The following is a 50,568-nucleotide window of genomic DNA, read 5'->3' on the forward strand; positions in this document are numbered from 1 at the left end:
CCACTTCCCAGCGATGTGGTGGTTGGGCAAGAATTCTCAGCAGACGCTGAAGCGGTCACAAAGGCCGCAAGCGATGTGTCGGATAGCGATATGATCTTTGACATTGGACCGGATAGCGCCAGTGAGCTTGCCGATATTTTAAAAAATGCCGGCACCATTGTCTGGAATGGTCCGGTCGGGGTATTTGAGTTTGATCAATTTGGCAAGGGGACCGAAACCTTGTCACTCGCCATTGCTGATTCAAAGGCCTTCTCGATCGCGGGTGGTGGTGACACTTTGGCGGCTTTGGAAAAATACAAGATTGAAAACAAAGTCTCGTATATTTCAACCGGAGGCGGAGCATTTCTGGAATTCCTCGAAGGAAAAAAACTTCCCGCGGTTGCGGCTCTGGAAGCCCGCAATAAATAAACAAAGTGTATTGATTCCTTCTAAAGCCGTAATGCTAATACGGCTTTTTTTGTGACTGTAATAAAACAAATACGAAATCAGTGTAAAATCAATGACTTCAAATAAGCAAAATAAAATTTTTCATACAAACACAAATAAGTAATCATGAGACGAACAAAAATAGTGGCAAGCCTGGGACCGGCAACCGATGATCCGGAAATTCTGAAAAAGCTGTTTGCAGCAGGCTTAGACGTTGCCCGACTGAATTTTTCCCACGCCGATCATGCGACCACACGCGAGCGCGTGGCGATGGTACGCAAAGTGGCCAAGGCCGGAAAATACGATGTCGCGATCATGGGTGACCTGCAAGGCCCTAAGATTCGTATCAACAAGTTTGAACACGGTTTTGTTGAACTAAACAAAGGTGATGACTTTTTTCTGGATCCAGATCACCCCGAACGATCGGGTAATGAGCAGGGCGTTGGCATAGCCTATGCCGAATTAGCCAATGATGTGGCCGCAGGTGACACATTATTACTGAATGATGGATTGATCGTTTTGACGGTCGACAACATCGACGGTAAACGCGTCAATTGCAAGATCAAGATCGGTGGTGTGCTGAGTGACAAAAAAGGCTTAAACCTTAAAGGTGGTGGATTGTCGGCAGACGCTTTGACCGAACAAGACAAACTGGATATCGAATTGGCAGCCGAGCTGGACATGGACTATCTGGCCGTGTCTTTTGTGCGCAATAAGGAAGATGTGAATTATGCTCGCTTGCTTATGAAACAGGCGGGATCCGATGCCGGTATTGTGGCCAAGATCGAGCGAACAGAAGCGGTGGAGAATTTGTCGGAAATTCTATCCGCCTCCGATGTGGTCATGGTGGCACGGGGTGATCTCGGAGTTGAGATCGGTGATGCCGAATTACCGGTGGTGCAAAAACACATTATCCGCGAAGCGCGTTCGCATAATCGTGTAGTAATCACCGCAACCCAAATGATGGAATCCATGATCACTAGCCCGATCCCGACCCGGGCCGAAGTCATGGATGTCGCCAATGCTGTGATCGATGGTACTGACGCGGTAATGCTGTCCGGCGAGACCGCAGTGGGAAAATATCCGGTTGAAACGGTCAGCTCCATGGCACGCGTGTGCAACGGTGCCGAACGGCATTTGAACACCGTGCGTTCCAAGCATCGCTTGAATGAGCATTTCACGCGTACCGACGAAGCCATTGCCATGGCCGCGATGTATACCGCAAATCATTTGCATGTAAAGGTTATCGTTTCCTTAACTGAAACGGGTTCAACCGCATTATGGCTTTCACGCATCAGCTCCGGCATTCCAATCCTGGCACTCACCCGGCATGACAAGACCCGGCGTAAAGTTAAAATGTATCGTGGGGTGTATCCGGTGTCTTTTGATGTGTTACGCAAAACCAGTAATCATGTGCTTGAAGACGCACTGGTCTTTTTGAAGAAAAAAGGCATGGTAGAAGCGGGTGATCTGGTGGTCATGACCCGCGGCGACCTTTCCGGTATTACCGGTGGCACCAACACCATGAAGATCCTGAAGGTTTCGGCCACTCCAGCGCTGTAAATAGCGCTACCTTATTAAGCAAGTGTGGATGGATGTGCTGCCGACCAGGCAACATACCCACCGCTTAACGAGGTCACATTCTTGTAACCCAGCTCCTGCAGGCTGCGAGCGGCGTAGGCCGAGCGATTGCCACTACGGCAATAGAGATAAACCGGGGTGTCTGGTGTGATCTCCGGCATATTCGAGAGTTTGAATTCCAGCGTACCACGCGACAAATGCAAGGCACCGGGCAGGGCACCGGCGTTAAATTCCTCGGTTTCCCGCACATCGATCAATACCGCATCATCGCCCAACTCGGGGAGCTCGGTGATGGCTAATTCTTTGATCTCACTTTTGATGCTTTGCAAAACGTCAGCTAATGGCATGATTTTTCCAACATGTGGTGGGTGATGGCAGTAGTATAATCCAATAATTCTATTTAACGGAACAAACTATGCCGCGATTTTTGAAATTTTGTTTGCTTATACTTTCCCTGGTTTCGATCACTTTGCTGATTTCAGGCTGCGATTCGCAAGACAAGACTCAAGGCAATGCTCAATCTGTGGCACAAGAGGTAATTCTTCAGCAGATTGATGCAGCGCGTGTCCCGTATTTGTTCAAAGACACCGAGGGTGAGGTCTGGTTGAGTTATGTGATTCAAGCCAATACAACTTCGACCTTATGGTTACGGCATTGGCAGAACTCGAACTGGTCAGAGCCGCAAGAGGTTGCGTCGGGCGATGACTGGTTTGTGAATTGGGCCGACTTTCCATCGGTTGTCAAAAACAAGGATCGTCTGATGGCGCACTGGCTACAAAAGAATGGTGAAGGTACCTATGCCTATGGCGTGCAGTATGCGGTCAAGGAATTGGGCGGCGAGTGGCAAAACATGGGACCCTTGCATACCGATAACAGTCCCACCGAACACGGCTTTGTGAGTTTACAACCCGACCAAGACCGAATCCATGCTATCTGGCTGGATGGGCGCAATATGCTAGCCGGGCACGGTCACGCTGCACCCGATTCCAAATTGGATGAGGAATCCCACCAGGAAAAACCTCAAGGCATGAGCCTGCGCTACGCCACTCTGGATGCAGAAAATAAAATCACGCAACGTATCGAGTTGGATGAATTAACATGCGACTGTTGTCAAACCAGCACAGCGATGTCCGAGAATGGCCTGGTCATCGCCTATCGCGATCGTGAAATACTTACGTCGGATAGCGAGATTCGTGACATCAAGGTTCTACGCCAACTGGGAAACACTTGGGTGGCATCCAGCGCTTTGGCCACAGACCAATGGGACCTTAAGGCCTGCCCCGTAAACGGACCGGATCTGGCAGCAAACAAGGCACAACTGGCGCTTGCCTGGTTTACCGCCGCAAATAATCAAAGTGCGGTAAAGATCGCATTTTCAAATAATAATGGCGAATCTTTTTTACCGCCGTATGTGGTGGCGACCAAAGGCAGTCTGGGTCGAGTAGGCGTGGACTGGCTCAATCAGGAGCAAGCCGTAATCAGCTGGATTGGTCAATACCAGGGTCAAAGCCATTTTCTGTTTCGTGTTATTGCGCGTGACGGGTCGATGGAGGCAATAAAGTCGGTCTCACAAATTGACATGTCGCGCGCTTCTGGTGTCCCGCAATTCAAAGTTTTGGACAATAAACGGATTTTGTTTGTGTGGACAGAGAGCGGCGACTCACCCAGTATTCAAAGCAAAGTAGTTAACTGGTAATTTAACCGTGATAACGGAAATATGTCACAAACAAATTCAAATCCTAAAGCAAGTCGACAATTAAGCTCACAATCCAGGGCGTTAATACTCCCGGGTGGTGGTGCGCGTGCCGCTTATCAAGTCGGGGTTTTAAAAGCCATAGCCGAATTACTTCCGGATGTGCAAACCTCTCCATTCAGGGTCTACAGTGGCACCTCGGCCGGCGCGATCAACTCCACCGTATTGGCGTCGCACGCCATGGACTTTCATCAAGGTATGCAGAATCTTGAGGCCGTGTGGAATAATTTCAAAGTAAATCATGTGTATAAAACCAATACCATGACCGTGATAAAAAATACGGCGCACTGGTTATGGACCATTCTTTCGGCGGGTCGTTTTGGTAAAAAACCCACTTCATTACTGGATAACCAGCCCTTGCGCGAATTGTTGCAAAAGCAAGTGAATTTTTCGGGCATCGAACAGGGCCTGCAACAACAACTGATCGATGGGCTGATCATTGTGTGCTCGGCTTACAGCACCGCCCAGAGTGTGAATTTTTTCCAGGCGCGGGATACCCAAAATGCCTGGCAACGCTTCCGGCGGGTCGGCGTGCCAAGCCGTATCGAGGTTGAGCATCTCATGGCCTCGGTGGCCATTCCCTATGTGTTTCCGGCGGTGCAAGTGGGCGAACAGTATTATGCCGACGGCGCTGTGCGTCAGGCCAAACCCTTGAGTGCGGCCTTGCATTTGGGCGCCAATCGCTTGATGGTCATTGGTGTACGCGATGAAAAACCAAATTACATTAGCACCCAGGATCAGGTCTATCCCAGTTTGGGGAAAGTTGCGGGCTATATTCTGGATACCTTGTTCATGGACGGTCTTTTCACAGACCTGGAACATTTATTGCACGTCAACCGCCTGTTGGAAAATTTTGATTCCAATCTGGTGCCCGAAAAACCGGTGGACGTGCATATTATCGTCCCGAGTTCCGATATTCGCGACATCGCCCTCAAACATCAACATCGCCTGCCTCGTTCTGTGCGTATTTTCATGGCCGGTGCCGGTGCACGCGACAAGATCAGCGGCAGTCAGTTGGTCAGTTATCTGTTATTCGAACAGGATTATACTCGTGACCTGATCTCATTGGGTTATTGCGATGCGATGGAGCAAAAAGACGCATTGATCGATTTTTTTTGTAGTGAAACGATCACACGCCTGGAGGCTCCGCAAAGAATTAAAGATCAGTTGCAAGCGGGCGGACTGGGTTGATCAGACTAAAAACTAGCGCTTCAGGTCAGGATAAGCGTTGCGAGTCCCAGGAACACCATAAAGCCAAATACGTCGGTCACGGTGGTCAGTACGATATTGCCGGCCAGTGCCGGGTCGGTGCCGCGCTGTTTCAAGAACAGTGGAATGATGACACCGGCAATAGCCGCGATCAAAAGATTAATGATCAGGGCAACACCAATAATGATGGCAATACTCACATCGTTAAACCATATATAGGTGATACCGGCGGTTAATAAGGCCAGGCCAACACCATTGAGCAAGCTAACCGCAATCTCTTTTCCCAAGAGCCAGCGTGCGTTAGACGATTGCACTTGCCCCAGTGCCAGACCACGCACCATAAGGGTTAAGGTCTGACTCCCGGCATTGCCACCCATACTGGCCACAATCGGCATCAATACCGCCAAGGCCACAATTTTGTCAATGGTAACTTGAAAACGATTGATCACCCAGGAGGCCAGAATCGCGGTCCCGAGATTGATGAGCAACCATAAGGCGCGGCGTTTGGCCGACGGAATGATCGGGCCGAAGACGTCTTCCTCTTCATCCAGTCCGGCCAGACTCATGATGTTATGGTCGGCTTGGTCGCGGATCACATCCACCACATCATCAATGGTGATTCGACCAATGAGTTTATTGTGCTCATCCACCACAGCGGCTGATACCAGGTCGCGTTCTTCAAAAAGTTTGGCCACGGCATTTTCATGCAGGTCGGCGGGAATCGGTCTGGTGTCGCTAAGCATGATCTCGGCGACGGCGGTATCGGTGTCGTTGGTTAAAAGATCCGACAAATTCAAAGCGCCCATGTATTCGTTATAACGGTTGACCACAAACAGGGCGTCGGTGTTTTCTGGTAGATCGCCACGTAAACGCAAATACCTCAATACCACATCGAGCTCAACATCGGGTCGTACCGTGATGGTGTCGACATTCATCAAGCCACCGGCGCTGTCTTCCGGATAGGATAAAACCGCTTCCAGGCGTTGGCGGTTTTGCTGATCCAGCGACAACAGAACCTGATTGGTCAGGCGTTCGGGCAGGTCATCAAGGATATCCGCGAGGTCGTCAACTTCCATGCCTTCCAGTGCAGCCAGCAGGTCAGCTTCGTCAGTGCCCGCAATCAGGTTGGCACGCATGTCATCATTGACATGCAGCAGGGTTTCGCCCGCGTCATCCGGGTCGACCAGATTCCACACTACTTCACGTTCAGCGTTGGGTAAAGATTCGATCAAAGAACCGATCTCGGCCGGATGCAGCGAGGACAACATACGCCGAACCGGACGCATAGTTCCGCTATCAAGAGCGTCGCGTAAAGTCTGTAAACGAGTTGTGCTAGGCGTTTCAGTCATAATTGAAATTCTTAGTTTGAAATGTGACTGTTTTTTATTTATCAGGCAGCAGTGTACTCCTGCTGACACTTGAGGTCTATTCGTTAGTGCCGGGCAGAACTGCCGGGTCAAGATTCAGGCTTGTTTTTCAGATAGAAAAAAACCGTTCATTGGTTTTGAGTTCCAGCGAATTCTGATTACTCAATTCGCTGTGTCGAACCAGTACTTGTGCATATTCCTGACTGAAATGCTCGGCCAGGCGCTCGGCGAGATACACAGAACGATGGTGTCCACCGGTGCACCCGATCGCAATGGTCAGATAACTGCGGTTGTTACGCACAAACTGTGGAATCCAGTTACTTAAAAAGGTGGTAATGTCATTTTGCATTTTGAGCACAAGTTCCTGGGCGCCCAGAAAATCAATTACCGGTTGATCGAGTCCGGAATACTGGCGTAAATTCTGATCCCAGTAGGGATTGGGTAAACAGCGTACATCAAAAACGTATTCTGCGTCGGTAGGTACCCCATATTTGAATCCGAAGGATTTAAACAATAAAGACATGGTGCCCGGCAAACGGGTGTATACCCGTTGCGCGATCAGATCACGCAAGTCATGCACCGAGGTACGCGTGGTATCGAAAATAATGTCGGCGGAATGACTTAAGGGGGCGAGCATTTCACGTTCCAGATCGATCGCATCTTCCAGACTCAGATTGTTGCTACTGAGAGGGTGGCGGCGACGTGATTCCGAATAGCGCTTGATCAAGACCTGGTCATCGGTGGTCAGAAACAGGATCTCGGCCTGGATGCCACGTGCATTGAGATCCTTGACCTGTTCGGGTATGGCAGCCAGATCGGTACGTTTGTTACGCGCATCCAGGCCGATGGCCAAATGCCGGTACATCGGGTCATCGCCATGCATTAATTGCTCGATCAACTGGGCTAGCAGGGTGGCTGGAATATTATCAATGCAATAATAGCCAAGATCTTCGAGGCGATGCAATGCTACCGACTTACCGGAACCGGAAAGCCCGCTCACGATCACAATTCGTTTGGTGGTATTGGCAGCCGTTAATGACATGCGCTAACGGTATCATAAGTGGATGTGAAATTCCGCTTATCCTTCTACCAATCCGCCAGTCTCTGTGTCATTAATGTGACAGACATAAAAAAAGCGGCACGCAGCCGCTTGTATGAGTAAAAATGAATACAGGATCAAATGCCCGGGACGCGTTGGCGTTTATCTACCTTGCGAGCATGATGATCCTTGATCTTTTCTTTATGGCGTTTGACTTGGCGATCAAGTTTGTCCACGAGGCCGTCAATGGCTGAATACATATTTTCTTCCGTGGCATCGGCATAGACCTGAGCGCCAGAGACATTAATGGTTGCCTCGGCCTTGTGTCTTAGTTTTTCAACAGTCAAAATTACATTTGCATTTGTCATGTGATCAAAGTGTCGCTCTACACGTTGCATCTTGCTTTCCACAAAATCTTTCAGTGCGCTTGTGACATCCACATGGTGGCCAGTCAAATTAATTTGCATAAACATCCTCCGTATTGGTTTAAAATTTTATTTACTACTTCGGCGTTCACTGGAACTGCCCAGTCCCAATGCTTCACGGTACTTCGCAACCGTGCGACGTGCAACCTGTATGCCATCCTCCTTGAGTAACTGAGTCAACTTGTTATCACTCAGCGGTTTGCCCGGGTTTTCTGCGTTAATCAATTTTTCGATCATGCCCTTAATTGCGGTGGCGGAATGTGCTTCACCGGCATCATTGGTGATCTGTGAAGAAAAGAAAAAACGTAACGGGTAAGTACCGCGTGGTGTTTGCATGTATTTATTAGCCACGACCCTGGAGATGGTCGATTCGTGTACGGACAACAATTTGGCTAATTCTCTCATCATCATAGGCTGCATGGCGATCTCGCCGTGTTCCAGGAATTCACTCTGTCTCGACACGATCGCTTGACTTACTTTTATCAGAGTTTCACCGCGCATGGCAAGTCCTTGTAATAACCACCGTGCTTCTTGTAATTGTTGTTTTAAATCATCATTTCCACGTCCTCGGATACACTTGGCATAATGCTTGTTTACCCTTATATTAGGCAGCCAGGACTGATTTACTTCAATCACCCACTGACCAAGGTGTCGTTTTACTACAACATCCGGGACTACGTGAATATTCTCGGTTTGCGCAAACCTCGCACCCGGTCTGGGGTTTAAATTTCGTACAATCTCGACGGCTTTGTTGAGTTTTTGTTCAGACGTGCGGCACAAGCGGCGTAAGGCGCGGGTGTTGTTTTTAGCGAGGAGATCCAGGTGTTGGGTGATACCGTGGCAAATTCCCCGGTACTCTTTATCCAGATCCAGTCTGCGTAGTTGTATTTGCAGAGATTCACTCAGGTCACGTGCCGCAATCCCGGCGGGATCGCAGTCTTGCAGCACGGATAACGCTTGGCTCAGGTCTTTTTTCGGGAATGGCCCGATCAGACTTTGCAATTGCTCGTGCAATTCATTCAAAGGTTCAATTAAAAAGCCGTCAGAATCCAGGGCATCGATCAAATATTCCAGACAGATCCGCTCATGTTCGGGCAAGCGTTCAAGATCGATCTGGCTGGCAAGATGTTGATTCAGGGTTTCCTGACGATGATCGGCAAAATCCCGCATCTCCGGTAAGTCAGAGGATTTACCCGAGGATTTGGTGTAATTGGTATCCAGCTCACTGGTCGGTACGTCATCCCAATGATCTTCGGAGGCCAGTTCGGTCTCGTTTTCTGTTGCAGGCGCATCGGTATTTTCTGAGATCAGTGCGTCGGACTCATCGGCGTTCACTCGCTCAAGCATGACATTGCTTTCAAGTTGTTGCTGCAGCTCGCCTTGTAGATCCATCACAGACAATTGCAATATTCGCAAACTGTGTTTTAACTGCGGGGTCAGTTTTAACTGAGTACCGAGTTTGATGTTGATGGATTGTTTTAACATACCTTCATGCTAACCAAGATTGACACAAACGACCAGACATTGAGAGTATATATTTACACACGTAAGCACTACTATCTAAAGCACTTGTTTGGTGCATTGAGCTAAATTCAGCCTCAGAGCTTAAAGTCGTCACCCAGGTAAACTTTTTTGACTTGTTCGTTGGCAAGTACAGTGTCGGGTGTTCCGGATGCGATCAACTGTCCTTCGCTCAGAATGTAGGCACGATCACAAATGCCGAGGGTTTCGCGCACATTGTGGTCGGTGATGAGTACCCCGATGCCGCGATCGGTTAATTGGCGAATGATCTTCTGGATGTCGATTACCGAGATTGGATCAACGCCGGCGAAAGGCTCGTCGAGCAAAATGAACAAGGGATCTGCAGCCAGCGCACGGGCAATCTCGACCCGCCGACGTTCACCGCCCGAGAGGCTGATGCCCAGACTGTCACGAATGTGGGTAATGTGCAGTTCTTCAAGTAATTCTTCGAGTTTGCTTTCGCGTTCGGCCCGGGATAAATTTTTGCGCGACTCCAGAATCGCAAAAATATTATTTTTCACACTGAGTTTACGAAATACTGATGCTTCCTGCGGCAAATAACCTACACCCAAACGTGCACGTGCGTGCATGGGCAATTTGGTGATGTTTTGCTGATCCAGGCTTATGCTGCCCGAGTTTGGTTTGACCAGTCCGACGATCATGTAAAACGTGGTAGTTTTGCCAGCCCCGTTAGGACCGAGTAAGCCAACCGATTCTCCGGCGGCAACTTCTAATGACACACCTTTAACCACCTCACGAGTTTTGTAACTCTTTTTGATATTCTCCGCTTTAAGGATACTCGCTTGCTCATTCACACTCATGGTTGTTGGTCACTTTGCGGCTGCTGTTCTTGGGCTTGGTCCTGGACGTCTTCAGCTTGAGGATCCCTATTCTCACCGGGTGGTTCAAAGATCAGACGCACGCGACCATCGCCTTTGCCTTCATTGTTGGCTTTCAGGCGTTCGGCATCAATATCGTATTCGATCAACTCGCCATTCAATTCATTGCCTTGTTCGAGTATTTGAGCGTCTCCAGAAAGTACAATTTTGCGTGTGACCAGGTCAAACTCTATCTCGTTGGCGCGCCCGCGAGCCCGACCTTCCTCATCGATCAGGTATTGGAAATTCACCGGTGCGCCAACCAGCGCAAACGAGCGAAGTTGACGTTGTGCCAGCAAAATGGTGGCGGTTTGTGCCTCGATCTGCATACCGGTTTTTTCAATAGTGATATTGCCATCCAGTTCCCATTCATTTTCAGAACGCGAAAACAGTTTATCGGCGGTGATCCTGGCATCGCCCTGACGAACCACGACATTGCCATTCAGGGTGCAATTATTCAGGTCGGTGCCGCAATCGGAAGAGTCGGCATCAATTTCCAGGGCCAATGACGCGGCTATACTCGCCGGACTCGCTAGCAGGAATAGACAAATTAAAAGGTTGATTAGATAGTGCATAAGATCAAGGTTGTATCCGAATTTTTACATTGGAGTGCAAGCGTACGCGCTGTTTTTCAAGGTCGATCATCATGCCAGTGGCTCGTATGGTTTGTTTGCCTTTGCTGGCCTGGATGCTGTCCCTGGTACTGAGTTTGGCGGTTTTCACATTATAAAGTAAAGAGTCGCTGCTGAAGCTAACCGCTGCGCCCGGCGTATTTTGAGTGGCGATCACATTACCGGAAAAATTTATCTGCTCACGTGAGGCAGGCAGTGTGGCGCTGTCGGCCTGGATATTCCAGTCATTGTTGGCATGGTAGTCGATGTTGATTTTATCCAGAGTCAGGGCATAGCTTGCAGGGTCTTGAACAATTTTATTAGCCGTGATGGTGTACGCGCGTTTTCCGTCCTGGTCATAGCGGATCAATTCCGCTTCATTGAGGTAATAGCCGGGCAGTTCGGTTTGCAAATTATTATTCAGGCTGTCATCGGGTTCCTCTTCATTCAACAAGTTCCATAAAAAAACCGCGGCCCCGAGTAATAACAATGCCATTAATGCTTCACGCCAGGACATTTGTTAGTTGCTGCCCGAACGCTTGGCCAGAATAAGATCACAGACTTCGCGTACCGCACCTTGACCACCGGACTTTTCACAAACCCAGTGCGCCTGTTGTAAAACACTGGTATGGGCATTGGCCGGAGCAAAACTAAGAGCTACCTTTTGCATGGGCTCCAGGTCGGGCAAGTCGTCACCCATGTAAGCACAGTGTTCGGCAGTGATATTGGTTTTACTGAAAAGCTCGTGCATGGCAGGAATTTTTTCACTCTGGCCCAGGTAATGATGCTTAATGCCAAGTTCTGTCAAGCGTGTACGCAAGGCTTCACAATCTCGACCCGATATGACGGCAATGGTGATGCCGGCCTGCATGAGTTGTTTTAAGCCCAGACCATCGTGCACATGGAATACCTTGAGCTCCTCTCCATGTGGGCCGTAATGCAAACGACCATCGGTAAGCACGCCATCAACATCCAGTATCAGCATGCGCAGACCTGACAACTGCTTTGAAATATTTTCCGGTGTGGTCACATGACACCTGCCTTGAACAGGTCGTGAATATTCAAAGCTCCGACCAGTTGGTCATCATCTTTCACCAAGAGGGCGGTAATCTTTTTCTGTTCCATGATCTCAACAGCTTCGGCGGCACGTTGCTCGCTGGAAACACAAATAAATTCACGTGTCATCACATCATCGATGATGGTGTTATGGATATCGACTTCATCGTCCAGCGTGCGCCGTAAGTCTCCATCGGTAAAAATACCAATAAGCTGTTGCTGGTTGTCCTGGATTGCCGTCATGCCCAAACCTTTTTGGGTGATCTCAACCAGTGCTTCACTCAGACTGGTCCGGGTTTTAACGGATGGAATTTGCGTTCCTGTGCGCATCAAGTCACCAATGGTCAATAACAAACGTCGACCCAGACTTCCTCCCGGGTGCGACATGGCAAAATCCTCGGGGGTGAATCCACGAATCTCTAATAAAGCCACCGCCAAGGCATCGCCCAGCGCCAGCGCTGCTGTGGTGCTGGCGGTTGGTGCAAGATTCAAGGGGCAGGCTTCTTCCTCAACACTGGCATTCAGGTGAATCATGGCACGGGTTGCGAGCATGGACTCGGGTTTGCCGGTAATCGCGATCATGGCAATGTTACGTCGTGACAATATAGGCAACAGGGTCAGGATCTCATCGGTCTCGCCGGAGTTTGAGAAGGCGATCAAAACATCATTTTCACTCAACATGCCCAGATCACCGTGACTGGCCTCACCGGGATGCATATAGAATGCGGGTGTACCGGTACTGGCCAAAGTGGCGGCAACCTTGTTGGCGATATGCCCGGATTTGCCCATGCCAGTCACTACAACTTTGCCTTTGCAGTTCAGACAAAGTTCACAAGCGCGGGTAAAGTCGGCGTCAAGATTTTTGGCCACATTCTTGATACCGGCCAATTCTATTTCTAGTGCACGGCGAGCATGTTGTATGGGGTCATGTTTTTGCATGGAGCTATTATAGTTTGTTTATTAGGCGCTCACAGGCGCTTGATCCGCTAGCGATTGCATAACAATGGTAATTTGATACACAAGATAAATTGCGAGTAACAAAATGCCATGCGAACGGGTTAGGGTTGCTTCCGATTTGCCTCCGCGACCTTGCCATAAGCACAAGCCGAACAACAGGCCGGTAAGTAAAAGCATCAGACTGTAGTCGCGCAACATCAGTTCCGCATCAAATGATAATGGACTCAAAACGCCGGCAATGCCAATCACGCCCAGGAGATTAAACACATTCGAGCCGATCACATTGCCCATGGCCAGGTCGGGCTCGCCTTTCAGCGCACCGGCCAAAGAGGCGGCGAGTTCGGGCAGGCTGGTACCTATGGCAACAATGGTTAAACCGATGACTGCGTCTGAAATTCCGATACTGCGAGCTACAAAGGCACTGCCGTCCACCAGGATATTCGCGCCGAGCACCAGGATGACCAAGCCTACGAGCAGCCAGAAAACAGCCTTCGGGAATGAGATGGCCTCGATGGATACCTCATCCAGGATTTCGGGCGGCTTGCCCATTGCCGCTGAGCGTTTGCCATCAATCACGATCCAGGCCATAAAAGCAAACAGGCCCAGTAACATTAGCACGCCTTTGATGAAGGTGAGTTCCAGGTTGTACATGAGTACAAATACACCTAGCATCACGAGCCATAAAATTGGAAATTCCTTACGTAAGGTTTGCGATTGCACCATCAAAGGCATGACCAAAGCGGTGGCCCCAAGTACCAGCCCGACATTGGCAATGTTTGATCCAATCGCGTTACCCAGAGCTATCCCCGGATTGCCTTTGAGGGCGGCACTGGCTGAAACCAGCATCTCGGGTGCGGAGGTTCCAAAGGCCACGATGGTCAGACCGATCAGTAAGGGGGACACTTTCAGTTCTCTGGCTACAGCGGAAGCTCCCCCGACAAAGCGGTCTGCGCCGAATGTCAGGCCAACCAGGCCACCAATTATTTTTAAAATCGCGATTATCATGTTGGATTCTTGATTATTAGTTTGTTTAGATTGTCCTCACAGGAATTTCACAATACCGGTCTATAGTACATAAGTACTGAGGAAAAATAGTAAAGCGCGTATGATACACGCTTGTCGCTTCAAGGGCGCAGCTACACTGGCCGAGACTTGCGGTCGGGGCATACAAATTCAAATCTTTTGGACACACAATGAACAAACACGACATACAAGCACTGATAGAGATCGGCATGCCCGAGGCACAGGTAGAAGTCACGGGCGATGATGGTCAGCATTTTGAGGCCTTGGTGATCAGTTCCGATTTTGAGGGCAAACGCTTGTTACAACGCCATCAGCAAGTGTATGCCTGTTTAGGAGAGAAAATGGGGCATGAAATTCATGCCTTGCGCCTGGCGACCATGACGCCAGCAGAGGCACAACAAAAATCATCACAAGAACAAACAAATTGAGCGTAACAAGAATTTTTAAAAGGTAAATACATTGGACAAATTACAGATCACTGGTGGCACCCGATTACATGGCGAGGTAAAAATTTCCGGGGCCAAAAATGCCGCTTTGCCAATTTTGGCGGCTACATTACTGGCCGATAGCGCCTGCACGATCAACAATGTGCCGCATTTGCGTGACGTAACTACCATGATCCAGCTGCTTGCCAGCATGGGCGTGGATGTAAGCATTAATGAACAACAAACGGTTGAAGTGAATGCTGAACAAGTGAGTTCCACCACCGCTCCGTATGATCTGGTAAAAACCATGCGGGCTTCGATACTGGTACTGGGACCATTATTGGCCCGCTTTGGAAAAGCCAAAGTGTCCTTGCCGGGTGGTTGTGCGATCGGCGCGCGTCCGGTCAATTTGCACGTTCAGGGCTTGCAGCAAATGGGTGCTCTGATAGAGATCAAAGACGGATACATTCATGCCGAATTTCCGGACGGGCAAAAAAGTTTACTCGGTACCACCGTTGTGATGGATACCGTGACCGTAACCGGCACTGAAAACTTGATGATGGCTGCAGCCTTGGCGCAGGGCGAGACTGTATTGGAAAATGCGGCGCGTGAGCCGGAAGTGGTCGATCTGGCAAATATGTTGATCGCCATGGGCGCCAATATCGAAGGCGCCGGTACCAGTAATATTCGTATCAAGGGCGTGAAAAACCTGCAGGGTGTTAATTATCGCGTTTTGCCAGACCGCATTGAGACTGGTACGTATCTGGTTGCCGCAGCCACTACCGGTGGTTCGATCATTGCCAAAAACACGTGCCCGGAACATCTGGATGCGGTGGTCAAAAAACTTGAAGAAGCGGGTGCCGAGGTCAGTAAAGGGGATGACTGGATCAAACTGGACATGCATCAAAAACGGCCAAAAGCGGTGGACATTCGTACCGCACCGCATCCGGCTTTTCCAACCGACATGCAAGCGCAATTTTGTGCCTTGAATGCGGTTGCTGAAGGGACCGGCATTGTCACTGAAACGGTGTTTGAGAATCGTTTTATGCATGCTGTCGAAATGCAACGCATGGGTGCCAATATTCATCTCGAAGGCCACACGGCGATAATCAAAGGTGTGGAAAAATTACAAGCCGCTCCGGTAATGGCCACAGACTTACGCGCTTCGGCGAGTTTGGTGATTGCCGCATTGGTTGCGGAAGGTGACACAGTGATAGAACGTATCTATCACATTGACCGTGGTTACGAACGGATCGAAGAAAAAATGAACTTACTCGGTGCGCAGATCAAACGCATCGATTAATGTTTTCAGGAAGAACCCGGCGTACCCGGGCGCTCTTCAATGGTGGTCACAATGTCCAGTAATTGGCCGTCGCGTTGCACTTGCAAGGTCACGGTGGTGCCGGGTTTAAAGCTCGCCACGGTGTAAGTGGCTTCCAGTTCTGAATTAATTTCAGTGTCATTAATTGCAGTCAGAATGTCGTACGGTCGCACGCCGGCTTTAGCCGCAGGACTGTTTTGGTACACATTACTAATGATGGTGCCTTTATTCACACTAAAGGCTTGACCGTTGGAGTTCACAAAGCGGTCGGTGGGAATGATCCCCAGATAACCCCGGATCACGCGCCCGTGGGCAATGATCTCGCGCGTGACACCTTCGGCCAGATCGGCCGGGATGGCTAATCCTATCCCCGAATTTTCTCCTTGTGCGGCATACACCGCTGTATTGATACCGATCAATTCCCCGCGCGTATTGATCAAGGCACCCCCGGAGTTACCCGCCGTAATGGTGGCGTCGGTCTGGATAAAGTCTTCGTACATGGCAAGATTGATGTTGGCGCGACTGGTCGCACTGATGATGCCCTGGGTCACAGTCTGACCGAGCCCATAGGGATTACCGATAGCCAACACCACATCGCCGATACTTTGCTGTTTGGAGTCGGCAAAACTCAGGGTTGGAAGATTCAGTTTTACTCCGCCATTTTCTATTCGCAATACCGCAAGGTCGGTATCTTGATCGGTGCCAATAATTTGCGCCGAGCTTCTGCGCCCGTCAGGCAGGATGATCAATATACTGTCAACGCCCTTGATTACGTGATGGTTGGTTAACACAATTCCGGTGGGATCCACGATCACGCCAGAGCCTAGACCCTTTTGACGTACCGAGCGTTGTGAAAAGCGCGAGCGTTGTGTGCGTTGACTGAGCAAGGTAGAAGTCTGAATACTGACTACGGCAGGTTGAGCCCTGGCCACAGCTTCGGCATAACTGACCTGACCGGTACTGGATCCGCTATTGGGCAAACCCCGACCTGAAAGCAATATCCATACAAAGGCCAAGCCCAGTCCGATCAAGACGGCTTGCAGGATAAATGCGGTTTTTTTGAGCCAAACTGGCGAATTTATTGTCATGTTAATCGTGTCTTACTGCTTGAAAATATTGACTATTTTCATGTAGTCCTAGGCAATTGTGGGTGCTTTATTGTATAATGTTTAATTAGTTTAGCTGTCTAGTGTATGCAAAGCTACTTGGCTTTGTGTTCAATTCATCATTACTCGTTTATTTATGTTCTGTGTGTGTAACAGGATAGGGCATAGCTTGGGAGATGTGACAGCTTTTTGGGACCACCGATCAATAAAATACAGAGGTAATCGTGAGCGACGATAAGGTAGATTCCGGACGCCGTCATTTTCTAACGGTCGCAACCACCGTTACTGGCGTAGTCGGAGCTGTAGCTGCTGCAGCACCATTCATTCTTTCTCTTAAACCCAGTGCCCGTACCCAGGCACTTGGCGCACCGGTTGAAGCCGATGTGTCCAAGCTTGAGCCGGGTGCCCGCATGATCGTCGAATGGCGCGGTAAACCCGTGTGGATCATTCGTCGCACCCCGGAAATGTTGGCTAGCTTGTCCAAATACGACAGTCTACTCAAGGATCCCAATTCAGAAGACCCGAATTCACTGCAACCAAGTTACGCACAAAACGCCGATCGTGCCATCAACCCGGAATTTCTGGTGCTTATCGGTGTTTGTACTCATCTTGGTTGCTCGCCTGAATTCAGACCACAACCGGCAGCGGACATCAACAGCGGCGGGTTCTTATGCGCCTGTCATGGTTCCAAGTTTGACCTTTCTGGTCGTGTGTATAAAGGCGTTCCGGCTCCAACCAACTTGCCGGTACCGGCGTATCGTTTTATTGGCCCGTCCAATATCCTGATCGGTGACGACACAGGAGTAGCAGCATGAATGTATTTGGCAAGATCGGTGATGGCATGAGCAACTTCAATGTGTGGTTGAACAAGCGCTTCCCACTCGACAAAATGATGAAAGAGCACGTAACCGAATATTACGCCTCTAAAAATCTGAATATCTGGTATGCCTTTGGAGTACTGGCTCTGGTTTTATTCGTTAACCAGATCGTGACCGGCATTTTCCTGACCATGAATTACAAACCGTCGGCGGCAGAAGCTTTTGCGTCGGTGGAATACATCATGCGTGATGTGGATTGGGGCTGGTTGATCCGTTACATGCATTCAACCGGTGCGTCACTGTTTTTTGTAGTGATCTATTTGCACATGTTCCGTGGCATGATGTACGGATCCTACAAGGCACCACGTGAATTGGTCTGGATCGTGGGCATGATCATTTACCTGGTATTGATGGCCGAAGCATTTTTTGGTTATCTATTGCCTTGGGGACAAATGTCCTACTGGGGCGCCAATGTAATTACAGAATTGTTTGGGGCGATTCCAAAGATCGGACCGGGCCTGGTCGAATGGGTACGGGGTGATTACGTGATCTCCGATGTAACCCTGAATCGCTTTTTTGCCTTGCATGTGATCGCCTTGCCATTGGTTTTGGCCTTATTGGTCGTGGTGCATATTCTGGCCTTACATGAAGTGGGCTCAAACAATCCGGATGGTATCGAGATCAAGGAAAACAAGAACGCGGAAGGTAATCCGGTAGACGGCATCACTTTCCACCCTTATTTCACCAGTAAAGACACCGTGATCACAATTGGCTTTTTGATCATCATGGCTGCGATCATTTTCTATGCACCGACCATGGGTGGTTTATTCCTGGAGCATGCAAACTTTGAACCGGCGAATAACCTTAAAACTCCGGAACACATTGCACCTGTCTGGTACTTCACGCCGTTTTATGCGATCTTGCGCGCAGTACCTAACAAGGGTCTGGGCGCTTTATTGATGCTGGTCGCGATTCTGCTGTTATTCCTGTTGCCATGGCTGGATCGCGCACAGGTTAAATCGGTCAAGTACCGTGGCATCTATTACAAAGGTGCTTTGGCACTGTTTGTGATCAGCTTTATTGTGCTCGGGTATCTCGGTTTGCAAAAGCCGACACCGGTGGGCACATTAATGGCGCAGATCTTCAGTGCCATCTACTTTGCCTTTTTCATTCTGATGCCGTGGTACACCAAATGGGACAAGAATAAACCGGTACCCGACCGCGTGACCTTTGAGCATTAGCAATTTACTAATTCATAAATACTGAATTTAATAAAAATTTTTACGAGAACGAGTATGTTTAGTGTGAATAAAATTTGTAGGGTATTAATTGGCATGTTACTGATCGCTTCTGGTCACAGTCTAGTGGCTGCGGGTGGTGGCGATTACATGTTGCGTGTCCAAAACGACCTTAACAATCAAGAATCCTTGCAGCGTGGTGCCAAATATTTTGTCAACTACTGCCTTGGTTGCCACTCTGCCAAATACGTGCGCTACTCACGCGTTGGCGAAGATCTGGATATCAGCGAAGACGAGTTGGTGAATAACCTGATGTTCAATGCCAACAAACCGTTCGAGACCATGTTGTCTTCCATGCAGCCCGAAGACGCACAGCGCTGGTTTGGTGCTACACCGCCTGATCTGTCCTTGATCAGCCGCAGTCGCAATCCGGATTGGTTGTTTACATACCTCAAATCTTTTTATCAAGATGATTCACGTCCACTAGGTAGTAATAACAAACTGCTCCCGGGCGCGAGTATGCCGAATGTATTTTGGGATCTGCAAGGGGAACAAACCCCGATCTATAAAGAAGTTGTCGTAGAGTCGGTTGATGAAGAGGGCAACACAGTTACCCGCAAGCTCAAAAAATTCTCGCACTTTGCCCAGGTCACCGAAGGCAGCTTGAGTCCGGAAGCCTTTGATAGTGTGGTTCGCGATACAGTGAACTTTCTCGATTACATTGGTGAGCCGGTAAAAATGAAACGTAAAAAAATGGGTGTGTGGGTGATATTCTACTTGATCATACTCTTCGGTTTTGCTTATTTCCTGAAAAAGGAAATCTGGAAAGACGTGCACTAGGCACGTTCTTCCGGCTACTTATTTCTTGTTTTAATTTTTGTTTAGGAGATCAACTTGTCTGATCTAGGTTTATTATCCAATCGTCGTTCCGTAATGACGCTTTTCTCACATCCTACCGAGTGCCATTGTCACCGTACCCGTCTGGTCCTTGCTGAAAAGCACATTCAGGCCGAGATCGTGTTGGTGCGTGATCACGAAGCGCCCGAAGATCTTGCCAATTTGAATCCTTACAACAGTACGCCAACTCTGGTAGATCGTGATCTGACTTTGTACGATTCACGCGTGATCATTGATTACCTCGATGAAAGATTTCCGCATCCGCCATTAATGCCGGTTGATCCGGTCTCACGCGCACAATTCCGCTTGATGTTATATCGCATTGAACGTGACTGGTATCAAATGCTTTCTGAAATCGACAACGCTAAAGACAAACGCGCTGCCAACAAGATTCGCAAGATCCTGACTGAAAGTCTGGTGAATGCCGCAGAAATGTTCAGCATGAAGAAGTTTTTCATGAGCGACGAATATACTCTGGTTGACGCAAGTATCTTACCGGTCTTGTGGCGTTTGAAGGAATACGAGATTGAATTACCCAATGAAGCACAGCCAATACTTGACTATGCCAAACGTCATTTCATCCGGGCCGCATTTAAAATGAGCTTGACCGAACTGGAAGCGGAAATGCTGCAGTAAGGCAAAACAGACTAACAAGTTTGATTTCAAATCCACACACGGTGTGGATTTTTTATGAGACCTGGCAGCGCTAAAAGGTTTACAATTTAAGCGCACAGGTTCTATGTTCAAATTAATTTACTTTATGCATTAAAGTCGTATGACTGAATTTCAAAATACCTCCCGCCGACCCTATTTATTGCGTGCCATGCACGAATGGATCACAGACAATCAACAAACCCCTTACATCGTCGTTGACGCGGGCATTGTGGGTGTTGAGGTACCGCGTGAACACGTGCAAGATGGCAAGATAATCCTCAATGTAAGTTACAGTGCCGCGAATGCGCTGGAACTGGGGAATGACTGGGTGATGTTTCAGGCGCGTTTTTCAGGCCTGTCACAATCCATTGCCATTCCAATTTTGGCGGTATTGGCCATTTATTCCAAAGAAACCGGGCAAGGCTTGATCTTTGAGGACGAGGAAGATTACATTCCACCGACTGGCGGTGATGACCCGGGATCTAAATCCGACAGTCCAGAGGGTGATAAATCCGGCGGCGATAAACCAGAGAGTTCTAAACGCTCACACTTACGTGTGGTTAAATAAAGTTTCGGGAGTAAATCTAGCGTCTAGTTGTGTGGATAAAGTGTGTTATCGATCTGGTCACACAAACAATGCAAAACAAGCAAGTGCACTTCCTGTATGCGCGCGGTGGAATTGGACGGTACGCGTAATTCCACATCGCCTTTTTTGAGTTGCCCTGCAATCTTGCCGCCGTCCTTGCCAGACAAAACCACCACAGAGATATCTTTGGCGTGTGCACTGCTGATCGCTTCGATTACATTGGGTGAATTTCCCGAGGTACTGATGGCAAGCAGTACATCTCCTGCCTGACCCAGGCCGCGCACTTGTTTGGCAAAAACCTGGGTGTATGCGTAGTCGTTGGCAATCGAGGTGAGCGTGGATGAGTCCGTGGTTAGGGCAATGCCAGCCAACTCCGGGCGCTCGCGTTCAAAGCGATTGATCAACTCGGCCGCAAAATGCTGGGCATCCGCGGCGGAACCGCCATTGCCACAAGCCATGACCTTGTTGCCTTGGTCCAGCGCCTGACTCATCAGCTCGCCAGCGCGGGCAATCGCCGTGGGCAAACTTTCTTGTGAGACTTGTTTGGTGGCAATACTGTCAGAGAATAGATCCTGAATACGCTCAATTTGTTGACTGAGATCCTGGCTTTGATCGGGTTTAGAAGTCGTAGTCACGCTGGTCGTCCAGTGAAAATGCACATGGATGCCATTGTAAATGACTTTGCCCGCTTTCAATAGTGATTACATCAAAACGGCAATTATGTTGTTTGAATTCAGGGTGTTTTTGTAAAAAATAGCGTGCCGCATTGATGAGTTTGCGTTGTTTGTGAATATGCACGCTTTGTGCTGCACTCAGATGTTTAGCCGATCTGCGATAGCGAACTTCCACGAAGACCAGTTCATTGTCCTTGCTCATGACAATATCGAGTTCACCAAATCGAGAACTCACATTGCTGGCCACGGTATCAAATCCCTTGGAATGCAAGAATAATCTTGCTTGAGTTTCGGCTGCGTTTCCTGCGGCAATATGCCGGGCTTTGGAGCCTGATAGAGTAAACAGCGATTGCAGTCTGGTTAGCACTTTGATTCCTTATGCGAATTTTAATTTCCATATTGCGCCGAACAGAAAAATTCGGCATCTGATTGGTGCGAGTGTCGCTAATTGCAAATACTACAATAGTTAACGACTTCAGTCATTGTAACCTGTGTAAGATCTAATGCACAGAGAATGTGGTTCAATGAATTTAGCTTGTTTTATTCACCCGGGTCAATGTCAGAATATTCTTCATCCGACAATTCGTCGTCGAGTGGTTCCAGTTCGCGCACGATCTCATGGGTTTTTTCAACCTGCCCCCCGGAAACCAAAGCTAGTGGTAATTTACGCTGGATCACGCCAATTTCATTAATACTCAGCTCACCACTCAATCCTTGATACGGTGTGAGCGGATCGATACTCAACTGGTCCAGGTAATTTATCGCATCAAAACCCAGGCTGATCAATTGCAATAATTGGCTGTTACTGGGGTTGTCAGGGGTGATATTCAAGGTGCTGGCCAGTTCAGGGTCAGTCTGTAAGGGGTCTATGATCCAGTCACTCAAGGTGATGTGCACCCCGTTAAGGTCTTTATTGCGCACCGGGTCTGCCTCATAAATACTCGAGGTGGCGATTACCGGAATACGGCTGGCGTAATGGAACTTGAGTTGTGGTCGAATCAGGCGACCTTGTTTCGAATCCGCACCCAGGAAAATAAAATCCACGTCTTGACGTCGTCGTGCTTCGTATTCTATTTCGTTACCCAGTAGCCAGCTGAGTTGCCGAAAACGCTGCTTGCTTTCATCCACATTCAGCATTCCGGTAATGGCCACACTGTGGTCATTCTCACGTGTGGAATAGTTTGCTTGTTCCAGTAGTATGCCGCCGCCATTCTCGAAACGCGTTTGAAAGGCTTGCACAACACGACGTCCCCAATCGGTGCTTGGAGTAAGGGTTAAGGCCTGAGTGTACCCTTCGGTCAAGGCATATTCGGCCGCCGCGATGGCTTCATCTTCCGGTGCCAGACCAAATTGCAACAGGTTTGCAATACCAAATTCATTATCGACCCGGTTCAAGGCCAGAACCGGAACACTGCCCAGGCGTGGCTCGATCTCTTCTATGCTGCTTTTATTCAAGGGTCCGATCAAGGCATCCACGTCATAGGTCATGGCCTCGGCGTACGCATTGATCGCGCCCAAGCCGGTGTCGTGGAAACTCAACTGGAAGGGCAGAATACGACGCTGATTGGCGCTCACAATACCTTGACGAATGACCTCACCCGCACGTGCCAGACGACCGCTTAATGGCAGTAACACACCCACGCGTTCGATATTACCGAGCGGGGCAATGCTGCCGCCGGTGAATTCATCCTGGTCGCTGTAAAGATTGTTCAGGCCTATTTCAAAGGCCGGATGCCCGGGAAATTCTGCGCTCCACTCGGTTAGCGCACGCCGCTTGAGGCGGGCGTTGGGTGCGGAATTGAAAGCAGCAACCGCGCTTATCCAACCATTCAACAGGGTTTCGTCCGGATCCAGAGTTTCGCTAAATCCGGCAATCAGGTTTTGATTCAGGAGATTCCACAAGCGTTGACGATTGTCTTGCAGTTCTTCCGCATTGCGCATAAAGCGTTCGCGTTCCAGAAACTGTCGTGCACCATCAGTGGTCTGCCCCAAGGCAAAAAATGCATGACCTTTTAAACCATAATAGGGACGCGCGATGTCGGCCGAGGATTGCGGATCCAGGGTGTTGATCGATGTCAGGGCCTGCATGGGCATATCCAGCTCGAGCAATACCCTCGTTTGCAGCAGGATCTTGCGTACCTGGCTTTTTGCATCCAGCATGTTCCGGATCGACGACAGATCGCGCTGGGCATTTTGGTATTGTTGTACCTCAAACCATTGTTGCGCGGCTTCGAGCAAATATTTATCGCGTTGAATGCCGCTGCTCCGGCTGGCTAATTGACGATACCCGCGTGCCGCTGCATTATGATTGCCTCTGCGCGCGTGTTCGGCCGCGGTCACAGTCGGTACCGGGTTGGAACTTGGGCGGCTAGGGCCGTATACGCCGGTTTCGCATGCGCTGAGTATGAATAAGGAGAATAGTGTGATGGCACACGTTCTGATTAAAAAATATTTCGATCGGTTCACGATGATTCCTGCGTTGGCCGTTATTAATGAACATCGCCAGCCCGGGATGTTCTGTGATGTGAAAACACAAGAGACCATTGTAACGTGAGTACCCTGTATCTGGTAGCAACCCCCATCGGAAATCGTGAAGATATGTCTCCGCGTGGCAGCCGCATATTGAGCGAAGTAGACATTGTGTACGCCGAAGATACCCGCCATAGCCGGCAATTGCTATTTGCTTTCGGGATAGAAGCCGAATTGCGCTCCCTGCATCAACACAATGAAAAAGTACGAGTTACCGAAGTCATCGACTTGTTGGATGCGGGTAAAAATATCGCCTTGGTCTCCGATGCCGGCATGCCATTGATCAGTGACCCGGGCTCCTTGCTGGTTGCATCAATCCAGAAATCAGAGCACAGCGTTGTGCCCATTCCCGGTCCCAGTGCGGTGATCGCCGCTGTGGCGGGTTCGGGCTTGAGCACCCAGCCATTCAGTTTTTTCGGCTTTCTGCCAGACAAAAAAGGCAAACGTGAAAATTATATATCGTCATTAACAAATCTTGCGCACACACTGGTGTTCTTTGTGGCGATCCATGATCTGCAAAAATACCTGAAAGAGATCGAGGGCATTTTCCCAATCCAGACCCTTTGTGTGGCGCGTGAACTCACAAAACTGCATGAACAATTTTATTCGGGTACGGCGAGTGAGTTATCCGAGATGATAGAATCAAGACAACTGGTTCTGAAAGGCGAGGCGGTGTTGTTGATCGATAATACGCAAGCCGAATCGGGTGATTCTGAGTCAATTAACAAGTCTGAGATCATCAAAGCCTTTGCCAATGAGTTGCCAAGCAGTAAACTGGCCAAGATCATCGCCAAACTGACGGGTGAGAATCGCCAGGATGTGTATGCCGAAATAGAGGAGCTGAAAAAGTGACAATAAAATTGTCACTTTATTGTCATCCCGTACAAGATACGGGATCCATTTATTTTAATAATAACAACCGGAGAAACCCATGACCGCCACCGAAGATATTTTCCTACCCGCCATCGCTTTGATTTTATGGACCCTGGTTTATGCCGGAGTTATGGGGTATTACCGAGTGCGTTCTGCCAAAGAAGGCAAGGTGGATCCGCGCGCGTTTAAAACCTACGCCGACACTTCATCCTTTACGGACACTATGCGAAAGATGAGTAATCATTACGACAATCTACTCATGATGCCAATGTTGTTTTATGTGATTGTGATTATGGTTTATATAACCGATTCTGTTGACTCGGTATTTATAGGCCTTGCCTGGATCTATGTGGGATTACGCTTTGTGCATTCCTTTATTCACTTGGGCAGGAATAATCCGATCAAACGCTTTATGCCGTTTGCAGGGAGTGCACTGGTGTTGTTGATTATGTTATTGAAGTTAGCGGTGGGATTGGCTAGTTAGTTATTGCAGCGATAGTTGAGTTTTCGTTTAGTGTTTTCTTCAAAGTTGGACGTTTCGGAAATTGAAATAACACCGTATTTACGAGTGAATTTATATTCAATCAAGTTGGGTAGATAGCATCCTAGATTCTTCCCAGAAAAATCCCATACATATTCATTGTAGATACCCTCTGATGAATCAAGACATGAAATTGATTTAATATTGAGTAAACTGCCTTGCTCTTCTTGTAAAGACAGCTTATTGCAAGGAAACAATAGTTTCTGATGAGTGAGTTCGGGTAAGAGATATCTATTATCCGAATATATCAATGCAAAAACTTTCGTATTCCCATCGAAATCTTTTAAGTAGAGATATTTCGATATTTTTCTGCTGTAACTTTGAAGAACTTATATTCGCCATTGTTAAGGTTTGGATCCGTGAAGCTTCTACTATGATCTCCTCTATCTTTTGCTAATGATGTTGGAGCAAGACTGGAAAATAAAATATAAATTACAAATACTAGACCTGTAAACAGAAAAAAAGTATCGAGCTTTTAAGTATCCGCTTATTCATAAATTTTAAATCTCTTGCGAAATTTCCAACTAAGTGTATCGTACCACCCCTGAGCCGGCCAGACAGTCGCTGTTGATCTCGTATCAATGGAGGAAAGTCCGGGCTCCACAGGGTAGAACGCCAGATAGCGTCTGGGTGGTGTGAACCAACGGAAAGTGCCACAGAAAATATACCGCTGACTCCGGTCAGTAAGGGTGAAATGGTGCGGTAAGAGCGCACCGCGCGTCTGGTAACAGGCGTGGCAGGGTAAACCCCGTTCGGAGCAAGGCCAAATAGGGGAGTTGGGGCGAAAGTCCCGCCTGTGACCCACAGGGCTCCCGGGTAGGCTGCTTGAGATGCCTGGTGACAGGTAATCCAGATGAATGACTGTCCGCGACAGAACCCGGCTTATCGGCCGGCTCAGACTTTTTCTGTATAAATAATATACAATTTCACTTTCTTAACAAGTGCTTAAAGGAAGTGCTTGTAAGTCACTGATATTCCGTTTTATTAGTCCTCGATTTTTCCTGTTTTATGGTGTAAAATGTGCCGTAAGTCACTGTTCTCACACATTTTTTTCTAAAATACAGTTGACACTCTCACACCACATTAACTATAGTGTCGATTAGTGGTAAAAAGTGGGAGAAAATGGGTTTTTTAGGCACTGTCTGGTCACCTGACCGCAGAAACCCGACAAATAAGTCATGTTACGTGGTGCAAGCCAAATCAATCTCGATGCCAAGGGTCGCTTATCGATCCCTTCGCGCTATCGTGCCCAGCTGCAAGAAACCTGCCAGGGCCAGGTTGTGGTTACCGTGGATAAAGACTACTGCCTGTTGATCTACCCCTTCCCGGAATGGGAAGACGTTGAACGCAAACTCAACCGCCTGCCCAACCTGAATAAACAGGCCCGCCGCTTACAACGCTTGATGATCGGTTACGCCTCGGAAGTTGAAATGGATGGTAACGGCCGTGTATTGCTGCCCAAAGAGTTACGCGCTTTCGCCGGATTGGAAAAACAAGTGGTCTTGCTGGGGCAAGGCAACAAGTTCGAGCTTTGGGACGAAACCCGCTGGAACGAGAATCGCGATGCCTGGTTGGCAGAAGACGATGGCCCTCTCGAGGGCGAATTAGAAACCTTGTCGTTGTAAGCCTTCTTACGATGACATCCACTTTAAACAACGGATCGCACAAGTCCGCTGACGGGACTGTGCAGCAACGAGTACACGAGCCGGTTTTACTTGAAGAGGCAATGGCTAACTTGGCATTAAAGGCTAACGGAATATATGTTGACGCGACTTTTGGTCGTGGCGGCCACACATCCGCGATGTTAAAGCAAGTCAAACATGTGTACGCCTTCGACCGCGACCCCACCGCGCACGCGCATGCCGAGAAGCATTTTTCCGAAGTGAGTAATTTCACCCTGATCAATCGCCCGTTTAGCGAGTTGCAACAGGGCCTGCAAGAGCACGGCGTTGACAAGATCGATGGTCTGTTGATGGATCTTGGGGTTTCTTCACCGCAACTGGACGTGGCCGAACGCGGCTTCAGTTTTCGGCTTGATGGGCCGCTGGACATGCGTATGGACTACACCCGTGGTCAACCGGTCAGTGACTGGTTGGCCGAGGCCGGTCACCAGGACATCGCCCGGGTGCTACGCACTTACGGTGACGAGAGTGAGGCACTTTCCATAGCCTCGAAGATCATCCAATACAGAGCACATACACCACTCACACGTACTTCACAGTTGGCCGATATCGTGTCACAAGTGAAATCGCACAAATCCAGACGCGCTGGCAAGGGCGTAAAAAAGTCCATTCACCCGGCCACCAAAACCTTCCAGGCCTTACGCATATTCATTAATCAGGAGATGCAGGAATTGGAAGCGTGTTTGCAACAGGGTGCCGAACTGCTTAATCCCAATGGCCGCCTGTGTGTGATCAGCTTTCACTCTCTGGAAGACCGCATTGTTAAACGCTTTATGCGCGATGCTTCGCGAATTGATCCGGCTTTGTCGCGCTTGCCAGAGATCCCGCGGGAATTGCAACCGAAATTCAAAATCATTGGAAAAGCAATTAAAGCGGGAAAAGCCGAAATTGAAAAAAACCCGCGGGCCCGCAGTGCGGTTTTGCGTGTCGTTGAACGAGTGGCGCAGGCCGCTTAGGTATTAGTGGAGAAATGAAAGCATCAATGACGGGAATTGTGATCGTGGTGTTGTGGGTGGCGGTGCTGTATTCAGCCATCAGTCTGGTCACGGTGCGCCATGAGGCGCGCAACCAGTTCATCGCCTTGCAGCAATTGGTGAAGCAGCGCGATGCCTTATTGGTGGAATGGGGACAGTTACAAATTGAACAAAGTACTTTTGCCACGCACGCCCGCATTGATCGTTTGGCGCGGGAAAAATTGAAACTCAAGCAACCGCTGGCCAATGACATTGTCATTGTTAAAGCGAAATAGAGTGTAAACCTGAAAACTGCATGAAAAAAACAACCAGCAAACGCAGCGAAATGCAAAAACGGATTGCCGCCTTTAAATGGCGCGGCGCGTTTATCTTTGCGTGCTTTTTTGTGTTATCCGCGGGATTGGCCGGACGTGCATTTCAGTTACAAGTGCTTGAACATGAATTCTTTACCGATCAAGCCGATGCCAGACATGTGCGTACTGTCAAGATCAGTGCCCATCGGGGCCAGATCACCGACCGCAATGGCGAATTGATCGCGGTCAGCACCCCGGTGGATTCGGTCTGGGTGAATCCCAAAACCATTTTACAAGCCGAAGTGAATTATCCGGCCCTGGCCAAGGCCCTGAGTCGTGATGAAGCGTGGGTTTCGCGTCGTATCAGTCAAAACTCGCACAAAGAGTTTGTGTATTTACGTCGACACATGCGTCCCGACCTGGCAGAGCAGATCAAGGCCATGAATATTCCAGGTTTGTATCTGGAACGCGAATATCAACGCTATTACCCGGCGGGTGAGGTCACCTCGCATTTACTCGGTTTCACCAATATTGATGATCAAGGTCAGGAAGGTTTGGAGCTGGCCTATGATCATCGCTTACAGGGTGAACCGGGCAAGAAGCAAGTATTGCGCGATCGTTTGGGTCGCAGTATTGACGATCTTGACCTGATCGCAGAACCGCGTCCGGGTGAAACCCTGGTCACCAGTATTGATCTGCGTTTGCAGTACCTGGCCTATCGCGAATTAAAAACCGCGGTGCAAAAATTTTCTGCTTCCTCGGGCTCTATTGTGGTTCTGGATGTGCACAGTGGCGAGGTTTTGGCAATGGCAAATCAACCTGCCTACAACCCGAATAACCGCGGTGATTCTCCGGTCTCACATTATCGCAATCGTGCCGTCACCGACCTGTTCGAGCCGGGTTCAAGCATTAAACCTCTGATCGCAGCCGCGGCCATTGAAACCAACAGCTATAGCCAGTACTCCAAGGTTAATACGGATCCGGGTTTTTTCAAGATCGGTTCGCGCACCATTAAAGACAAACACAATCTGGGCGAGATCGACCTGACGACAGTGATAGCGCGTTCGAGCAATGTGGGTATTGCCCGGGTTGCCCTGCAGCTTGAGCCCAAAAAAATGTGGAATATATTATCGGGTTTTGGATTGGGGCAATTGACCTACAGCAGTTTTCCCGGTGAATCGGCCGGATTGTTGAATCACTACAGTAACTGGCGTGAAAACTCGCAGGCCAGCATGGCTTATGGCTACGGCTTGTCGGTAACACCACTGCAAATGGCGCAAGCCTATGCGGTTATTGGTAACAACGGCGTGCGTTATCCGATCAGTTTTTTAAAACGTGAATCCAGTGATCTTTCTTATCTCGGTGAACGGATAATTTCTTCCGACACCGCGCGTCAATCCATTGCCATGATGGAACAGGTGGTGAACCCGGGTGGCACCGCGCCGCAGGCGCGAATTGAAGGGTATCGCGTAGCGGGTAAAACCGGAACGGCCTGGAAATTTATTAATGGCGCCTACAGTCAAGAGCGTTATCGCGGTTCATTTGTTGGCTTGGCACCGGCAACCGATCCGCAAGTGGCTGTGGTGGTGATGATCGATGATCCGCGAGGTGAAAAGTATTACGGCGGGGATGTTGCAGCGCCGGTGTTTTCCAATACGCTGGCCGGTGCATTGCGTTTGTTGAATGTTCACCCGGACGGATTTCCCGAATACACCGACCCGCATGCCTTGCAAGTTACCAATCGCTTGAGTGAGCTGTTGCACAACGAGGAATCGCAATGAGTGCTTACCTGACGACACTTGGAGAATTGCTCGACGGCATGCACGAGTTGGATACGGGTATTCAGGCGATCAAGGTTCGCGGGCTTGCACTCGATTCCAGACGTTTGCAGCGCGATGAAGTGTTTATTGCTGTGCAGGGAGGTGCTGCCCATGGTCTGGATTTTCTGGACAGTATTCTGGACAAACAAGTTGCTGCAATTATTTTTGAGCCGAGTGAGCAATATCCGGAGAATTTCACGTCCACAGTGCCAATGATCGCAGTCGAGGGCTTGGGACAAAAGGTTTCAGACATTGCCGCACGTTTTTATGCTCATCCCAGTGAAGATCTTGGCGTAATTGCTATTACGGGCACAAACGGCAAAACCACGTGTGCGTACTTATTGACCCAGTTGCTCACCAATCTTGAAAAAGATGCTGCCATGATCGGAACACTGGGTGCCGGGCGTTTAGACGAAATACAAGAATCCGGCTTAACCACGCCAGATGCGATCAGTGTACAGGCCTTGCTGGCAGAATTTCGTGATAGAGGAATTGAGTACGTGGTTATGGAGGCCTCATCCCACGCTTTGCACCAGCACCGACTGGCCGCGGTAAAAATAGATGTCGCGGCTTTTACCAATTTGTCGCAAGACCATCTGGATTATCACGCCGACATGCATGCATATCTTGCGGCTAAAGCACAATTGTTCAATTTTCCGAGTCTGGCTACCGGCGTATTGAATGCAGACGACAAAGTGTTTCGTAAATTGCAAAGTCTGATGCCGGCAAAATTGAAAACTATAAATTTTTCCTTGCAAGCATCCGGGTCTGCAACGGTATCGGCTTCGGCAATACAAAGCGATGCCAGAAAAACAGAATTTACGCTCAGTCTGAATAATAAAAATTATTTTGTGCAGTCGCCTTTACTGGGTGAGTTCAATGTGGCCAATCTTTTACTGGTGATCTCGGTGATGACTGCCTTGAACTTTGACCCGGAAGCAATCGTTGCCCAAATTAAACAATTATCAGCGCCAAAAGGCCGTTTACAACGCATGGGTAATCTTGAAACGCCAACGGTGGTTATTGATTACGCCCACACACCGGATGCGTTGGAAAAAGCTTTGCAAACCTTAAAGCCCTTGAGTCAGGACAAACTAGCCGCGGTCTTTGGCTGTGGTGGCGATCGCGACAAAAGCAAGCGGCCGGTGATGGGCATGATCGCTGCCAATCTTGCCGATCAAATTTATTTAACTGATGACAACCCGCGTACCGAGGCCTCTGAAGACATTATTGCGGATATCCAAAACGGCATTCGTGAACAGATTGAGGTCAGAATCATTCCAGATCGTGCCAAAGCTATTCGTCAAAGCATTCATGCGGCCAGTGCTCAGGACATTGTCTTGATCGCCGGCAAAGGCCATGAGACCTATCAGATCATCGGTAGCACAAAGCACGATTTCAGTGATGAGCTGCACGCACAAAGCGCCCTGGATGTGTGGCCGGAGTTAAGCGCATGATGGCCGATCTCAATACCTTGGCGCATCTGGTCGGAGGCACCTTGCATGGCAGTAATGCCATGTTCGAGAATGTTTCTACGGATAGCCGCACGGTCGGATTTAACGATCTGTTTGTGGCGCTCAAGGGCCCAAATTTCAATGGCAACGATTTCATGATCCAGGCGCAGGAAGCCGGTGCGGCTGGTGCGCTGGTTTCGGAACTGAATCCGGACGCCTTGATCAACCAGGTTCTGGTTGAAGACACTTTAAAGGCCTTGCAAGTATTTGCCACGCATTGGCGTGAGCAATTCAGTATTCCGGTCATCGGCATCACCGGCAGTAATGGAAAAACCACCACCAAAACCATGCTGGCCGAGATCCTTAAGCAGTCGCATCAGGTGCACGTGACCGAGGGGAACTTTAATAATGACATCGGTGTGCCAATTACTTTGTTGAAGCTGCGCGAAAATCACCAGTTTTCAGTGATTGAAATGGGCGCCAATCATCGCGCCGAGATCGGTGAACTGGCGGCCATGGCAAAACCCGACATTGGGATTATCACCAACACCAGTGCAGCACACCTCGAGGGATTTAAAGACCTGGAAGGTGTGGTGCGCACTAAAGGTGAGTTGTTTCAGGCCTTGGCCGCAACCGGCACAGCAATTATCAATGCCGAATCCAAAGGTTCCCTGTTTTTGAGCAAGCTGGCACAGCATAGTGAACAGATTAATTTTGGTTTTGAGCCTGGTACCGATGTGCGGGTTTCCGATTTTCATCATCGTGTGATCGAAGGCAGCTTAAAACAGGTTTTCAATTTACGCACCCCGGCCTGGGAAACGGAAATTGTCATGAATTTGCTCGGCAAGCACAACGCCATGAATGCGGCTGCCGCAGCCGCTGCGGCAACTGTTCTGGGTATCGAACGGGTCGATGTGGAAAACGGTCTGTTACGAATGCATGCGGTAAAAGGACGATTTAATTTGCACGAACTGGGCACTGGTGGTTGGCTAATTGATGATTGTTACAACGCAAACCCTGCATCCATGTTCGCTGCCATCGAAACCGCCTGCGCATTGGAGCACCCGGTCTGGTTTGTTATGGGTGACATGTTTGAAATGGGTGATAAAGCCGATGCGTTTCATGCCGAGATCGGCGCTTATGCCAAAAAACACGGGGTTGAGCGTTTGTATACCGTTGGTGAACACAGTATGGCCGCCGTGGCTGCGTTTGGTGAACAAGGAAAAAACTTTACCAGTACCGAAGAACTCAGCATGCACCTGAATCAGGTCATGGCAGCAACCGCAGAACCGATAACGGTTTTGGTGAAAGCTTCACGCGGTATGCATTTCGAGAATATTGTCAGTGAGGTTAGCAAGCACTTCATCGAAGCAACAGGGCAGTACAGAATCCTGAACAAACAATTACTGGAGTCACAATAATGCTGCTTTATTTAACTGAATACATGCAACAGTATGTGTCTGGATTCAATGTGTTTGGTTACTTGACCATGCGCGCAATTCTGGGCGCTTTGACTGCTTTGGTAATTTCACTTGCCATCGGGCCATGGATGATCAATCGCTTGAGCGCCAAACAGATCGGACAGGTAATTCGCGAAGATGGCCCACAATCGCATTTGAGTAAAGCGGGCACTCCAACCATGGGCGGTACATTGATCGTAGTGACCATCGCCATCAGTACCTTGTTGTGGGGAGATCTGCGTAATCAATACGTCTGGTTGGTTTTGCTGGTTACCTTCGCCAACGGACTGATCGGTTTTTACGACGACTATCAAAAGATCAAGTTTGGGAATAGCAAAGGCTTGTCTGCGCGCGGCAAGATCTTGTGGCAATCGGTCATTGCTTTAGCCGCGGCCTGGTATTTGTTCGACATTTCTGTTGGCACGCCTTTGGGTAATAGTCTGATCATTCCGTATTTAAAGGACGTCGCCATTCCGCTGGGCTTTGGTTCAATCTTGCTGACTTATTTGGTCATCGTGGGTACCTCCAATGCAGTCAATCTCACTGACGGCCTCGATGGTCTGGCCATTATGCCGGCCGTGCTGGTGGGAGGCGCTCTGGGTTTATTTGCCTACGTTGCGGGCAATATCAATTTTTCGGAGTACCTGGGAATTCCATACATTGAAGGTGTGGGCGAACTGTTTGTGTTCTGCTCAACCATCGGAGGCGCAGGACTGGGCTTTTTGTGGTTCAACACCTATCCCGCACAAGTGTTCATGGGCGATGTAGGCGCTCTTGCTTTGGGTGCAGCGCTGGGTGTGGTTGCGGTGGCGGTTAAACAGGAAGTCGTGTTAATGATCATGGGCGGCGTGTTTGTGATGGAGGCGGTGTCGGTTATTTTGCAAGTCGGCTCGTTTAAATTGCGCGGGAAAAGAATTTTCCGCATGGCACCCATTCACCATCACTACGAATTAAAAGGTTGGGCCGAACCCAAGGTGATCGTGCGCTTTTGGATCATCACGGTAATTCTGGTTTTGATCGGTCTGGCCAGTCTGAAAATTCGCTAATAATTCGCTAATCGGAAACAAATTTAACGCTAATGCAAAAACATACCACACAATCTGAAATACTAGCCCCGGTCGTACTTGGACTCGGTGCTAGCGGAGTGTCGTGTCTGGAATATTTTGCGAATGTAGATGCGGTTGCTGCCTGCGATGACCATCTGTCCGCTGAAAAACTTGCAGAGTTGCAAACGCGTTTTCCAAATATCGAATTTGTCTCCAGCACAGATTGTCTGCAGCGCGATTTCAGTGAGTTGGTCGCGTCACCGGGAATTGCGGATTCGCATCCGCTTATTCAAAAATCAATACAGACTGGCACCCCTGTAGTTTGTGATATTGAATTGTACGCGCGTGAAGAAAGCGCTCCGGTGATCGCCATTACCGGTACGAATGGTAAAAGCACCGTAGTCTCCTGGTTGCATCATGTCTTGCAAGCCTGCGGATATCGCTGTGCCCTGGCCGGAAACATCGGTGTGCCTGCATTGAATGTTTTGAATTCTGAACACGATTGCAGTGTGCTGGAGTTGTCGAGTTTCCAGTTGGAGCGGACCTATTCTTTGGCACCATTGGCGGCCTTGATATTGAATATCAGCGCCGATCACCTCGATCGCTATGCGTCGATGGAAGAATACAAGCTTGCCAAACAACGCATTTACCGGAATGCAAAGATTGCTGTGATCAATCGTGATGCGCAAGCGTTTGATATGCCAGTAAGCGTCGAACAAAAAATTTCCTTTGGCCGGGATCAGACTGATTCCGATGCGGCAACTGAAGTGGACTTCAGTGTTATTAAAAAACACGGCAAAAATTATCTGGCTTTTCGGTGCGAAGCTTTATTGGACTGTAAAGAATTGCCTTTGATCGGTGAGCACAATGTGTCTAATGCATTGGCAGTGCTTGCCTGTGCCTTTGCATTTGGTGTTGAGCCAGCGAAAGCCGTCAAAGCCTTGCTCGGATTCAAGGGCTTGCCGCATCGCACAGAACTCGTGGCAATCATAGATGAGGTGCGCTACATCAATGACTCAAAAGCAACCAATGCCGGTGCAACCATTGCCGCAGTCAGCGGCGATCTCGATAACATCATATTGATCGCCGGCGGTGATGCCAAATCTGCAGACCTGTCACCTTTATCCGACGCATTGAAGGGCAAATTAAAAATGGCCATTTTGCTGGGTCAGGATGCACATAAGCTTGAAGCAATTTTGCGTAAATTGGCACCTTGTGTACACGTAGACAGCATTGAGCAAGCGGTAGGGATTGCTGCAGACATGGCGGAAGCTCAGGATATTGTGTTGTTATCACCAGCCTGTGCCAGTCTGGATATGTTTAGCAATTACATTGAACGCGGCGAGCGCTTCCGTCAAAGTGTTCAGGAGTTGGCCGCATGACAACTCTGACTCAAAAAACCGCTTTGCATGCAGCCGCTCGCGCCAGCAGACAAAGAATTGAAGAAAACCAGCCGGTAATCGGGTTCCTGGATCAACGACTCTTAAGTGTCAGTTTGATCTTGCTGTTGGTCGGGGTGGTAATGGTGTATTCAGCCTCGATCGCAAGTGCTGAAAAGCTAATGCACAATCCAGCGCATTATCTGAATCGTCATTTAATTTTTGCCGGACTGGGATTGTTTGCGGGTTTCATCACTTATCAGATCCCAACTAAATTCTGGCGGCACACACGCTGGTTGTCGTTATTGGCGGTATTTGTGCTGTTGATACTGGTTCTGATACCCGGCATCGGAAAAGAAGTGAATGGCTCACGTCGCTGGATCGATTTCGGCTTGTTTGGATTGCAAGCCTCTGAATTGGCGAAACTGGGGGTGATCATCTTCTTGGCCGGTTACCTGGTTAATCAGCAACAAGACGTGCAACAAAGTTTCATGGCCTTTATGCGCCCCTTGTTCGTGGTGGTTTTAGTGTGTGTTTTGCTCATGCTGGAACCCGACTTTGGAGCCACCGCCGTACTTATGGGCATCACCATGGGTATGCTGTTTTTAGGCGGCGTACGCATATTGCATTTTTTGTTTTTTGTTATCACTTCAGTCGTTGCCTTGACGCTGGTTGCGATCTCAAGCGAATATCGCGTGCAGCGTATTTTGTCTTTCCTAGATCCATGGCAGCACTCACAAGACAGTGGCTATCAATTGGTGCAATCACTGATCGCGGTAGGGCGCGGTGAATGGTTTGGTGTGGGTTTGGGTAATAGCATGCAAAAGCTTTTCTACCTGCCCGAGGCACATACCGATTTTGTGTTTGCAATCTTTGCTGAGGAATTTGGACTGGTCGGGGTTGTTGTATTGATCGCATTGTTTGTAATGTTATTGTTAAGAGCTTTTGCGATTGCGCGGGGTGCCATGCGCTTGCAACGGCCTTACCAAGCGTATTTGGCCAGTGGTGTGGGTCTGTGGCTGGGCCTGCAAGCGGTGATCAATATTGGGGTAAATCTGGGCGCACTTCCAACCAAAGGTTTGACTTTACCATTGATCAGTTATGGCGGAAGCAATCTGATCTGTGTATGCATTGGCATCGCACTGTTGTTACGCGTGCATAAAGAAAATATTCGTGCCAGTCATGGTTACGCCAAAAACACATCGGGTAATCGCAGCAATCGGCGTAAAAAAGGGGCAGGCATATGACTCTGAATACCGAGCGCGCACATCCCATGCAAGCGATCGTGATCATGGCGGGTGGTACCGGCGGACACATTTTTCCTGCAATGGCAGTGGCCAAACAACTCATGGCAAGTGGTTGTCCGGTCTATTGGATTGGGACTGATAACAGCATGGAGGCCAAACTTGTACCGCAACACAATGTACCGATGCGTTTTATCAACATTCAGGCATTACGTGGCAAAGGTCTGATGACCAAATTATTACTACCCTTGCGCTTGCTAAAGGCGATAGTTCAGGCTATTGGTATTCTGCGTGAGTTAAAACCGGCCGCAGTCCTTGGCATGGGCGGGTTTGTCACGGGGCCAGGCGGCGTGGCGGCGTGGCTTTTAAGAAAGCCATTGATCATTCATGAGCAAAATGCCGTAGCTGGAATGACTAACCGCTACCTGGCACGCTTGGCTCGGCATGTGTACGAAGCATTCCCGCATAGTTTTGATAACAAACAAAAAACTGAAACGGTAGGCAATCCGATTCGTTCCGAGATCGTGCAATTACACGCACAGGAAAAAATAACCGATCTGAATAATCGCCCACTGCACTTGTTAGTGGTTGGCGGTAGTCTGGGTGCCCTGGTTTTGAATGAAACTGTACCCAAAGCCCTGGCAATGTTATTTGCCCAGCAAAAATTAACCGCCGAGAACATTGAGATCCGCCATCAAACCGGCGAACGCACTTACCAACATGCACGCACAGCCTATGCGCAAGAAAAAGTAAACGCGGATATCATTAAATTCATTGATGATATGGCAGCGGCGTACGCCTGGGCTGATGTGATCATTTGTCGCGCCGGTGCATTAACCGTATCCGAAGTGGCCGCCGCCGGTGTGCCGTCTATATTTGTTCCATTCCCGCACGCTGTGGATGACCATCAAAGAAAAAATGCCGAGGCCCTGGCAAAACAAGATGCCGCTATAGTGCTGGTGCAAAAAGACCTCAGCCCGGAAAGCTTGGCGAATTCCTTGTATGCAATGATTCAGCAACCGCAACGTTTGCAAAACATGAGTCAACGCGCCAAAGCCTTTGCTCAATTGAACGCAGCCGATGTAATTACCCAACAGTGCTTGCACTACGCCAGGGAGGCCGCATGAACCGTCCCATGCATCGCATAGAGCATATCCATTTTGTTGGCATCGGTGGAGCCGGCATGGGTGGTATTGCTGAAGTGTTACTAAACCTAGGCTATACCGTGAGCGGTTCGGATATTAAACAGAACGCCATGGCGGCTCGTTTGGAAAATATGGGTGCAAGTGTATTCATCGGACACGCCCCGGAAAACATTGAGAGCGCCGATGTGGTGGTGATTTCAACAGCCATTCCCGACAACAACCCGGAAGTTGCCACGGCACACGAGCGACGCATTCCTGTTGTGCGACGCGCTGAAATGCTCGCGGAGTTAATGCGTTTTAAATTCGGAATAGCCATTGCTGGCACCCACGGGAAAACCACCACAACATCCTTAACCGCCAGTGTGTTGGCCGAAGCAGGGGAAGATCCCACCTTTGTGATCGGTGGCTTGTTAAATTCCACACAAAGTAATGCCAAGCTGGGAGCCGGACGCTATCTGGTAGCTGAAGCCGACGAAAGCGATGCCTCATTCTTACATTTGCAGCCCATCCTGGCGGTCGTGACTAATGTGGATGTTGATCACCTTGGGACCTACGAGGGCGATGTGCAAAGACTGCATCATTCGTTTATTGAATTTTTGTCTAATTTGCCATTCTACGGCACAGCCATTATGTGTGTGGACGATGCCGGGGTACGCGAGATCATGCCAGATGTGCATCGTCGCATACTGACTTACGGCATGCATGAGACGGCGGATGTGCGCGCCATTGATCTTAAGCAAAATAATTTTCAAACCAACTTTAGTGTGGTGCGTGAAGGCTATCCACAACTGGACATTCAATTGAATATGCCGGGCTTGCACAATGTACAAAATGCTCTGGCCTCAATCGCCATTGCCCAGGAATTGGGTTTGGAAGAGGAATCCATTTTAAAAGCCCTTTATGCCTTCGATGGCATTGGGCGGCGCTTTGAGCAATTGGGACGTGCCTCTGTTAAACAAGGTGAAGTGACGCTGGTCGACGACTATGCGCATCACCCTGTTGAGTTACAAGCGACCTTACAAGCTGCCAAACAAGTGTGGCCAGATCGCCGTCTGGTTGCGATTTTTCAGCCGCACCGTTACACCAGAACCCATGAATTAATGGATGACTTTGTGCAGGTTTTATCCGGAGTCGATAAGTTATTACTCACCGAGGTCTATCCTGCGGGTGAAAAAGAAATTAGCTCTGCAAACAGCCATGCTTTAGCACGGGCTATACGTGAACGCGGACAAGTCGAGCCAGTATTATTAAGTGATCTGGACGAGATCGCGCCAACCCTGTACGCGGTTGCCGAAGACAATGACGTGGTGTTGATCATGGGTGCCGGCAGCATTGGCCGTGTGGCACAAACCATCGTTGCGCAATTGACCGCATTGAATAAAGACGGAGAGGGCGCATGAAAGGACAAGCCATGCAACGCCTGACCCGTAAGATAACTTCGACCAAAGACTTTGGAAAAGTCGCAGTTCTGTATGGCGGCATGTCCGCCGAACGCGATGTGTCGCTCATGAGTGGCAAAGCGGTACACGCAGGACTGGAAAAACAATTGGTCGATGCACACTTGATCGACCTGCAACATCAAGATCTTCAAATCTTGGCTGAACAACAATTTGATCGTGTTTTTATTGCCTTGCACGGACGCGGTGGCGAAGACGGCACTTTGCAAGGTGCTTTGGAACATTTGAATATTCCCTATACCGGTTCAGGGGTTCTGGGATCGGCCTTGAGTCTGGATAAGTTACGTTGCAAGCAGGTCTTCAAGGCGTGTGGATTGCCAACACCGCGCTGGGCTGTGGTCAATGCTGCAACCGATAGCCAGACATTGATTGATGCGGTTGGGCTGCCCATGGTGATCAAACCTTCCAATGAGGGTTCAAGTATTGGCATGAGTATTGTCATGCAGGCAGATGAATTGCCGCGTGCGATTGAAGCCGCATTGCAACTGGATGCCAATGTGATTGCCGAGCAATTCATTGACGGAAAGGAATTAACCGTATCGATATTACACGACCGGACATTGCCGATCATTCATATTGAAACCCCGCGCACCTTTTACGATTACGAAGCAAAATACTTTTCCGATAATACCCGTTACCACTGTCCCGCCGCTTTACCTGAAGAGCTCGCACAGAACATTGCGGCAATGTCACTCGCTGCATTCAAGGCAGTCGACGCCTATGGTTGGGGTCGGGTTGACTTGATGTTGGATCAAAAACAGAACGCCTGGTTGCTTGAAGTTAATACCGTGCCCGGAATGACCTCCCACAGTCTGGTGCCAATGGCGGCCAAAGCTGTAGGTATTTCATTTGCCGATCTGGTCTGGCAAATACTTGAAACGGCTTTTATTCAGGAGCAATGCTAATGGCTAAGCGCATGGCAAAACGTCTGGATAGCAAAACTGTTAAACGTCGCACAAACGCAGGCAAGAAAAAAACCACAAGTCAAATTAATTCGCTGGCATTTATGTGGCCCCGCATCAAAATGGGCTTCAGCGCTCTGAGTGTTGTGGTGGTGTTCAGTGCTTTGCTGGCGTCGGCGTATTACTTGATAAATCGACCATTACAGTCGATCGAGTTGCAAGCCGATTTGGTGAGGGTGAACAGTCTGGAGATTGAAAAAGTGTTGGCGGATTACCAGAACATGAAGTTCTTAAGTGTGGATCTGACAGTACTCAAGTCACAAATAGAATCAGTTGGCTGGGTGGATCGCGTCGAGGTACAAAGACGCTTCCCGGGCAAACTGTTTATACAATTAACCGAGCATGTCGCAGCTGCACGTTGGGGTGATAGCGGGTTACTCAATACGCGGGGCGAATTAATTGTGCAAAACGCACAATTTTTGCCACCAGAACTACCACGCCTGGATGGACCACAAGGCACCGAATGGCAAGTAGCACAACAATATCTTGAACTGCGTGGCTATGTTCAAAAATATGGCTTGCGTATTAAAACGTTCGGAATGGACGCCCGCGGCGCATGGCAATTCAGATTATCCAATGGACTAGAGGTCAAGATAGGACGTGATGCAATCATTCAACGCTTCCAGCGTTTTGCACGCCAGGTATTGCCTTTGTTATCGCAACAATCACGCAGCATGGCGGTGGTCGACATGCGTTACAGCAATGGTTTTGCAGTCAAATGGAATTCGGAAAATGACACTTCGCCAGCTACTGATGGCGAAAATTACAGCGAGATTCAGTCTGGAAACAGTTCACAAAAAATAACCCAAAAAAACACGCATACCAAAATAATGCGCAGTGGAGGAGATCAGTACGATGTCTAAACTTACCGATAAAAACCTGATCGTTGGGCTGGATATTGGCACATCAAAAATTGTCGCCTTGGTCGGTGAACTTAATGATGAAGGTCAGGTTGAGGTCATCGGGCTTGGTACCAGCGCTTCCAACGGTCTTAAAAAAGGCGTGGTGGTGAACATCGAAGCTACGGTCTCATCGATTCAGCGTGCAGTCAACGAAGCGGAAATGATGTCCAACTGCCAGATCACTTCGGTGTTTGCCGGTATTGCCGGGAGTCATATCAATAGTATGAGTTCAACCGGGGTAGTCAAGATTGTAGATGGCGAAGTCGATGAAGACGATGTGCATCGGGTTATCGAGGCCGCTCGCGCTATGGACATTCCTGACAATCAACGCATTCTGCACGTACTGCCACAGCAATTCATTATTGATAAACAAGAAGGCATCCGCGAACCGATTGGCATGTCGGGTGTACGCCTTGAAGCCAAAGTTCATATGGTCACTTGTGCCGAGAGTGCCGCGCAAAACATTATCAAGTGTGTACAACGCTGCGGATTGGAAGTGGAGAATGTGGTACTTGAGCAATTAGCCTCCAGTTATTCCGTACTCACCGAAGATGAAAAAGAACTCGGGGTCTGTTTGGTCGATATAGGCGGGGGCACCACCGATATTGCGGTTTTTTGTGGTGGCGCGATTCAACACACCGCAGTGATACCGATCGCCGGAGACCAGGTCACCAACGACATCGCCATAGTGATGCGTACCCCGACCAAAAACGCTGAAGAGATCAAGATCAAATACGCCTGTGCTTTATCACAACTGGTTGGCGCGGATGAAAGTATCGAAGTGCCAAGCGTTGGCGACAAACCCGCCAGACGCCTGGCACGCAGCACCCTGACCTCGGTAGTTGGTCCGCGTTACGAAGAATTGTTCACCCTGGTGCGTAATGAATTGCAACGTAGCGGATTCGAACAATTGATTCCGGCCGGGATAGTTTTGACTGGCGGAACCTCAAAAATGGAAGGCGTGATCGAGTTGGCGGAAGAGATCTTCCACACTTCGGTGCGTCTGGGCGAACCAACGCATGTGGTCGGCTTGGCCGACGTGGTACGTAACCCGATCCACGCCACGGGCGTTGGCTTGTTGTTATACGGACGTCAGCATTATCTAAATGAGCCGGAACACAAGCCTATGGGGTCCGGCCTTAAAGATGTGTTGGAACGGATGTTGGCCTGGTTCAGGAAAAGTTTTTAGGAATTTAGAACCAGTGTATTTATTGAATTTGAAAATTCGTGTGCGACTGCAAACCTGTGCACGTGTTTTTAAACATGCAGTGACTGAAAGGTCATTTAATTTGAAATCAGAGGAGAAATACTATGTTTGAATTGATGGATTCCAGCCGCCAAAGTGCGGTCATCAAAGTGATCGGCGTCGGTGGTGGCGGCGGTAATGCGGTAACCCACATGATGTCAGCCGGAATTGACGGTGTAGACTTTATTTGTGCCAATACCGATGCTCAGGCTTTGGGTAATTCCAAAGTTAAAACCGCCTTGCAAATTGGTTGTGGTATTACCAAAGGGCTGGGCGCAGGTGCAAATCCCGATATCGGTCGTCAAGCGGCGATGGAAGATCGTGATCGCATCAAAGAAGTGATCGAAGGCAGCGATATGTTGTTCATTACCGCCGGCATGGGTGGTGGCACGGGCACAGGCGCGGCGCCTGTGGTTGCCCAGGTTGCACGTGAAATGAATATTCTGACGGTAGCGGTGGTGACCAAGCCCTTCGGATTCGAAGGTGACAAACGTCAGCGTATCGCTGAAAAAGGCATTGAGGAATTGAGTGGGTATGTCGACTCACTGATCACTATTCCGAACCAGAAACTCTTGAGTGTACATAGCAACCTCAGTTTGCTGGATGCCTTTAAAGAAGCCAATAAAGTCTTACAGGGCGCGGTGCAAGGTATTGCGGAACTCATCACGCGTCCTGGTTTGATCAATGTGGATTTTGCCGACGTACGCACCGTCATGTCAGAAATGGGTATGGCCATGATGGGTACCGGTACCGCACAAGGCGACAATCGCGCCCATATCGCGGCCAGTGAAGCGGTTTCTTCACCCTTGCTGGAAGACATCAATATTTCCGGTGCGCGCGGTATTCTGGTCAATGTTACAGCCGGTGCCGACCTGAATATTATGGAGTTGGATGAAGTGGGTTCAACGGTTAAGGAATTTGCATCCGACGATGCTACGGTCGTGATCGGTACGGTAATCGATGCCGAGATGTCAGGACACTTGCGGGTTACGGTAGTGGCTACAGGTTTGAATGACAGTGCCGCGGCGCTGGAAAAACCGGATGTACGCAGTCTGGTGCGCGAGATCAAGTTACCTGAGCGTCCGGACTTTGAAGAGCTTGACAAGCCCATGGTGGCCAGACGTCAACAACGTGCAGTTGGCGGCGATGTAATGCCGGCTCTGTCCAGTGAGGATCTTCTGGATATTCCTGCATTTCTACGCAAACAGGCGGATTAATGCGCTAACTCTTCTGATTGATGTATGGGGTAAACAGGAATTGATGCAGGTGTAAGGGTAATAAATGAGTAAATGACTGGGTTTATGCAATAGTGCCGTCGTATCCGTGACTTACCAATTGGTAATAATCAGGTTACAATGCGCTGTTATATAAGCTTTATGTCATGCTTGTACCGGCAGTCAAAGCCTAGACTTTTGGAATAAAAATGCTACGACAACGTACCTTAAAAAACTCGATCCGGGCAACCGGTGTAGGTTTGCATTCAGGCGAAAAGGTTTTCATGACTTTACGCCCCGCACCGGTGAATACGGGTATTGTTTTTCAGCGTGTTGATCTTCCTGAACCCCAATGTGTGAATGCCGACGCTAGTCTGGTCGGCGACACCATGCTGGGTACTTCCCTGATCCAAAATGATGTGCGCGTGGCTACCGTTGAGCATTTGCTCTCAGCCATGGCTGGTGTGGGTTTGGATAATGCCTATGTTGACTTGAGTGCTGCGGAAGTCCCGATCATGGATGGCAGTGCGGCACCTTTTGTATTCTTGTTGCAATCGGCTGGCCTGGTTGAGCAGAATGCCTTGAAAAAATTCGCCCGCATTAAAAAAACCGTGCGTGTCGAAGAAGAAGACAAGTGGGCACAGTTCGATCCATACGAGGGCTATAAAGTCAGTATGACCATCGATTTTGATCACCCGGTCTTCAAATCACATACCCAGTTTGCGAGTATCGATTTCTCTTCAACTTCTTATTTGAAAGAGGTCAGTCGTGCCCGCACCTTCGGTTTTATGCGTGACATTGAAATGCTGCGTTCACGTCAATTAACCTTGGGCGGGTCTTTGGACAATGCGATTGTGCTGGATGATTTTCGTGTACTCAATGAAGACGGCTTGCGCTATGAAGATGAATTCGTTCGTCACAAGATCCTGGATGCGATTGGTGACCTGTATCTACTCGGCTACAGTTTGATCGGCGCTTTCAGTGGCTATAAAACCGGTCATGGTTTAAACAACAAATTAGTACGTGCAGTATTGCAAGATCGTTCTTCCTGGGAAGAGGTTACCTTTGATACTCAGCAGTCTTCTCCGATTTCTTACGTGCGTGCCTTGGCATTAGCCTAGAACAAACCTGTTTCTAAAAATTTCTCAAATACTTTCTAAGCTGATTCAGATTACGTCGGCCGCAGTCCGCACTACTATTTTCTCCAAGCGATAGCGATCTTCGGGATCACTGTAGGCGGTTTCCCAAAAGTCACGAATATTCTCGGTTTCAAAGCGTAGCCGATTGGCCCAGGCAGGAGACTCGGCAACCAGAACCAATATATGATTTCGATAGGTTGCCGCCAGTAAGCGTTTGGCAAAATGTGATGGAAGTACTGCCCTGATTCGGCTTAATAAGGTATCATTCTGGGTTTGCTGTTGGGTCAGGCGCGAAAATAAGTCACCTGTCTGATCAGCCAGAATATCCTGAAGCGAGCGTGGATCTTTGTTTTTCATGGATTTTCTATAAAATACAATAAGTTACAAGACTCATAAAGCGATATAACAGCCACTCTACTGGGCATCGCAGAGCGTGTCAAAACTTGGAGCGAAAACCGGCACCTCCCGGTTTACCGCATTTTTAGGCGCAGCCTGAATGGAAATCAAGCGTTTGCCATTTGTAATTATAAATTGATTGAGCCAAATGAACATAATTGTTTTAACAAAAAGTCAAACTCAGGCACGTCAGATCGATCTGATGTCGCCACGTTTTATAGCCATGGGTGTTGCGATCCTGATCGCAGCCTTCAGCCTGTTATTTTTTGCCGGATTTCAGATTGGAACATCAGGTGTAGATCCGGATGAACACGCGCGTCTGTTAGCTCTTCAAGAATCCCTGAATGCACAATCCCTGAGTATTGAAGAACAGAATGAACGTCTTAACAATAACATTCAGGAAAAAGTTAATGCTGTTGCGATCCGTTTGGGACAGTTACAAGCTCGACTGATACGTCTGGATGCCATGGGTGGTCGTTTGACTGAAATGGCCGGACTGGAAAAAAGCGAATTTGATTTCACAGAGGTTCCTCCACAAGGTGGGCCGGAAAGCGCACCTCACTCAGTCAGTCTGACCGAACTCGGTTCAGAACTGGATCTGTTTGATAATTATTTGGAAGATCGTGAACAACAATTAAAAATTCTGGATACATTTCTTGAAGTGCATCAGCTTAGTCAGGATACCGAGGTACAAGGTAAACCAGCGCCCAAAGGCTGGATCTCTTCGCATTACGGCAAACGCATTGATCCTTTCACCGGTAAAAAAGCCAATCACACCGGGGTTGATTTTGCCGGTTATGATGGTGCCGATGTAGTTTCTGTAGCGGCAGGAGTAGTTACCTGGACCGGGCCTCGCTCGGGGTATGGCGAGATGATCGAAATTAATCATGGCAATGGTTATGCCACCCGATATGCGCACAACAAAGTGAATCTGGTCGGGGTTGGTGATCAAGTTCAAAAGGGTGATGTGATCGCACTCATGGGCCAGACCGGTCGTGCAACAGGTCCAAACTTACATTTTGAAGTCTTAAAGAATGGTCAATCGGTCAACCCGGTTCCGTTTATTAAAAAATCCAGATAGGTCCTAACGCTGGTTTGAAATTCGCAATTCGCACCCCATATTCAATTTTATCGGCAGCCATGGTTGCCGATTTTTTTAATTACACGAACAAATTTAGGTCCTGTAACCGGACGTAAAAACAAGACAATTTTGCGCCAGTCGCAAAGAGGGAAAAACGTGGCAAATATCCTGACAAAAGTTTTCGGAAGTCGTAACGACCGATTACTGCGAAAATTCCGTAAAACCATCCAGATCATCAATGGTCTTGAAAGCAAAATGGAAGTGCTGGACGATGCAGCGCTAAGTGCCAAAACCACTGAATTTCAGGATCGCATTGCCAATGGGGAGTCACTGGACTCCATTCTCCCGGAAGCCTTTGCCGTGGTCAGAGAGGCCAGTCGTCGCACCCTGAACTTGCGTCATTATGACGTGCAATTAGTGGGTGGAATTGTTATTCATCAGGGCAAGATCGCTGAAATGCGCACCGGTGAAGGTAAAACCCTGATGTCAACTTTGCCGGCCTACTTGAATGCACTCAGTGGCGATGGCGTACATATTGTTACCGTGAATGATTATCTGGCCAAGCGTGATGCCGAGTGGATGGCGCCAATTTATAATTTCTTGAATCTTGAAGTGGCAACAATTTTTAGCGGGCAAGCAAAAGAATTAAAACAGGCTGCTTACAATGCCGATATTACCTACGGAACCAATAATGAATTTGGTTTTGATTATTTGCGCAATAATTTGGCCTTTAGTGCTTCTGACCGACTACAGCGAGGTTTGAACTTTGCCATTGTGGATGAAGTGGATTCTATCCTTATTGATGAAGCACGTACACCTTTGATCATATCCGGACCGGCGGAAGACAGCACCGACCTGTATTTGAAGATCAATAAACTTATTCCAAACCTCGAGCCCCAGACTGAAGAAGATGGCCCGGGCGATTACCGTCCGGATGAAAAGTCCAAACAAGTACATTTATCGGAAGACGGTTTCAGTAAGGTCGAAGGATTAATGCACAAAGCGGGTTTGTTACCAGAAGGTCAGTCTTTGTATGACGCTTCAAATATTATTTTGATGCATCACCTCAATGCTGCCATGCGCGCCCATGCGCTCTACATCCGTGACGTGGATTACATCATTCAGGATGGTGAAGTAGTGATCGTGGATGAATTCACCGGTCGTACCATGCCGGGTCGACGCTGGTCGGATGGTTTGCATCAGGCTATTGAAGCCAAAGAAGGACAAAGCATTCAAAGTGAAAACCAGACATTAGCCTCGATCACGTTCCAGAATTATTTCCGCATGTATCAGACCCTGTCTGGCATGACGGGTACAGCGGATACAGAAGCCTACGAATTTCAGTCAATTTATGGACTGGAAGTGGTGGTGATACCTACGCATAAACCAATGGTTCGTGATGATCGTCCGGATCTGGTTTATCGCACCAGTGATGAAAAATTCCGGGCTATCGTAAACGAGTTGCGAGAGATCAACATGCGAGGTCGTCCGGTGTTGGTGGGTACAGCATCTATCGAGACATCAGAATTATTGTCGGCTTTATTGAAAAAAGAAGGCGTGCCACACAATGTGTTGAACGCAAAACAGCACGAACGCGAAGCCGAGATTGTGGCGAATGCCGGACAATTGGGCGCAGTGACCATTGCAACCAACATGGCTGGCCGGGGTACAGATATCGCCCTGGGCACTTTTGAGTACGCTGACCTGGTGCGTTATTGGGTTAAGCACGGCTATGCCCCAAATTCGCTGAATGAAAATACTCAAGACCCGGCGCCTTTGATCATTGAGCAAATGTTCGCAGAATATTTTGATCAGGCCACGATTGAAAAACATCAGTCAAAATCAACTGACGCCAAGCTCAAACTAATTAATGATCTGCTAAAAGAAAACAAGATCGAAACATTATCGTCGGAGCATATGCAAAAAGGCATAAGTTCAATTGTCGAATTAGGTGGCTTGCATATCCTGGGAACAGAACGACATGAATCGCGTCGAATCGATAACCAGTTGCGAGGTCGTGCGGGTCGTCAAGGTGATCCGGGCTCCAGCCGTTTTTATATTTCCTTGCAAGATAACCTGATGCGAATATTCGGTGACGTAAAGCGTATGGATGCCATTATGCGTATGTTGCCGGAAGACCAGGCGATTGAAAGCAAAATGCTCAGTCGCCAGATCGAGGGTGCACAACGCAAAGTGGAAGCGCATAACTTTGATATGCGGAAGAATTTGCTTGAATACGATGATGTTGCCAACGAACAACGCAAACTGGTTTATGAATTGCGTAATGACCTCATGGATGAAGACGATGTGTCGGATATTATCGAATCAATCCGCGATGACAGTTTGACCCAACTCGTAGAAGATTACATTCCGCCACAATCGGTAGAACAACTCTGGGATGTTTCCGGTTTGAGTCAAACCCTTTCCAGTGAATTTGGTTCACAATTCGATATCCAGGCCTGGATGGAAGCCGATAGCAAACTCAACGCCGATGGTATTCGCGAGCGCGTTATTCAAGAAATTGAATCTGCCTATGCGGATAAAGAACAACAGATTGGCAGCCCAACGCTCAGACACTTTGAAAAAGCCGTCATGCTTCAGCAGTTAGATATGCACTGGAAAGAACATCTGGCCGCCATGGATCACTTGCGTCAAAGCATTGGTCTGCGCAGTTATGCACAAAAGAATCCCAAGCAGGAATACAAAAAAGAAGCTTTTACCATGTTCAATACCATGTTGGACAACGTGAAACGCGATACCGTTAGTATTCTTGCACGCGTACGCGTACGTGACGAACAGGAAGTTGAAGAAATGGAACGCAGACGTCAAGCGCAACAAGCCAAACGCAATATGCAATTCAAGCACGCCGAGAGTTCCAGCTTTAACCAGGGTGACGCCGACGCAGAGTCAGCTAACGCTGCGGAGCCAGTACAACCATTTGTGCGTGAAGGGAAAAAAGTAGGTCGCAATACCCCGTGCCCGTGTGGCTCCGGCAAAAAATACAAACATTGCCATGGCAAGCTAAACTAGAGAATTGTATTTGACGCTTTGTAAGGCTGCATAATGTCTGAAACTGCAATCGATGTGGCCGTTGCTGTCATTCGTGATGCGGCTGGCAGAATTCTGGTCAATAAACGTCAAATCGATAAAGAACATCCGGGTATGTGGGAGTTTCCAGGCGGCAAATTTGACCCGCATGAGACGCCTGAACAAGCCTTATACCGTGAGTGCGAAGAAGAGCTCGGTATTCGAGTAAAAGCGGCGCAAGAGCTAATCTGCCTAAGCCACGAATACCCCAAAAAAACCGTTTGCTTGCATGTTTTCGTGGTGTCTGAGTACTTGAATATACCTCAAGCACTAGAGCAACAGGAGATGGCTTGGAAAACCCTGAATGAGCTAATGGTGTTTGAGGGCTTACTTCAGGCTGATCGGCCCATTCTGGAAAAGCTCATAGAATTGGAATCCGAAAATTATACTTAATTAGGTTCGGGTTTTGCCGGGTGCTCAGCTGGCGTACTGAAGCCTTCCTTACTCGTGTCTGAAATTGTATGCTCTTCCATGAACCAGGCGCCGAGATCGTGCAAGCGACAGCGTTCAGAACAAAAAGGCCGAAATTCAGACTCACTGTTCCATTTCACCTCTTTGTTACAACTTGGACAATGAACAGTAGCGGTCATAATTTTTAGCAGCACACCAGGCGAAAGCTAATGTCCTGGTCAGTTTGTTTAGAGCGTTCGCTAATATCTTGTGGTTGATAAAACCGAATGGTAAAACGATGCTGGCTGCCACTGATCTCGGGATAGAGGTCCGTGTGTTCGGGTAACCCCACGCGAATCAGGCTCACATTACTTTTGCGACCAAGTTGTTGTTGAAACACGCCTCTGCTTGCGACCACATCATCGTATTGTGAGCTTTCACGCGTAAGCCATAACACACGCTGAATGGCTTTATGCAAGGGCGTGATGTTGCTATACCAACTCTCCAGGTCACTGACTCGGTGTTCAAATGGCTGGCGTAACCAGTGGGCAAATGCCGGTAAATCAAAATTACACGCACCACCGGGAATAGCCGAACGGTGTTTGATGCTGTTCAGAAATTCGTGCTCGCGAAGTTCACTGCCAAGACTCATTCCAAGAGCCTCAAGCTGTAGTCGAGTTTGGGCAATA

The 50,568-nt window shown here is 48.8% G+C and carries 50 protein-coding genes and 1 other RNA gene; 33 read left to right on the forward strand and 18 right to left on the reverse strand.

The features are described 5' to 3' along the window. Together pgk and pyk are read left to right on the forward strand one after the other, a co-directional pair. On the forward strand, positions 1–408 hold a 408-nt coding region (gene pgk, locus HKN88_04405), incomplete at its 5' end, for a phosphoglycerate kinase (protein ID NNC97294.1). A 144-nt stretch (positions 409–552) separates the two neighbouring features. Continuing rightward, positions 553–1,989 (forward strand): pyruvate kinase, encoded by a 1,437-nt coding sequence (gene pyk / locus HKN88_04410; GenBank protein ID NNC97295.1) that lies wholly within the window; start codon positions 553–555, stop codon positions 1,987–1,989. A gap of 14 nt (positions 1,990–2,003) precedes the next feature. Here pyk and HKN88_04415 read toward each other — a convergent pair whose 3' ends face one another. Beyond that, entirely contained in the window at positions 2,004–2,354 is a 351-nt protein-coding gene (locus HKN88_04415) for a hypothetical protein (protein ID NNC97296.1), read from the reverse strand. A gap of 68 nt (positions 2,355–2,422) precedes the next feature. Here HKN88_04415 and HKN88_04420 point away from each other — a divergent pair, with 68 nt between their 5' ends. Continuing rightward, complete coding sequence (locus HKN88_04420; GenBank protein ID NNC97297.1) at positions 2,423–3,703, forward strand: hypothetical protein; 1,281 nt, start codon at positions 2,423–2,425, stop codon at positions 3,701–3,703. Between the two features lie 21 nt (positions 3,704–3,724). Next, positions 3,725–4,951, forward strand: a complete 1,227-nt coding sequence (locus HKN88_04425; GenBank protein ID NNC97298.1) for a patatin-like phospholipase family protein — start codon at positions 3,725–3,727, stop codon at positions 4,949–4,951. 20 nt (positions 4,952–4,971) lie between these two features. Here HKN88_04425 and mgtE read toward each other — a convergent pair whose 3' ends face one another. The 10 genes from mgtE to HKN88_04475 form a co-directional block, all read right to left on the reverse strand. Further along, positions 4,972–6,318, reverse strand: a complete 1,347-nt coding sequence (mgtE, locus tag HKN88_04430; GenBank protein NNC97299.1) for a magnesium transporter — start codon at positions 6,316–6,318, stop codon at positions 4,972–4,974. Positions 6,319–6,445: 127 nt separating this feature from the next. Further along, entirely contained in the window at positions 6,446–7,378 is a 933-nt protein-coding gene (rapZ, locus tag HKN88_04435) for an RNase adapter RapZ (GenBank protein NNC97300.1), read from the reverse strand. 134 nt (positions 7,379–7,512) lie between these two features. Then, positions 7,513–7,842 (reverse strand): ribosome-associated translation inhibitor RaiA, encoded by a 330-nt coding sequence (gene raiA / locus HKN88_04440; GenBank protein NNC97301.1) that lies wholly within the window; start codon positions 7,840–7,842, stop codon positions 7,513–7,515. Positions 7,843–7,869: 27 nt separating this feature from the next. Continuing rightward, positions 7,870–9,285, reverse strand: coding sequence for an RNA polymerase factor sigma-54 (gene rpoN, locus HKN88_04445; GenBank protein NNC97302.1), 1,416 nt, complete (start codon positions 9,283–9,285; stop codon positions 7,870–7,872). Between the two features lie 113 nt (positions 9,286–9,398). Continuing rightward, positions 9,399–10,142: an LPS export ABC transporter ATP-binding protein gene (lptB, locus tag HKN88_04450; protein NNC97303.1), complete on the reverse strand. Its 744-nt coding sequence runs from the start codon at positions 10,140–10,142 to the stop codon at positions 9,399–9,401. After that, on the reverse strand, positions 10,139–10,774 hold the full coding sequence (lptA, locus tag HKN88_04455) for a lipopolysaccharide transport periplasmic protein LptA (GenBank protein ID NNC97304.1): 636 nt from the start codon (positions 10,772–10,774) through the stop codon (positions 10,139–10,141). Before lptA ends, lptB begins: the two co-directional genes overlap by 4 nt. A 4-nt stretch (positions 10,775–10,778) precedes the next feature. Beyond that, positions 10,779–11,327 (reverse strand): LPS export ABC transporter periplasmic protein LptC, encoded by a 549-nt coding sequence (lptC, locus tag HKN88_04460; GenBank protein NNC97305.1) that lies wholly within the window; start codon positions 11,325–11,327, stop codon positions 10,779–10,781. 3 nt (positions 11,328–11,330) lie between these two features. Further along, entirely contained in the window at positions 11,331–11,795 is a 465-nt protein-coding gene (locus HKN88_04465; GenBank protein NNC97306.1) for an HAD-IIIA family hydrolase, read from the reverse strand. 41 nt (positions 11,796–11,836) lie between these two features. Beyond that, the gene (locus HKN88_04470) at positions 11,837–12,805 is read right to left on the reverse strand and encodes a KpsF/GutQ family sugar-phosphate isomerase (protein ID NNC97307.1); all 969 of its coding nucleotides are present in this window, start codon (positions 12,803–12,805) and stop codon (positions 11,837–11,839) included. A 21-nt stretch (positions 12,806–12,826) separates the two neighbouring features. Then, complete coding sequence (locus HKN88_04475; protein NNC97308.1) at positions 12,827–13,828, reverse strand: calcium/sodium antiporter; 1,002 nt, start codon at positions 13,826–13,828, stop codon at positions 12,827–12,829. A gap of 188 nt (positions 13,829–14,016) precedes the next feature. Between HKN88_04475 and HKN88_04480 the strand changes: the two genes are divergently transcribed. Both HKN88_04480 and murA read left to right on the forward strand, forming a co-directional pair. Next, complete coding sequence (locus HKN88_04480) at positions 14,017–14,274, forward strand: BolA/IbaG family iron-sulfur metabolism protein (GenBank protein ID NNC97309.1); 258 nt, start codon at positions 14,017–14,019, stop codon at positions 14,272–14,274. Between the two features lie 31 nt (positions 14,275–14,305). Continuing rightward, the gene (murA, locus tag HKN88_04485) at positions 14,306–15,574 is read left to right on the forward strand and encodes a UDP-N-acetylglucosamine 1-carboxyvinyltransferase (GenBank protein NNC97310.1); all 1,269 of its coding nucleotides are present in this window, start codon (positions 14,306–14,308) and stop codon (positions 15,572–15,574) included. Between the two features lie 5 nt (positions 15,575–15,579). On the opposite strand, the gene HKN88_04490 is transcribed toward murA, so the two are convergent. Beyond that, on the reverse strand, positions 15,580–16,680 hold the full coding sequence (locus HKN88_04490) for a PDZ domain-containing protein (protein ID NNC97311.1): 1,101 nt from the start codon (positions 16,678–16,680) through the stop codon (positions 15,580–15,582). A gap of 239 nt (positions 16,681–16,919) precedes the next feature. Here HKN88_04490 and petA point away from each other — a divergent pair, with 239 nt between their 5' ends. The 5 genes from petA to HKN88_04515 all read left to right on the forward strand — a co-directional run bounded on the left by petA (position 16,920) and on the right by HKN88_04515 (position 20,873). After that, a complete protein-coding gene (gene petA, locus HKN88_04495) occupies positions 16,920–17,513 on the forward strand; it encodes a ubiquinol-cytochrome c reductase iron-sulfur subunit (protein NNC97312.1) in 594 nt (197 codons plus the stop codon). 26 nt (positions 17,514–17,539) lie between these two features. Further along, positions 17,540–18,757, forward strand: a complete 1,218-nt coding sequence (locus HKN88_04500) for a cytochrome bc complex cytochrome b subunit (GenBank protein NNC97313.1) — start codon at positions 17,540–17,542, stop codon at positions 18,755–18,757. Between the two features lie 93 nt (positions 18,758–18,850). Next, entirely contained in the window at positions 18,851–19,594 is a 744-nt protein-coding gene (locus HKN88_04505; protein ID NNC97314.1) for a cytochrome c1, read from the forward strand. Positions 19,595–19,687: 93 nt separating this feature from the next. Then, positions 19,688–20,287 carry a stringent starvation protein A gene (locus HKN88_04510; protein NNC97315.1) on the forward strand — a complete coding sequence of 200 codons (600 nt, stop codon included), beginning with the start codon at positions 19,688–19,690 and terminating at the stop codon, positions 20,285–20,287. Between the two features lie 139 nt (positions 20,288–20,426). Then, the gene (locus HKN88_04515) at positions 20,427–20,873 is read left to right on the forward strand and encodes a ClpXP protease specificity-enhancing factor (GenBank protein ID NNC97316.1); all 447 of its coding nucleotides are present in this window, start codon (positions 20,427–20,429) and stop codon (positions 20,871–20,873) included. A 23-nt stretch (positions 20,874–20,896) separates the two neighbouring features. Here the strand turns inward: HKN88_04515 and HKN88_04520 are convergent, their stop codons facing one another. From HKN88_04520 to HKN88_04530, 3 genes are all read right to left on the reverse strand, one after another. Next, complete coding sequence (locus HKN88_04520) at positions 20,897–21,478, reverse strand: phosphoheptose isomerase (GenBank protein NNC97317.1); 582 nt, start codon at positions 21,476–21,478, stop codon at positions 20,897–20,899. 31 nt (positions 21,479–21,509) lie between these two features. After that, the gene (locus HKN88_04525; protein ID NNC97318.1) at positions 21,510–21,932 is read right to left on the reverse strand and encodes a YraN family protein; all 423 of its coding nucleotides are present in this window, start codon (positions 21,930–21,932) and stop codon (positions 21,510–21,512) included. A 173-nt stretch (positions 21,933–22,105) separates the two neighbouring features. Continuing rightward, the gene (locus HKN88_04530) at positions 22,106–24,031 is read right to left on the reverse strand and encodes a penicillin-binding protein activator (GenBank protein ID NNC97319.1); all 1,926 of its coding nucleotides are present in this window, start codon (positions 24,029–24,031) and stop codon (positions 22,106–22,108) included. 84 nt (positions 24,032–24,115) lie between these two features. Between HKN88_04530 and rsmI the strand changes: the two genes are divergently transcribed. The 19 genes from rsmI (at position 24,116) to HKN88_04625 (ending at position 44,907) form a co-directional block, all read left to right on the forward strand. Further along, entirely contained in the window at positions 24,116–24,946 is an 831-nt protein-coding gene (gene rsmI / locus HKN88_04535) for a 16S rRNA (cytidine(1402)-2'-O)-methyltransferase (GenBank protein ID NNC97320.1), read from the forward strand. 79 nt (positions 24,947–25,025) lie between these two features. Beyond that, positions 25,026–25,451, forward strand: coding sequence for a hypothetical protein (locus HKN88_04540; protein NNC97321.1), 426 nt, complete (start codon positions 25,026–25,028; stop codon positions 25,449–25,451). A gap of 602 nt (positions 25,452–26,053) precedes the next feature. Continuing rightward, positions 26,054–26,409: RNase P RNA component class A (gene rnpB / locus HKN88_04545), an RNA gene on the forward strand. A gap of 277 nt (positions 26,410–26,686) precedes the next feature. Then, complete coding sequence (mraZ, locus tag HKN88_04550; protein NNC97322.1) at positions 26,687–27,133, forward strand: division/cell wall cluster transcriptional repressor MraZ; 447 nt, start codon at positions 26,687–26,689, stop codon at positions 27,131–27,133. An 11-nt stretch (positions 27,134–27,144) separates the two neighbouring features. Beyond that, a complete protein-coding gene (gene rsmH / locus HKN88_04555) occupies positions 27,145–28,146 on the forward strand; it encodes a 16S rRNA (cytosine(1402)-N(4))-methyltransferase RsmH (GenBank protein ID NNC97323.1) in 1,002 nt (333 codons plus the stop codon). Between the two features lie 26 nt (positions 28,147–28,172). After that, positions 28,173–28,439 carry a cell division protein FtsL gene (gene ftsL / locus HKN88_04560; GenBank protein NNC97324.1) on the forward strand — a complete coding sequence of 89 codons (267 nt, stop codon included), beginning with the start codon at positions 28,173–28,175 and terminating at the stop codon, positions 28,437–28,439. Between the two features lie 50 nt (positions 28,440–28,489). Next, positions 28,490–30,238, forward strand: a complete 1,749-nt coding sequence (locus tag HKN88_04565; protein NNC97325.1) for a penicillin-binding protein 2 — start codon at positions 28,490–28,492, stop codon at positions 30,236–30,238. Further along, the gene (locus HKN88_04570) at positions 30,235–31,734 is read left to right on the forward strand and encodes a UDP-N-acetylmuramoyl-L-alanyl-D-glutamate--2,6-diaminopimelate ligase (protein NNC97326.1); all 1,500 of its coding nucleotides are present in this window, start codon (positions 30,235–30,237) and stop codon (positions 31,732–31,734) included. Before HKN88_04565 ends, HKN88_04570 begins: the two co-directional genes overlap by 4 nt. Continuing rightward, the gene (locus HKN88_04575; protein ID NNC97327.1) at positions 31,731–33,152 is read left to right on the forward strand and encodes a UDP-N-acetylmuramoyl-tripeptide--D-alanyl-D-alanine ligase; all 1,422 of its coding nucleotides are present in this window, start codon (positions 31,731–31,733) and stop codon (positions 33,150–33,152) included. Before HKN88_04570 ends, HKN88_04575 begins: the two co-directional genes overlap by 4 nt. After that, complete coding sequence (locus tag HKN88_04580) at positions 33,152–34,237, forward strand: phospho-N-acetylmuramoyl-pentapeptide-transferase (GenBank protein NNC97328.1); 1,086 nt, start codon at positions 33,152–33,154, stop codon at positions 34,235–34,237. Before HKN88_04575 ends, HKN88_04580 begins: the two co-directional genes overlap by 1 nt. A gap of 32 nt (positions 34,238–34,269) precedes the next feature. Then, on the forward strand, positions 34,270–35,619 hold the full coding sequence (gene murD / locus HKN88_04585) for a UDP-N-acetylmuramoyl-L-alanine--D-glutamate ligase (GenBank protein ID NNC97329.1): 1,350 nt from the start codon (positions 34,270–34,272) through the stop codon (positions 35,617–35,619). After that, positions 35,616–36,863 (forward strand): putative lipid II flippase FtsW, encoded by a 1,248-nt coding sequence (gene ftsW / locus HKN88_04590; protein NNC97330.1) that lies wholly within the window; start codon positions 35,616–35,618, stop codon positions 36,861–36,863. The genes murD and ftsW overlap by 4 nt, the downstream gene beginning before the upstream one ends. A 26-nt stretch (positions 36,864–36,889) precedes the next feature. Next, positions 36,890–37,987 (forward strand): undecaprenyldiphospho-muramoylpentapeptide beta-N-acetylglucosaminyltransferase, encoded by a 1,098-nt coding sequence (murG, locus tag HKN88_04595; protein NNC97331.1) that lies wholly within the window; start codon positions 36,890–36,892, stop codon positions 37,985–37,987. After that, a complete protein-coding gene (murC, locus tag HKN88_04600) occupies positions 37,984–39,405 on the forward strand; it encodes a UDP-N-acetylmuramate--L-alanine ligase (GenBank protein NNC97332.1) in 1,422 nt (473 codons plus the stop codon). The genes murG and murC overlap by 4 nt, the downstream gene beginning before the upstream one ends. An 11-nt stretch (positions 39,406–39,416) precedes the next feature. Beyond that, a complete protein-coding gene (locus HKN88_04605; protein ID NNC97333.1) occupies positions 39,417–40,367 on the forward strand; it encodes a D-alanine--D-alanine ligase in 951 nt (316 codons plus the stop codon). After that, complete coding sequence (locus tag HKN88_04610) at positions 40,367–41,287, forward strand: FtsQ-type POTRA domain-containing protein (GenBank protein ID NNC97334.1); 921 nt, start codon at positions 40,367–40,369, stop codon at positions 41,285–41,287. The genes HKN88_04605 and HKN88_04610 overlap by 1 nt, the downstream gene beginning before the upstream one ends. Next, entirely contained in the window at positions 41,280–42,515 is a 1,236-nt protein-coding gene (gene ftsA, locus HKN88_04615; protein ID NNC97335.1) for a cell division protein FtsA, read from the forward strand. Before HKN88_04610 ends, ftsA begins: the two co-directional genes overlap by 8 nt. Before the next feature lie 122 nt (positions 42,516–42,637). Further along, positions 42,638–43,789 (forward strand): cell division protein FtsZ, encoded by a 1,152-nt coding sequence (ftsZ, locus tag HKN88_04620; GenBank protein NNC97336.1) that lies wholly within the window; start codon positions 42,638–42,640, stop codon positions 43,787–43,789. Positions 43,790–43,995: 206 nt separating this feature from the next. Further along, entirely contained in the window at positions 43,996–44,907 is a 912-nt protein-coding gene (locus HKN88_04625; GenBank protein NNC97337.1) for a UDP-3-O-acyl-N-acetylglucosamine deacetylase, read from the forward strand. Positions 44,908–44,952: 45 nt separating this feature from the next. On the opposite strand, the gene HKN88_04630 is transcribed toward HKN88_04625, so the two are convergent. Beyond that, positions 44,953–45,282 carry a DUF721 domain-containing protein gene (locus tag HKN88_04630; protein NNC97338.1) on the reverse strand — a complete coding sequence of 110 codons (330 nt, stop codon included), beginning with the start codon at positions 45,280–45,282 and terminating at the stop codon, positions 44,953–44,955. Between the two features lie 187 nt (positions 45,283–45,469). Between HKN88_04630 and HKN88_04635 the strand changes: the two genes are divergently transcribed. The 3 genes from HKN88_04635 to mutT all read left to right on the forward strand — a co-directional run bounded on the left by HKN88_04635 (position 45,470) and on the right by mutT (position 49,882). After that, positions 45,470–46,402: a peptidoglycan DD-metalloendopeptidase family protein gene (locus HKN88_04635; GenBank protein NNC97339.1), complete on the forward strand. Its 933-nt coding sequence runs from the start codon at positions 45,470–45,472 to the stop codon at positions 46,400–46,402. 156 nt (positions 46,403–46,558) lie between these two features. Next, positions 46,559–49,432 carry a preprotein translocase subunit SecA gene (gene secA, locus HKN88_04640; protein ID NNC97340.1) on the forward strand — a complete coding sequence of 958 codons (2,874 nt, stop codon included), beginning with the start codon at positions 46,559–46,561 and terminating at the stop codon, positions 49,430–49,432. Between the two features lie 33 nt (positions 49,433–49,465). Next, positions 49,466–49,882: an 8-oxo-dGTP diphosphatase MutT gene (gene mutT, locus HKN88_04645; GenBank protein ID NNC97341.1), complete on the forward strand. Its 417-nt coding sequence runs from the start codon at positions 49,466–49,468 to the stop codon at positions 49,880–49,882. Here the strand turns inward: mutT and HKN88_04650 are convergent. Beyond that, positions 49,879–50,079 carry a DNA gyrase inhibitor YacG gene (locus HKN88_04650; protein NNC97342.1) on the reverse strand — a complete coding sequence of 67 codons (201 nt, stop codon included), beginning with the start codon at positions 50,077–50,079 and terminating at the stop codon, positions 49,879–49,881. The genes mutT and HKN88_04650 overlap by 4 nt on opposite strands. Positions 50,080–50,084: 5 nt before the next feature. After that, positions 50,085–50,531, reverse strand: coding sequence for a cell division protein ZapD (gene zapD, locus HKN88_04655; protein ID NNC97343.1), 447 nt, complete (start codon positions 50,529–50,531; stop codon positions 50,085–50,087). Positions 50,532–50,568 lie beyond the last annotated feature (37 nt).

Source organism: Gammaproteobacteria bacterium, from assembly GCA_013001575.1.
Taxonomy (GTDB): domain Bacteria; phylum Pseudomonadota; class Gammaproteobacteria; order Steroidobacterales; family JABDMI01; genus JABDMI01.

Excerpts from the sequence above, each read along its gene's own strand:
- HKN88_04420 (NNC97297.1), top strand. The coding sequence starts at position 2,423 with ATGCCGCGATTTTTGAAATTTTGTTTGCTTATACTTTCCCTGGTTTCG.
- mutT (NNC97341.1), top strand. The coding sequence starts at position 49,466 with ATGTCTGAAACTGCAATCGATGTGGCCGTTGCTGTCATTCGTGATGCG.
- ftsZ (NNC97336.1), top strand. The coding sequence starts at position 42,638 with ATGTTTGAATTGATGGATTCCAGCCGCCAAAGTGCGGTCATCAAAGTG.
- ftsW (NNC97330.1), top strand. The coding sequence starts at position 35,616 with ATGACAACTCTGACTCAAAAAACCGCTTTGCATGCAGCCGCTCGCGCC.
- lptB (NNC97303.1), bottom strand. The coding sequence starts at position 10,142 with ATGAGTGTGAATGAGCAAGCGAGTATCCTTAAAGCGGAGAATATCAAA.
- HKN88_04575 (NNC97327.1), top strand. The coding sequence starts at position 31,731 with ATGATGGCCGATCTCAATACCTTGGCGCATCTGGTCGGAGGCACCTTG.
- mraZ (NNC97322.1), top strand. The coding sequence starts at position 26,687 with ATGTTACGTGGTGCAAGCCAAATCAATCTCGATGCCAAGGGTCGCTTA.
- HKN88_04635 (NNC97339.1), top strand. The coding sequence starts at position 45,470 with ATGAACATAATTGTTTTAACAAAAAGTCAAACTCAGGCACGTCAGATC.
- HKN88_04500 (NNC97313.1), top strand. The coding sequence starts at position 17,540 with ATGAGCAACTTCAATGTGTGGTTGAACAAGCGCTTCCCACTCGACAAA.
- HKN88_04415 (NNC97296.1), bottom strand. The coding sequence starts at position 2,354 with ATGCCATTAGCTGACGTTTTGCAAAGCATCAAAAGTGAGATCAAAGAA.
- lptA (NNC97304.1), bottom strand. The coding sequence starts at position 10,774 with ATGCACTATCTAATCAACCTTTTAATTTGTCTATTCCTGCTAGCGAGT.
- mgtE (NNC97299.1), bottom strand. The coding sequence starts at position 6,318 with ATGACTGAAACGCCTAGCACAACTCGTTTACAGACTTTACGCGACGCT.
- HKN88_04425 (NNC97298.1), top strand. The coding sequence starts at position 3,725 with ATGTCACAAACAAATTCAAATCCTAAAGCAAGTCGACAATTAAGCTCA.
- HKN88_04570 (NNC97326.1), top strand. The coding sequence starts at position 30,235 with ATGAGTGCTTACCTGACGACACTTGGAGAATTGCTCGACGGCATGCAC.
- murD (NNC97329.1), top strand. The coding sequence starts at position 34,270 with ATGCAAAAACATACCACACAATCTGAAATACTAGCCCCGGTCGTACTT.
- rpoN (NNC97302.1), bottom strand. The coding sequence starts at position 9,285 with ATGTTAAAACAATCCATCAACATCAAACTCGGTACTCAGTTAAAACTG.
- HKN88_04565 (NNC97325.1), top strand. The coding sequence starts at position 28,490 with ATGCAAAAACGGATTGCCGCCTTTAAATGGCGCGGCGCGTTTATCTTT.
- HKN88_04465 (NNC97306.1), bottom strand. The coding sequence starts at position 11,795 with ATGCTGATACTGGATGTTGATGGCGTGCTTACCGATGGTCGTTTGCAT.
- HKN88_04470 (NNC97307.1), bottom strand. The coding sequence starts at position 12,805 with ATGCAAAAACATGACCCCATACAACATGCTCGCCGTGCACTAGAAATA.
- lptC (NNC97305.1), bottom strand. The coding sequence starts at position 11,327 with ATGTCCTGGCGTGAAGCATTAATGGCATTGTTATTACTCGGGGCCGCG.
- ftsA (NNC97335.1), top strand. The coding sequence starts at position 41,280 with ATGTCTAAACTTACCGATAAAAACCTGATCGTTGGGCTGGATATTGGC.
- HKN88_04505 (NNC97314.1), top strand. The coding sequence starts at position 18,851 with ATGTTACTGATCGCTTCTGGTCACAGTCTAGTGGCTGCGGGTGGTGGC.
- HKN88_04625 (NNC97337.1), top strand. The coding sequence starts at position 43,996 with ATGCTACGACAACGTACCTTAAAAAACTCGATCCGGGCAACCGGTGTA.
- HKN88_04605 (NNC97333.1), top strand. The coding sequence starts at position 39,417 with ATGCAACGCCTGACCCGTAAGATAACTTCGACCAAAGACTTTGGAAAA.
- HKN88_04630 (NNC97338.1), bottom strand. The coding sequence starts at position 45,282 with ATGAAAAACAAAGATCCACGCTCGCTTCAGGATATTCTGGCTGATCAG.
- murC (NNC97332.1), top strand. The coding sequence starts at position 37,984 with ATGAACCGTCCCATGCATCGCATAGAGCATATCCATTTTGTTGGCATC.
- HKN88_04510 (NNC97315.1), top strand. The coding sequence starts at position 19,688 with ATGACGCTTTTCTCACATCCTACCGAGTGCCATTGTCACCGTACCCGT.
- HKN88_04515 (NNC97316.1), top strand. The coding sequence starts at position 20,427 with ATGACTGAATTTCAAAATACCTCCCGCCGACCCTATTTATTGCGTGCC.
- ftsL (NNC97324.1), top strand. The coding sequence starts at position 28,173 with ATGACGGGAATTGTGATCGTGGTGTTGTGGGTGGCGGTGCTGTATTCA.
- pyk (NNC97295.1), top strand. The coding sequence starts at position 553 with ATGAGACGAACAAAAATAGTGGCAAGCCTGGGACCGGCAACCGATGAT.
- HKN88_04480 (NNC97309.1), top strand. The coding sequence starts at position 14,017 with ATGAACAAACACGACATACAAGCACTGATAGAGATCGGCATGCCCGAG.
- HKN88_04540 (NNC97321.1), top strand. The coding sequence starts at position 25,026 with ATGACCGCCACCGAAGATATTTTCCTACCCGCCATCGCTTTGATTTTA.
- HKN88_04580 (NNC97328.1), top strand. The coding sequence starts at position 33,152 with ATGCTGCTTTATTTAACTGAATACATGCAACAGTATGTGTCTGGATTC.
- HKN88_04475 (NNC97308.1), bottom strand. The coding sequence starts at position 13,828 with ATGATAATCGCGATTTTAAAAATAATTGGTGGCCTGGTTGGCCTGACA.
- rsmH (NNC97323.1), top strand. The coding sequence starts at position 27,145 with ATGACATCCACTTTAAACAACGGATCGCACAAGTCCGCTGACGGGACT.
- murG (NNC97331.1), top strand. The coding sequence starts at position 36,890 with ATGCAAGCGATCGTGATCATGGCGGGTGGTACCGGCGGACACATTTTT.
- rapZ (NNC97300.1), bottom strand. The coding sequence starts at position 7,378 with ATGTCATTAACGGCTGCCAATACCACCAAACGAATTGTGATCGTGAGC.
- zapD (NNC97343.1), bottom strand. The coding sequence starts at position 50,531 with ATGAGTCTTGGCAGTGAACTTCGCGAGCACGAATTTCTGAACAGCATC.
- HKN88_04650 (NNC97342.1), bottom strand. The coding sequence starts at position 50,079 with ATGACCGCTACTGTTCATTGTCCAAGTTGTAACAAAGAGGTGAAATGG.
- HKN88_04610 (NNC97334.1), top strand. The coding sequence starts at position 40,367 with ATGGCTAAGCGCATGGCAAAACGTCTGGATAGCAAAACTGTTAAACGT.
- HKN88_04490 (NNC97311.1), bottom strand. The coding sequence starts at position 16,680 with ATGACAATAAATTCGCCAGTTTGGCTCAAAAAAACCGCATTTATCCTG.
- raiA (NNC97301.1), bottom strand. The coding sequence starts at position 7,842 with ATGCAAATTAATTTGACTGGCCACCATGTGGATGTCACAAGCGCACTG.